This window comes from Porphyromonas gulae DSM 15663, from assembly GCF_000378065.1.
In the GTDB taxonomy this organism is placed as follows: Bacteria; Bacteroidota; Bacteroidia; order Bacteroidales; family Porphyromonadaceae; genus Porphyromonas; species Porphyromonas gulae.
Window position 1 is genome coordinate 57,672 of record NZ_KB899148.1, and the last position, 57,671, is coordinate 115,342.

General features: G+C 49.6%; 49 protein-coding genes and 1 tRNA gene (2 of these 50 cut by a window edge). 32 read left to right on the plus strand and 18 right to left on the minus strand.

Features of this window, described 5'->3' with window-relative positions; all coding sequences use genetic code 11:
• From nusB to leuS, 11 genes are all read left to right on the plus strand, one after another.
• Positions 1-41 carry the end of a transcription antitermination factor NusB gene (nusB, locus tag F452_RS0100910; RefSeq protein ID WP_235317515.1) on the plus strand. It extends 973 nt beyond the left edge of the window, so 41 of the gene's 1,014 nt are visible here — the last part of the coding sequence; its start codon lies off the left edge, out of view; it ends in the stop codon at positions 39-41.
• Between the two features lie 37 nt (positions 42-78).
• Positions 79-984 carry a diaminopimelate dehydrogenase gene (locus tag F452_RS0100915; protein WP_018964386.1) on the plus strand — a complete coding sequence of 302 codons (906 nt, stop codon included), beginning with the start codon at positions 79-81 and terminating at the stop codon, positions 982-984.
• 38 nt (positions 985-1,022) lie between these two features.
• On the plus strand, positions 1,023-1,874 hold the full coding sequence (gene lgt / locus F452_RS0100920) for a prolipoprotein diacylglyceryl transferase (RefSeq protein ID WP_026292075.1): 852 nt from the start codon (positions 1,023-1,025) through the stop codon (positions 1,872-1,874).
• A gap of 34 nt (positions 1,875-1,908) precedes the next feature.
• Positions 1,909-3,117 (plus strand): FprA family A-type flavoprotein, encoded by a 1,209-nt coding sequence (locus F452_RS0100925; protein ID WP_018964388.1) that lies wholly within the window; start codon positions 1,909-1,911, stop codon positions 3,115-3,117.
• Between the two features lie 37 nt (positions 3,118-3,154).
• A complete protein-coding gene (gene nagB / locus F452_RS0100930; RefSeq protein ID WP_018964389.1) occupies positions 3,155-3,946 on the plus strand; it encodes a glucosamine-6-phosphate deaminase in 792 nt (263 codons plus the stop codon).
• A 3-nt stretch (positions 3,947-3,949) separates the two neighbouring features.
• Positions 3,950-5,299, plus strand: a complete 1,350-nt coding sequence (gene lpdA / locus F452_RS0100935; protein WP_018964390.1) for a dihydrolipoyl dehydrogenase — start codon at positions 3,950-3,952, stop codon at positions 5,297-5,299.
• Between the two features lie 147 nt (positions 5,300-5,446).
• Positions 5,447-5,914, plus strand: a complete 468-nt coding sequence (locus F452_RS10600) for a four helix bundle protein (protein ID WP_316928563.1) — start codon at positions 5,447-5,449, stop codon at positions 5,912-5,914.
• Between the two features lie 167 nt (positions 5,915-6,081).
• A complete protein-coding gene (locus F452_RS0100945; protein WP_018964392.1) occupies positions 6,082-7,533 on the plus strand; it encodes a CCA tRNA nucleotidyltransferase in 1,452 nt (483 codons plus the stop codon).
• Positions 7,518-9,077, plus strand: a complete 1,560-nt coding sequence (locus tag F452_RS0100950; RefSeq protein ID WP_018964393.1) for an NAD(P)/FAD-dependent oxidoreductase — start codon at positions 7,518-7,520, stop codon at positions 9,075-9,077. Before F452_RS0100945 ends, F452_RS0100950 begins: the two co-directional genes overlap by 16 nt.
• A 65-nt stretch (positions 9,078-9,142) precedes the next feature.
• Positions 9,143-9,215, plus strand: a tRNA-Gly gene (locus tag F452_RS0100955).
• 98 nt (positions 9,216-9,313) lie between these two features.
• Positions 9,314-12,091: a leucine--tRNA ligase gene (gene leuS, locus F452_RS0100960; protein WP_018964394.1), complete on the plus strand. Its 2,778-nt coding sequence runs from the start codon at positions 9,314-9,316 to the stop codon at positions 12,089-12,091.
• Positions 12,092-12,187: 96 nt separating this feature from the next.
• On the opposite strand, the gene F452_RS0100965 is transcribed toward leuS, so the two are convergent.
• From F452_RS0100965 to F452_RS11795, 4 genes are all read right to left on the minus strand, one after another.
• On the minus strand, positions 12,188-12,898 hold the full coding sequence (locus F452_RS0100965; protein ID WP_026292076.1) for a Bax inhibitor-1/YccA family protein: 711 nt from the start codon (positions 12,896-12,898) through the stop codon (positions 12,188-12,190).
• 40 nt (positions 12,899-12,938) lie between these two features.
• A complete protein-coding gene (locus F452_RS0100970; RefSeq protein WP_018964396.1) occupies positions 12,939-15,293 on the minus strand; it encodes a transglycosylase domain-containing protein in 2,355 nt (784 codons plus the stop codon).
• 166 nt (positions 15,294-15,459) lie between these two features.
• Positions 15,460-17,427 carry a fructose-1,6-bisphosphatase gene (locus tag F452_RS0100975; RefSeq protein ID WP_200880545.1) on the minus strand — a complete coding sequence of 656 codons (1,968 nt, stop codon included), beginning with the start codon at positions 17,425-17,427 and terminating at the stop codon, positions 15,460-15,462.
• Positions 17,428-17,669: 242 nt separating this feature from the next.
• Positions 17,670-17,843, minus strand: a complete 174-nt coding sequence (locus F452_RS11795; RefSeq protein ID WP_152567408.1) for a DUF1661 domain-containing protein — start codon at positions 17,841-17,843, stop codon at positions 17,670-17,672.
• Between F452_RS11795 and F452_RS12515 the strand changes: the two genes are divergently transcribed.
• From F452_RS12515 to F452_RS0101005, 6 genes are all read left to right on the plus strand, one after another.
• Positions 17,812-17,880, plus strand: coding sequence for a DUF1661 domain-containing protein (locus F452_RS12515; RefSeq protein WP_230587235.1), 69 nt, complete (start codon positions 17,812-17,814; stop codon positions 17,878-17,880). The two genes, F452_RS11795 and F452_RS12515, sit on opposite strands and share 32 nt — an antisense overlap.
• Positions 17,881-18,047: 167 nt before the next feature.
• Positions 18,048-18,584, plus strand: a complete 537-nt coding sequence (locus F452_RS0100985) for a phosphoribosyltransferase (RefSeq protein ID WP_018964399.1) — start codon at positions 18,048-18,050, stop codon at positions 18,582-18,584.
• Positions 18,585-19,169: an adenylate kinase gene (locus F452_RS0100990; RefSeq protein ID WP_018964400.1), complete on the plus strand. Its 585-nt coding sequence runs from the start codon at positions 18,585-18,587 to the stop codon at positions 19,167-19,169. It begins immediately after the preceding gene.
• A 9-nt stretch (positions 19,170-19,178) separates the two neighbouring features.
• Complete coding sequence (obgE, locus tag F452_RS0100995) at positions 19,179-20,363, plus strand: GTPase ObgE (RefSeq protein WP_018964401.1); 1,185 nt, start codon at positions 19,179-19,181, stop codon at positions 20,361-20,363.
• Positions 20,329-21,060, plus strand: a complete 732-nt coding sequence (locus F452_RS0101000; RefSeq protein ID WP_018964402.1) for a B3/B4 domain-containing protein — start codon at positions 20,329-20,331, stop codon at positions 21,058-21,060. The genes obgE and F452_RS0101000 overlap by 35 nt, the downstream gene beginning before the upstream one ends.
• 40 nt (positions 21,061-21,100) lie before the next feature.
• Positions 21,101-23,719, plus strand: coding sequence for a DUF5686 and carboxypeptidase-like regulatory domain-containing protein (locus F452_RS0101005; RefSeq protein ID WP_033317102.1), 2,619 nt, complete (start codon positions 21,101-21,103; stop codon positions 23,717-23,719).
• 70 nt (positions 23,720-23,789) lie between these two features.
• On the opposite strand, the gene F452_RS0101010 is transcribed toward F452_RS0101005, so the two are convergent.
• Positions 23,790-25,331 (minus strand): T9SS type A sorting domain-containing protein, encoded by a 1,542-nt coding sequence (locus tag F452_RS0101010; protein ID WP_080637662.1) that lies wholly within the window; start codon positions 25,329-25,331, stop codon positions 23,790-23,792.
• Positions 25,332-25,738: 407 nt separating this feature from the next.
• Between F452_RS0101010 and F452_RS0101015 the strand changes: the two genes are divergently transcribed.
• Positions 25,739-28,270: a C10 family peptidase gene (locus F452_RS0101015; protein WP_026292078.1), complete on the plus strand. Its 2,532-nt coding sequence runs from the start codon at positions 25,739-25,741 to the stop codon at positions 28,268-28,270.
• A 371-nt stretch (positions 28,271-28,641) separates the two neighbouring features.
• Entirely contained in the window at positions 28,642-30,312 is a 1,671-nt protein-coding gene (locus F452_RS0101020; protein ID WP_018964406.1) for a peptidylarginine deiminase PPAD, read from the plus strand.
• A gap of 153 nt (positions 30,313-30,465) precedes the next feature.
• Here the strand turns inward: F452_RS0101020 and F452_RS13155 are convergent, their stop codons facing one another.
• Positions 30,466-30,609 (minus strand): DUF1661 domain-containing protein, encoded by a 144-nt coding sequence (locus tag F452_RS13155; RefSeq protein ID WP_235314715.1) that lies wholly within the window; start codon positions 30,607-30,609, stop codon positions 30,466-30,468.
• Here F452_RS13155 and F452_RS12525 point away from each other — a divergent pair.
• Entirely contained in the window at positions 30,581-30,727 is a 147-nt protein-coding gene (locus F452_RS12525; RefSeq protein ID WP_244263757.1) for a DUF1661 domain-containing protein, read from the plus strand. The two genes, F452_RS13155 and F452_RS12525, sit on opposite strands and share 29 nt — an antisense overlap.
• Positions 30,728-30,752: 25 nt before the next feature.
• Here the strand turns inward: F452_RS12525 and F452_RS0101025 are convergent, their stop codons facing one another.
• The 6 genes from F452_RS0101025 to rocD form a co-directional block, all read right to left on the minus strand.
• On the minus strand, positions 30,753-32,288 hold the full coding sequence (locus F452_RS0101025; protein ID WP_026292079.1) for an MBOAT family O-acyltransferase: 1,536 nt from the start codon (positions 32,286-32,288) through the stop codon (positions 30,753-30,755).
• A gap of 9 nt (positions 32,289-32,297) precedes the next feature.
• Positions 32,298-33,143: an SGNH/GDSL hydrolase family protein gene (locus tag F452_RS0101030; RefSeq protein ID WP_018964408.1), complete on the minus strand. Its 846-nt coding sequence runs from the start codon at positions 33,141-33,143 to the stop codon at positions 32,298-32,300.
• Positions 33,124-34,497 (minus strand): SGNH/GDSL hydrolase family protein, encoded by a 1,374-nt coding sequence (locus tag F452_RS0101035; RefSeq protein ID WP_235317514.1) that lies wholly within the window; start codon positions 34,495-34,497, stop codon positions 33,124-33,126. Before F452_RS0101035 ends, F452_RS0101030 begins: the two co-directional genes overlap by 20 nt.
• A 232-nt stretch (positions 34,498-34,729) precedes the next feature.
• Entirely contained in the window at positions 34,730-36,361 is a 1,632-nt protein-coding gene (gene pruA, locus F452_RS0101040) for an L-glutamate gamma-semialdehyde dehydrogenase (RefSeq protein ID WP_018964410.1), read from the minus strand.
• Between the two features lie 77 nt (positions 36,362-36,438).
• Positions 36,439-37,368: a citrulline utilization hydrolase CtlX gene (gene ctlX, locus F452_RS0101045; protein ID WP_018964411.1), complete on the minus strand. Its 930-nt coding sequence runs from the start codon at positions 37,366-37,368 to the stop codon at positions 36,439-36,441.
• 6 nt (positions 37,369-37,374) lie between these two features.
• Complete coding sequence (gene rocD, locus F452_RS0101050; RefSeq protein WP_013816700.1) at positions 37,375-38,604, minus strand: ornithine--oxo-acid transaminase; 1,230 nt, start codon at positions 38,602-38,604, stop codon at positions 37,375-37,377.
• A 474-nt stretch (positions 38,605-39,078) separates the two neighbouring features.
• Between rocD and panC the strand changes: the two genes are divergently transcribed.
• The 4 genes from panC to F452_RS0101070 are packed head-to-tail and all read left to right on the plus strand — an operon-like array spanning position 39,079 to position 43,656.
• The gene (panC, locus tag F452_RS0101055) at positions 39,079-39,924 is read left to right on the plus strand and encodes a pantoate--beta-alanine ligase (protein ID WP_018964412.1); all 846 of its coding nucleotides are present in this window, start codon (positions 39,079-39,081) and stop codon (positions 39,922-39,924) included.
• A complete protein-coding gene (locus tag F452_RS0101060; protein ID WP_018964413.1) occupies positions 39,914-41,461 on the plus strand; it encodes a glycoside hydrolase family 10 protein in 1,548 nt (515 codons plus the stop codon). Before panC ends, F452_RS0101060 begins: the two co-directional genes overlap by 11 nt.
• Positions 41,458-42,588, plus strand: coding sequence for a radical SAM family heme chaperone HemW (gene hemW, locus F452_RS0101065; RefSeq protein ID WP_026292081.1), 1,131 nt, complete (start codon positions 41,458-41,460; stop codon positions 42,586-42,588). Before F452_RS0101060 ends, hemW begins: the two co-directional genes overlap by 4 nt.
• A gap of 39 nt (positions 42,589-42,627) precedes the next feature.
• Positions 42,628-43,656 (plus strand): threonine aldolase family protein, encoded by a 1,029-nt coding sequence (locus F452_RS0101070; RefSeq protein WP_018964415.1) that lies wholly within the window; start codon positions 42,628-42,630, stop codon positions 43,654-43,656.
• Positions 43,657-43,747: 91 nt separating this feature from the next.
• Here the strand turns inward: F452_RS0101070 and F452_RS11090 are convergent, their stop codons facing one another.
• From F452_RS11090 to F452_RS12265, 4 genes are all read right to left on the minus strand, one after another.
• On the minus strand, positions 43,748-44,014 hold the full coding sequence (locus F452_RS11090) for a DUF4248 domain-containing protein (protein ID WP_018964416.1): 267 nt from the start codon (positions 44,012-44,014) through the stop codon (positions 43,748-43,750).
• A gap of 239 nt (positions 44,015-44,253) precedes the next feature.
• Positions 44,254-45,225, minus strand: a complete 972-nt coding sequence (gene queG / locus F452_RS0101080) for a tRNA epoxyqueuosine(34) reductase QueG (RefSeq protein ID WP_230587318.1) — start codon at positions 45,223-45,225, stop codon at positions 44,254-44,256.
• A 10-nt stretch (positions 45,226-45,235) separates the two neighbouring features.
• The gene (locus F452_RS0101085) at positions 45,236-46,294 is read right to left on the minus strand and encodes an HU domain-containing protein (protein WP_018964418.1); all 1,059 of its coding nucleotides are present in this window, start codon (positions 46,292-46,294) and stop codon (positions 45,236-45,238) included.
• A gap of 180 nt (positions 46,295-46,474) precedes the next feature.
• Positions 46,475-46,855: a hypothetical protein gene (locus F452_RS12265; protein WP_039443451.1), complete on the minus strand. Its 381-nt coding sequence runs from the start codon at positions 46,853-46,855 to the stop codon at positions 46,475-46,477.
• Between F452_RS12265 and F452_RS0101090 the strand changes: the two genes are divergently transcribed.
• The 5 genes from F452_RS0101090 (at position 46,842) to F452_RS0101110 (ending at position 53,404) form a co-directional block, all read left to right on the plus strand.
• Positions 46,842-47,657 (plus strand): DUF3298 and DUF4163 domain-containing protein, encoded by an 816-nt coding sequence (locus F452_RS0101090; RefSeq protein ID WP_018964419.1) that lies wholly within the window; start codon positions 46,842-46,844, stop codon positions 47,655-47,657. The two genes, F452_RS12265 and F452_RS0101090, sit on opposite strands and share 14 nt — an antisense overlap.
• Before the next feature lie 43 nt (positions 47,658-47,700).
• Positions 47,701-48,357, plus strand: coding sequence for a 16S rRNA (guanine(527)-N(7))-methyltransferase RsmG (gene rsmG, locus F452_RS0101095; protein ID WP_369794186.1), 657 nt, complete (start codon positions 47,701-47,703; stop codon positions 48,355-48,357).
• On the plus strand, positions 48,354-48,998 hold the full coding sequence (locus tag F452_RS0101100) for an MBL fold metallo-hydrolase (RefSeq protein ID WP_018964421.1): 645 nt from the start codon (positions 48,354-48,356) through the stop codon (positions 48,996-48,998). The genes rsmG and F452_RS0101100 overlap by 4 nt, the downstream gene beginning before the upstream one ends.
• 4 nt (positions 48,999-49,002) lie before the next feature.
• Positions 49,003-51,870, plus strand: a complete 2,868-nt coding sequence (gene gcvP / locus F452_RS0101105; RefSeq protein ID WP_018964422.1) for an aminomethyl-transferring glycine dehydrogenase — start codon at positions 49,003-49,005, stop codon at positions 51,868-51,870.
• A 202-nt stretch (positions 51,871-52,072) separates the two neighbouring features.
• Positions 52,073-53,404, plus strand: a complete 1,332-nt coding sequence (locus F452_RS0101110) for a DUF3078 domain-containing protein (protein ID WP_018964423.1) — start codon at positions 52,073-52,075, stop codon at positions 53,402-53,404.
• A gap of 16 nt (positions 53,405-53,420) precedes the next feature.
• On the opposite strand, the gene F452_RS0101115 is transcribed toward F452_RS0101110, so the two are convergent.
• On the minus strand, positions 53,421-54,836 hold the full coding sequence (locus tag F452_RS0101115) for an ATP-dependent DNA helicase (protein WP_018964424.1): 1,416 nt from the start codon (positions 54,834-54,836) through the stop codon (positions 53,421-53,423).
• A gap of 131 nt (positions 54,837-54,967) precedes the next feature.
• On the opposite strand from F452_RS0101115, the gene F452_RS0101120 reads away from it, so the two are divergent.
• The 3 genes from F452_RS0101120 to F452_RS0101130 are packed head-to-tail and all read left to right on the plus strand — an operon-like array spanning position 54,968 to position 57,019.
• On the plus strand, positions 54,968-55,600 hold the full coding sequence (locus F452_RS0101120) for a hypothetical protein (protein ID WP_018964425.1): 633 nt from the start codon (positions 54,968-54,970) through the stop codon (positions 55,598-55,600).
• A gap of 19 nt (positions 55,601-55,619) precedes the next feature.
• Complete coding sequence (locus F452_RS0101125) at positions 55,620-56,438, plus strand: DUF3822 family protein (protein WP_018964426.1); 819 nt, start codon at positions 55,620-55,622, stop codon at positions 56,436-56,438.
• 41 nt (positions 56,439-56,479) lie between these two features.
• On the plus strand, positions 56,480-57,019 hold the full coding sequence (locus tag F452_RS0101130) for an RsmD family RNA methyltransferase (protein WP_018964427.1): 540 nt from the start codon (positions 56,480-56,482) through the stop codon (positions 57,017-57,019).
• 254 nt (positions 57,020-57,273) lie between these two features.
• Here F452_RS0101130 and rpsA read toward each other — a convergent pair whose 3' ends face one another.
• Positions 57,274-57,671: the 3' end of a 30S ribosomal protein S1 gene (rpsA, locus tag F452_RS0101135; protein ID WP_018964428.1), read on the minus strand. 1,402 nt of this gene lie beyond the right edge of the window; only the last 398 of its 1,800 coding nucleotides appear in the window; its start codon lies beyond the right edge, outside the window; its stop codon occupies positions 57,274-57,276.

A 57,671-nucleotide genomic window follows, 5' to 3' on the forward strand; every position in this document is an offset into this window, starting at 1 on the left:
TGGTCAAAGGCTTCAGAGAGAAAGGCAAACTACTCAAATAAGAGAAGGGGGCGAAACAGCTATCCCCAGATTCGACAAATGACAGACAACAAAAAGATTCGGGCGGCCATCATAGGCTACGGCAATATCGGTCGTTATGCCCTGCAAGCTCTTAATGAAGCCCCTGATTTTGAAATAGCAGGCATCGTACGCCGCAATCCGACCGAAGTTCCCTCCGAGCTTCGACCTTTCCCCGTAGTATCGGACATCGAACAACTCGAAGCAGTCGATGTAGCATTGATATGTTCACCAAGTCGGGAAGTAGAGCGAACAGCCTTAGAGATATTGAAAAAAGGAATATGCACGGCCGATAGCTTCGATATTCACGGCAACATTTTGGCCTTGCGCCAATCACTGGGAGATGCTGCCAGAGAAAGCGGAGCGGCAGCCGTCATCGCTTCCGGCTGGGATCCGGGCAGCGACTCTGTGGTGCGTACGCTGATGCAGGCTATCGTCCCCAAAGGAATCACCTACACCAACTTCGGTCCCGGTATGAGTATGGGACATACTGTAGCCGTGAAGGCCATAGACGGCGTGAAGGCCGCACTTTCGATGACCATTCCACTCGGAACGGGTGTACATCGCCGCATGGTTTACGTAGAACTGCTTCCGGGACACAACTTGGAGGAGATATCGGCTGCCATCAAAGCAGATGAGTACTTCACTCACGACGAGACCCACGTGATACAGGTAGATGATGTGGATGCCCTCATCGATATGGGGCATGGCGTCCACATGGTGCGCAAGGGTGTGAGCGGTTCTACGCAAAACCAGCGGATGTCATTCGATATGGAGATCAACAATCCGGCATTGACCGGACAAGCACTGGTCTGTGCAGCTCGGGCAGCCATGCGCCAACACCCCGGAGCTTACACCCTACAGGAAATCCCCGTCATAGACCTTCTTCCCGGAGACAGGGAGTACTGGATAGGGCAACTTTGCTAAGAAAAATACTACTCAACTAAACGGCTAATCGGAACATTATGACACTACCTGCATTCATCACATGGGATTTCGATCCGGTTCTATTTACCCTTTTCGGCCACCCCGTTGTCTGGTACGGCTTGCTCTTTGCATTGGGGTTGATGATTTTGGGCCCTTGGATAGAGAAAAAAATGTGGGAACACGAGAAGCTGGATCCCAAATGGTTCGAGTCTCTGGCCGTCTATGTCTTTGTAGGTACTATCGTTGGAGCACGTCTGGGGCATGTCCTATTCTATGACCCGGCATACTATCTGGCCAATCCGGCCAAGATATTCGTCACTTGGGAGGGTGGCTTGGCCAGCCATGGAGGTACCATCGGGATCATAATAGCCTGCTGGCTGTATTCGCGCAGAGTAACGCGCAAGTCCATCCTGTGGGTTTTAGACCGCTTGGCGGTGCCTACAGGTATCGTAGCCTCCATGATTCGTCTGGGCAATCTGACCAATAGTGAGATTTTCGGCCGCCCGACGACATTGCCCTGGGGCTTCCGCTTTATTCGCTCGGAAGAGTATCGCCGATTGGTGCCGAATATGGATATGGGATGTCATCCTACTCAGATATACGAAGCCTTGTGCTATTTGGCAGTCTTCGCTCTCTGTATGTGGCTATACTGGAAGCGCGATGCCGCCCGACGCTACTCCGGGCTGATAGTGGGAGTTTTCCTCACGGGCATCTTCCTCTCTCGCTTGATCATCGAGCGCATCAAGATCGTTCAGGAGCCATGGGAGCTCAAGCTTATCGAATCAGTCGGCCTGAATATGGGACAGCTGCTCAGCATACCATTCGTTCTTGCAGGCATTTGGCTTATCATCCGTGCCGTAAAGAATCCGATTATGCAGAAATTATCATAACAACAAATAATTATAAAAGTATCCAAGAAATATGATGTATCAGGTTCCTCAAGTAACAGACTCCGTTTATTACGTGGGCGTAAACGACCGCTCGAAGAGTCTCTTCGAGAATATGTGGCCGTTGCCATATGGCGTTTCGTACAACTCGTATCTCGTTGTAGACGAAAAAGTAGCTCTCATCGATACAGTAGATGTATGCTACTCGGAGATTTTCTTCAAGAAATTGGACACCGTCCTCAAAGGACGCCCCATCGACTATCTTATCATTGATCATATGGAGCCGGACCACAGTGGCTCGATAGGTCTGCTGCGCCAACGCTATCCCAATATGCAAATCGTGGGTAACAAGAAGACTCACGGCATGCTCGAAGGTTACCACCACATTACGGAAGGACTGCTGGAAGTGAAGGAAGGCGACAAGATCTCTCTCGGTAAAAATGAACTTACTTTCATTTTCGCTCCGATGGTACACTGGCCGGAAGTAATGTTCACCTACCTGCCTACCCAACAAGTCTTGTTCTCTGCCGATGCTTTTGGTACGTTCGGTACACTGGATGGACATATATTCGACAAGGATATGGATCTCTCTTTCCGCTGGGAAGAGATGTACCGCTACTACGCTTGTATCGTAGGTAAGTACGGTAGCTTTGTACAGAAAGTACTCACCAAATTCAAGGAAGCCAATCTGCCTGTTCAATATATATGCTCTACGCACGGCCCCGTTTGGACACCGGCTCATTTCTCCGAAGCATTCGACCTATACGATCGAATGAGCCGCTACGAAGCCGAGGAAGGTGCAGTGGTTCTCTACGGTACCATGTACGGCAATACGGAAGTCTTGGCAGATACGATCGCACAGGGCATTGCCGCCGGTGATATCCGCAACGTTGTGTGCCACAATGTAGCATTCAGTCCTGCATCCAACATACTGCGCGACATCTTCAAGTACAAGGCTGTGATAATCGGCAGCCCCACATACAGCAATGAGATCTTCTCTCCGATCAAGAACATCATGGAGATGATCCGCCTTCGTGAGGTAAAGGATCGCTATCTGAGCGTATTCGGTTCATTCACATGGGCCGGTCAGGCAGTGAAGAAGATAGTTCCCTTTGCAGAAGAAATGGGCTGGGAAATGATAGGCGAACCTTTGGAACAAAAAATGTCTACCACAGACGAACTGTACGAGAAGGGTTGGGAGCTTGGCAATAAGATAGCCGAACGACTCAAAACCGATCGTCAGTAATATATCATATCCACTACTGGACTAACCCAATCTTACAATGAGATTAATCATAGAGCCGGATTACGACAAGCTCTCCAAATGGGCAGCCGACTACGTCATCGAGCGTATCCGTAAAGCAGCTCCTACAGCCGAGAAACCGTTTGTGCTCGGTCTACCGACAGGTTCTTCACCGATAGGGATGTATAGAGAGCTGGTCAAAGCATGTAAAGAAGGACGCGTATCTTTCCGCCACGTAATCACCTTCAATATGGATGAATACGTAGACCTTGCTACAGAGCATCCGGAGAGCTATCATTCATTCATGCACCGGCATTTGTTCGACCATATCGACATCCTGCCTCAGAACATCCATATTCTCAATGGCAATGCCCCTGACCTGACGGCCGAGTGCGATGCATACGAGAGAGCTATCGAGGCTACCGGAGGCATAGACCTCTTTATCGGTGGGATAGGGCCTGACGGACATATTGCTTTCAATGAACCGGGATCTTCTCTCACCTCCCGCACGCGTATCAAGACGCTAACCACGGACACCGTACTAGCTAACAGTCGTTTCTTCGACAATGATACGAACCTTGTACCCAAGCGTGCTCTTACCGTCGGTGTGGGAACAGTCATGGATGCACGGGAAGTAATGATTTTGGTGAACGGACATGCCAAAGCCCGTGCTCTTCGCGAAGCTGTGGAAGGTGCAGTCAGCCAAATGTGGACGATCACTGCCCTGCAACTCCATCGTCACAGCATCATCGTCTGCGACGAAGCAGCCTGTGTGGAGCTGAAAGTGGGTACGTACAACTACTTTAAGGATATCGAACGCAACAATCTATAAACTATGCGCTACGACTTAGCTATCATCGGTGGAGGACCGGCCGGTTATACGGCTGCCGAACGTGCTGCCAAAGGTGGCCTGAAAACCCTCCTAATTGAGAAGAATGCTCTCGGTGGTGTATGCCTCAACGAAGGATGTATACCGACCAAGACGCTACTCTACTCAGCCAAAGTGCTACATCAAATGGCTACGGCATCTAAATATGCAGTAAGTGGAACGGCCGATGGACTCGACCTCGGCAAGGTGATTGCCCGAAAAGGTAAGATTATTCGCAAGCTGACGGCCGGTATCCGTTCACGCCTGACAGAGGCCGGAGTAGAGATGGTGTCGGCAGAAGCTACCGTAACGGGACGCGATGCAGACGGCATCATCGGCATTACTGCGGGCGAAGCACAGTACGAAGCAGCCAACCTGCTACTATGTACCGGTTCGGAGACGTTTATTCCGCCCATTCCCGGAGTGGAACAGACAGAGTATTGGACGAATCGAGAAGCACTTCAGAACAAAGAGATTCCGACCTCTCTCGTCATCATTGGTGGAGGAGTTATCGGGATGGAGTTCGCCTCTTTCTTCAACAGTATCGGTACGCAAGTGCATGTGGTGGAAATGCTGCCCGAAATACTCAATGGCATTGACCCCGAACATGCAGCCATGCTTCGCGCTCTCTATGAAAAAGAGGGGATCAAATTCTATCTCGGACACAAGGTTACTTCTGTTCGCAACGGAGCTGTTACGGTAGAATACGAAGGAGAAACGAAGGAAATCGAAGGAGAACGTATCCTGATGAGTGTAGGACGCCGCCCCGTGCTGCAAGGATTCGAGTCGCTCGGATTGGAGCTTGCCGGCAAAGGTGTAAAGACTAACGAAAGGATGCAAACTTCCCTGCCCAATGTCTATGCTGCAGGTGATATTACGGGCTTCTCGCTTTTGGCACACACGGCTGTACGAGAAGCAGAGGTAGCAGTAGATCAGATTTTGGGCAAAACAGACGAAACGATGAGCTACCGTGCCGTACCGGGTGTGGTGTACACCAATCCCGAGGTTGCCGGTGTGGGGGAGACGGAAGAATCGCTTCGCAAAGCAGGACGTGCCTATACTGTTCGTCGCCTTCCTATGGCCTTCTCCGGCCGATTTGTAGCCGAAAACGAACAAGGTAATGGAGAGTGCAAACTACTACTTGATGAAGAGAATCGCTTGATCGGAGCACACCTCATTGGCAATCCGGCCGGCGAACTCATCGTAACTGCAGCCATGGCCATCGAGACCGGCATGACGGATCGACAAATCGAGCGAATCATATTCCCTCACCCGACTGTAGGCGAAATCCTAAAAGAAACCCTTGCCGGAGGTTGATAGCCGTTCTGCCTCTCTCTTAGGGCATCAGATCTAAAAGTCCGTGCAGTTTTTGCTGATTGCACGGACTTTTTCCTCTAATCTCTTTCAGAGTATTCGGAGTACTCCGAGTATTCAGACAACACCGAAAAAACAACAAAATACAGCATGTCAGTTACCTCCTTCCTGCCTCAGCATGGATCGTATCGCCGACTACGTGTCTATAGGGTCGTTGAGGTCGTCTATGATCTCACATATCACTTTGCCCACACGTATTTGAGCAAGTCCGATCGAACCATAGATCAGATGATACAAGCAGCGCGCTCCGGCAAACAAAATATCGCAGAAGGCAATGCAGCTTCTACCACATCGGCCGAAACAGAAATCAAACTGACCAACGTAGCGAAAGCCAGTCTCGAAGAATTACTACTCGACTATGAAGATTACCTTCGAGTCAGGAAGAGAGTTCTATGGACCAAGAGCCATCCACGCTATGGATCTATGCGTAACTATGCACGCAGTCCTCAGCTATTGAAAGAATACTCTTCTTTGATGATGCGCCTTACGGATGAAGAACTCGCAAATCTCTGCATCCACTCATTCATCAGACCAACTACATGCTATATCGGCTGTTAGAATCGCTGCAGAAACGATTTATAGTGGTATCCGAGAGCAAATGACAGCCGTAAGGAAGCAATACAGAAGCAACCAAAACAATCAGAGTTGTCAGAGTAATCTGAATAATCAGAAAACTCGATAACAAGTGCGTACCTTTGTTGGCCAATCACTCCTTGATTTTTTAGATGACAGACAAAGAGTTAATTCTTAGTAAAATCGACATCCCGATATTCCGTCTTATCGCAGAAGCGGCAGATCAGTTGGGACTGGAAACCTATGTCGTGGGTGGATATGTACGAGATATATTCTTGAATCGTCCTTCCAAAGATATCGACATAGTAGCCGTAGGACGCGGTATCGATCTGGCTAAAGTTGTAACCAAGAAGCTGGGACGAAAGACTCACCTATCTGTTTTCGCCAATTTTGGTACCGCTCAAGTAAAGCATGGTGATCTGGAGATAGAATTTGTGGGTGCCCGTAAGGAAAGCTACCGACACGATAGTCGTAAGCCGATAGTCGAAGATGGTACGCTGGAGGATGATTTGCGTCGTCGCGATTTCACCATCAATGCCCTTGCCGTATGCCTCAATAGCGATCGTTTCGGTGATCTGGTGGATATGTTCGACGGCCTGTGCGACATGGATGATATGCTCCTCTGCACACCCCTTGATCCGGATATTACTTTCAGTGATGATCCTCTTCGAATGATGCGTGCCATCCGCTTTGCATCCCAGCTACCGGGCTTCACCATCCTGCCACGCGACTTCGAGGCTATACAACGGAATGCTCACCGGATCAAAGAAGCTGTATCTGCCGAACGAGTAATAGAAGAACTGAATAAAATCATGCTCTCACCTCGCCCCTCTATCGGTCTTTCTCTGTTCGAACAGACGGGGCTGATGGAATATGTTTTTCCCGAACTCTTAGCCCTCAAAGGAGCGGAAACGCGTGATGGTATCGGGCACAAGGACAATCTCACTCATACTTATAAGGTGGTGGACAACTTGGCTCGACACAGCGATAGTCTTTGGCTCAGGTGGGCAGCATTGCTACACGACATAGGCAAACCACGCACTAAAAAGTTTGTTGGGGGACAGTGGACATTTCACAATCATAACTTTGTTGGAGCCAAGATGCTACCCTCTCTTTTCAAACGACTCCGACTTCCTCTCGACGCAAAACTCAAATACGTACAGAAACTGGTAGATCTACACATGCGTCCGGCAACTCTGGTAGACGAAGGAGTTACGGATTCTGCGGTTCGCCGTCTGCTCTTCGAAGCCGGTGATGACATAGATGATCTGATGATGCTATGCGAAGCTGACATTACAAGCAAGAATCCCGATAAGGTGCGCAAGTATATAGACAACTATGCTTTGGTACGTCATAAGTTTAAAGAAATAGAAGAGAAAGACCACGTCCGCAACTTCCAACCACCGATCTCCGGCGAAGAGATTATGCAGACATTCGGTCTAAAGCCTTCGCGCCACGTTGGCACCATCAAGGAGGCGATCAAAGAGGCCATACTCGATGGTGTCATCCCCAATGATTATGAAGCCGCCCGTGCTTTTATGATCGAAAAGGCTACCTCTCTCGGTCTTCACCCCAAAAACGAAACATCATGCCACAGCGTATAGACCTGCGACTGCGCCCCGAAGAGGCTGCTGACGAACAAATACTGCGCAAATATGTAGCAAGACAGACAAAAACAGATCCGACCGACATACATACCATAATAATCAGACGCCGTAGTATTGACGCTCGCCAGCGACAGGTATACGTCAATTTGGGTTTGGAAGTCTATAGCGGTTCGGAATCTCCGGTTGAAGACGATTTTTCAGATTTGATCTATCCTTCAGTAGAAGGGAAAGCCGCTGTCATTGTAGTAGGAGCAGGTCCGGCAGGTCTTTTCGCAGCACTCCGGCTCATCGAGCTTGGTCTGAGACCTATTATTCTGGAGCGAGGCAAGTCCGTACACGAGAGAAAAGCAGACATTGCCCGCATTCCCAAAGAGGGGCACGTAGATCCCGAATCCAATTACGGATTTGGCGAAGGCGGTGCTGGAGCTTTTTCTGACGGTAAATTATATACACGTAGTAAGAAGCGCGGAGATGTAACCAAAATACTACGTATTCTCTGCAAACACGGAGCACAACCTTCTATCCTGATCGATGCGCATCCACATATCGGCACCGACCGACTACCCAAAGTGATAGAAAACATTCGACACCAAATATTGGCAGCCGGAGGAGAGGTTCACTTCAGTTGCCGAATGGAAAGTCTGATCATACATAACGGTCAAGTCATGGGAGCAAGAGACAGTGAAGGTCGTGAATACTGCGGTCCTGTTATCCTGGCGACGGGACATTCCGCACGCGACATCTATCGCTATCTTCATCGAAACGGCATTCGACTGGAAGCAAAAGGAACGGCTGTCGGTGTCCGGCTGGAGCATCCACAGGCTCTGATCGACCAACTACGCTACCACAACCCTAAGGGGCGCGGACTCTACCTGCCACCGGCAGAATATACCTATACGGCTCAGGTGGAGGGACGCGGTGTCTATAGCTTCTGCATGTGTCCGGGAGGATTCGTCGTACCGACATCCACTGCACCGGATCAGACAGTAGTGAATGGTATGTCACCGGCCAACAGAGGTTCCCGATGGGCAAACTCCGGCTTAGTGGTGGAGATTCATCCTGAAGACGTACTTTCCACTCCTACGGATGATCCCTTGGCTCTTATGAATTGGATAGAACGCTTGGAAGGCGAGAGTTGGACACAGGCAAGATGCAGCCTGCGAGCACCGGCTCAACGAATGACGGATTTCCTATCAAGCCGAAGCTCTGTCGATCTGCCCAAATCATCCTACAGCATGGGACTCACACCCTCACGTTTGGATGAATGGCTTCCCTCCTTTATTACAAAGAGGATGCAGAAAGCTTTCCAACTATTCGACAAACAGACGAAAGGATTCCTCACTTCGGAAGCCCAGCTGATAGCATTGGAGAGTCGCACATCCTCTCCCGTACGTATCCTGCGCGAATCAACCTCTTGCGAACATCCTCTAATCCGAGGGCTTTTTCCCTGTGGAGAAGGAGCAGGCTATGCAGGCGGCATCGTATCGGCAGCAATGGATGGAGAACGCTGTGCCGAAGGTGTTGCCTCCTATCTGGGATAGAATCTCATACTGCAAATTTCCTTGCGGATATTATATCTAATGATTACTTTTGTCGCATTCCAACCGCGGTAGTAGCTCAGTTGGTAGAGCATCAGCTTCCCAAGCTGAGGGTCACGAGTTCGAGCCTCGCCTACCGCTCAAACTGAAAATAAGGCAGTTAGCGCGTTTGCTGACTGCCTTTTTTCGATATTGCTCCAAGAAAAATAGTAGTTAATCGATCGAAGAGATAAGGTATTATGGAATATAACTTTCAGGAAATAGAAAAGCGCGTGCAGCAACAGTGGCGCAAAGACAAGGTTTACCGCGTTACGGAAGACACGAGTAAAAAACCTTTCTACGTGCTCGACATGTTTCCGTATCCTTCCGGAGCAGGACTGCACGTAGGGCATCCACTTGGTTATATAGCCTCCGATATTTTTTCGCGCTATAAGCGTTTGCGTGGATTCAATGTATTGCATCCGATGGGATATGATGCATTCGGCCTACCTGCCGAACAATATGCCATCCAAACCGGCCAACACCCCGAAAAAACAACAGAAGAAAATACAGCTCGCTATCGCGAGCAGCTGGACAAAATCGGCTTTTCGTACGATTGGGAACGCGAGATTCGTACTTGTGATCCGAATTATTACAAATGGACGCAGTGGGCCTTCCTAAAGATGTTCGACTCGTACTACTGCAATCAAGCACAGCAGGCACGACCGATAAGCGAGCTGATTGAAGTTTTTGCCCGACAAGGCAATGGAGGTCTCGATGTGGCATGCAGCGAAGGAGTCCATTTTACTGCGGAGGAGTGGACAGCCATGAGCGAAAAAGAACAACAAGAGATACTCATGAATTATCGTCTGGCTTATTTGGGTGACACGATGGTCAATTGGTGTCCGGCCCTCGGTACCGTATTGGCTAACGACGAAGTCAAGGACGGAGTAAGCGAGCGCGGTGGACACCCCGTGGAGCAAAAGAAGATGCGCCAGTGGTGTCTGCGTGTATCGGCCTATGCCGAGCGTTTGCTGCATGATCTTGAGACACTGGATTGGACTGAATCGTTGAAAGAGACACAGCGCAATTGGATCGGACGATCCGAAGGAGCTGAAATGGAGTTCCGTCTGGCCGGTAAGGATTGCACATTTACGATTTTTACTACCAGAGCCGACACAATATTCGGCGTCACGTTTATGGTATTGGCTCCTGAGAGCGAATTGGTTGAGGAAGTAACGACAGAGGAGCAACGCACTGCTGTAGAGACTTATCTGACAGAAACAAAGCGACGAACAGAGCGTGAGCGAATATCCGACAAACGAGTCTCAGGAGTTTTCTCCGGCAGTTATGCCATCAATCCTCTTACCGGTAAGGAAATTCCTATTTGGATCAGCGATTATGTATTGGCTGGATATGGCACAGGAGCCATTATGGCCGTACCGGCTCATGACACACGCGACTTTGCCTTTGCGCGCCATTTCGATCTTCCCATCGTCCAAGTTGTGATACCCGAGGGAGAAGCTTCTACCGATCCTGCCACATGGGAGGATGCCAAAGACAGTAAGAGCGGTATAATGGTCAATTCCGATTTCCTGAATGGCCTTTCGGTAGAAGATGCCATAGCTCGCACCAAGGAGTATATCAGAGAAAAGCAATTAGGCCGCGTGAAGGTGAACTACCGTCTGCGCGATGCTATCTTCAGCCGCCAGCGTTATTGGGGGGAACCTTTCCCCATCTATTACAAGGAGGGTATGCCTTATGCGCTGGATGAGGATCGACTGCCACTCCGATTGCCGGAGGTAGATAAATTCCTTCCTACGGAAAGTGGTGAACCGCCCCTTGGAAGAGCTACCGGCTGGCATACAGCCGAAGGTTATCCATACGAACTGAGCACAATGCCCGGATTTGCCGGTAGCAGTGCTTACTATCTGCGGTATATGGATCCGCAAAACGATACTGCACTCGTCAGCCGATCAGCGAATGAATATTGGCGTCACGTCGATCTATACATCGGTGGGACGGAGCACGCTACAGGACACCTGATTTACAGCCGCTTCTGGAACAAATTCCTCTTTGACCTCGGTATCGTATGCGAAGCCGAACCTTTCCGCAAGCTGGTGAATCAGGGAATGATCCAAGGACGCTCCAACTTCGTCTATCGGATCAAAAATACCAATACATTCGTCAGCTATGGACTGCGCGAGCAATATGAGGTGACTCCACTCCATGTAGATGTCAATATCGTATCGAACGATCAGCTTGACATAGATCGTTTCCGCGCATGGCGTCCGGAGTACGCTTCGGCTGAGTTTATCCTTGAAGAAGGCAAGTACATCTGCGGATGGGCTATTGAGAAGATGAGTAAGTCCATGTTCAACGTCGTCAATCCCGATGATATTATTGCTCGTTATGGAGCCGATACTCTGCGACTCTACGAAATGTTCCTCGGCCCGCTGGAGCAGAGCAAGCCTTGGGACACTAACGGTATCGATGGTGTACACCGCTTTTTGAAAAAGTTCTGGGCGTTGTACTACAATGCAGATGGTATACGCGTCACCGATACGGTACCGACGAAAGAGGAGCTGAAGAGCTTGCACAAACTCATCAAAAAGGTAGGACAGGATATTGAATCTTTTTCTTTCAATACTTCGATACCCGCCTTCATGATTTGCGTGAACGAGCTGACAGCGGCCAAAACCACTTCTCGGACCATACTATGCCCGCTGCTGACAGTACTCTCTCCCTTTGCACCGCATATCACCGAGTGGCTGTGGCAGGAACTGGGAGCGGAAGGCAGTATCGTAACTGCAGCTTGGCCTGAATACAATGAAGAGTATCTGGTGGAGAGCTGTGTACGCTATCCGGTGAGTTTCAATGGCAAAGTTCGCTTCAATATCGAACTGCCGGCAGATATGAGCAAAGAGGATGTAGAGCAAGCAGCCATTTCTGCTCCCGAAGCAGCACGTTGGCTCGAAGGCAAGAGTCCGAAAAAAGTCATTGTAGTCCCGGGAAGAATCGTCAATGTCGTTGTATAACGGCTATTTACTAAATTATTCCCAATAAAAAGCCCTGCCAACGATCTGAGTTGGCAGGGCTTTTTATTGCTGTTTCTGTCTTTTCTGTTCAGCTCTTTAGTCCCTTCGGCCGAAGAAGCGAAGCAGATAGAGGAAGAGATTGATGAAGTCGAGATAGAGCGTCAGGGCTCCCATCAGGGCTACTTTGCGAGCTACATCTCCCTCTTCGAATCCTTGCATTTGCGCCAGCATCTGCTTGATTTTGTTCACATCGAAAGCGGTAAGACCTGTAAAGATGATAACTCCAAGAATAGAGATGATAAAGCCCATAGCATTCGAGCGGAGGAACAGATTCACGACAGTGGCCAAAATCAAACCGATCAGGAGCATAAAGAAAATACTACCCCACTTGCTCAAATCTTTTTTGGTAAAATATCCCCACAGAGCCATCGCGCCGAACATGCCGGCTGTGATAAAGAAGGTGGCCGCTATGCTCGTCATTGTGTACACGATAAAAATACTGCTGAGCGTCACCCCATTCAGAATCGAATAGATCGTAAACAGAAGAGAAGCAGTGAAGAATGACATCTTACCGATACGTGCCGAGAGTATAAAGACCAAGGCCAACTCTGCAATGATCAATCCCCACAGCAAACCGGGATTCATTATCATCGTATATATCAACGAACTCTTAGCTACAAGCATGGCTGTAAGAGCTGTGATACCGAGAGCACCAAACATCCAAGTAAAGACATGGCGCATAGTTGTCGTTTGGAGCGTGCTATCCACATAGACAGTGGATGAGTTGCGCAATTCGTTAAAGTTCATAGCGTTTCGTTATTTGCTTTAGTGATTATATTTTCTATGGTTATTCAACAAGGATTTCAGGCAAAGGTTCTACTACTTCACCGCCTCCCGCATCGAAATACTCTACATCCTGATCCATCATGCACGGCTGGAAATCCTTTGGGAAATCGAACTTCTCTTCCAAAGTATACCCCAGCTTAGGATCGGCATATACACGCTTGAGGAATTCGGCGAAGATAGGCAAGGCAGAAGCTGCCCCCTGTCCGTGCGACATGGAGTCGAAATGCACAGACCGATCCTCGCCACCGACCCAACAGCCGGCCACGAGAGAAGGAGTAAAGCCCACGAACCAACCATCACTGTTATTCTGTGTGGTACCCGTCTTTCCTCCCATATCGAGTTTGAATCCGTAGCGATACCTTAGTCTGCTACCGGTACCGCCATCGACCACGGACTTCAGCATATAGAGCATCTTATATGCGGCATCGGTCGGAAGCACTTCCACCATATTCGGTGAGAACTGAGCCACCACATTCCCATACTGATCCTCTATTCGCGTTATGGGCAGGGGATTCACCCGAATACCCTTATTGACAAAGGTGGTATAGGCACTCACCATCTCCTGCACCGAAACGTCCGGCGTACCCAAACAGATAGAGAGACTGGGCTCCAAATATCCGCTCAGGCCGTAAGACCTCAACAGGCGGACAAAAGTGTAGGGAGAGGTACGTCCCATCAGATAGGCCGTAACCCAGTTGGAAGAGTTCTGCAGTCCCCATTTGATACTGACCATTTCGCCCGTCCGTCTGGCACCCACATTCTTCGGTGTCCAAGCTTTTCCGGATTCGGTGAATAAGGTCTGGGATACATGGAGCATCTCATCGCATGGCGATATTCCTTCGAGCATGGAAAGGGAGTAGAGGAATGGTTTGATGGTTGATCCCACCTGACGACGCCCTTGACTAACCATATCATACTGGAAATTGCGGAAATTGATTCCTCCCACATACGCCTTTATATGTCCGTTGTGCGGATTCATGGCCATGAATCCTGTTCGCAGGATTCCCTTGAGATACTTGATGGAGTCGAGCGGCGACATTACCGTATCGATCGTTCCTCGCCAATTCCAAACCTGCATCTTTCGTTTCTTGTTGAAAGAAGCACGGATTTCGGACTCCGATATACCGGCTTTCTTCATCTCTCGCCAGCGGTCGGTTTGCTTCATGGCTCGGAGCAAAATACTTTGCTGCTCGTCCGAAGTAATATCTCTGGAAAAAGGAGCGTACGAACGTCCTCTCTTTTCTTTGTCGAATATCGGCTGCAATACCTCTTTCATCTGCTTGGCCACAGCCTCTTCCGCATACTGCTGCATCCTCAGATCTATGGTCGTATAGATCTTGAGACCATCGGTATAGATGTTATAGTTGGAGCCGTCAGCCTTCTTATTCTTATTGCACCAGCCATATACAGGATCCGTCTCCCAAGCAATGGAATCGGCACGATACTGATCGTCCTGCCAAGCCAAATAATTTTTGCGCTCAGGCTTTTTGGCCATAAGTACTTGCCTCAGACGCTCCCTGAAATAAGGAGCCTCGCCATCGCGATGCGTGATCCGGTGAAATGATGTAACCAATGGAAGCTTTTGGAGCGAATCGCGCTCCGCTTTTGTCAGATACTTGGCCTTGTACATCTGCTCCAAAACGATATTGCGCCGTCCTCGGCAACGTTCCACCTCGCCATGCAAAACGGGATTATAATAAGCCGGATTCTTGCACATACCGACCAGAACGGCAGCCTCCTCTATCTTCAAATCAGCCGGCTGCTTGCCGAAGTAGGTATAAGCCGCAGACTTGATCCCAACGGCATTGTACAGGAAGTCGAAGTAGTTGAGATACATAGTGATGATCTCCTCCTTCGTATAAAAACGCTCCAGCTTCACGGCAATAACCCACTCGATCGGCTTCTGGAAGAGACGTCCGAGTTTGGTCTCCGTCCGTGGCGAATACAGGAGTTTGGCCAATTGCTGGGTAATGGTACTGCCCCCTCCACCGCTTTTTTGATTGAGGATACCGCGTTTGACCACGGCACGGAACAGACCTTTGCTGTCTATCCCCGAATGCTTCCGGAAGCGAACATCCTCCGTAGCGATGAGAGCCTTGATCAGATTGGGGGAAATCTCGTTGTATCCGGTATATATCCGGTTGTCACCGCTATGGGCGTAAGAACCGAATACCTTCCCATCGGCAGAAATAAGCTGCGATGCGTACTTGTCGATAGGATTCTGCAAATGCTCGATAGGCGGCATATAGCCGATCATACCGGTAGCAATGAGCAGAAACAGAATGCCGATAACAGCCCAACCGGCAATGAAGACGGTCCAGAGTATCCGAACGATCTTATTGGTTAGTTTACTCAACGTCGTATTATCTATGAATTAGAAATATCGGGCGCAGATGCTGCTGCTCCTAATCATTATCATTATCTGAAGTAGTCGGCCAATCGGGAGAATGGAAGAGGAATGGCATATCCATCATCCCCCTCCGATCCAATCCGAGATTAGAGCCACTCTTTGTCTCTTCCGACTATTTTTTCCGTTCCTTGATCAGTCCGTAACTGTACGCCTGAAGGAGCTTTTTGAGGTTTTCGACCTGTTTGCTCAGCAAGCGGCCATTGTCCGTATCCTTCACCAGCATACGATGGGATGTGACCTCACGTACCACCGTAATACTCTTGATGTCCTCCATCTCTTCGATAGCCTTGCGTGTGGAGCTAAACGGTTCGTGCTGCACAAGATGCAGTCCCTGAGAGTTGAATATCAGCGTATAGCCGGCGATCCCCGTACTTGACTGATATGCCTTGCTGAATCCGCCATCTATCAACATCAGTTTGCCTTCAGCTCCGATAGGAAGCTCCCCTTTCTTGGCCTTCACCGGCACGTGCCCATTGATAATATGCGTATCGGGACCTTCGAGTCCAAACTCTTTGAGGATCATCTCACAAACGGCTTTCTCCTGACGATAAACGTAGTAGTAACCCTTTTCCTCATGATGCGTAGCCTTATCTTCGATGAAGTAACGCTCGAAAGTAGTCATCATAGCCTTGTCGAAAAGAGGAGAGTCCGGTCCGCACCAGAGATACCACATGTAGTCCACAGCCGCAAGTTTCTGATCGCTTTTCTCGGGAGCCACATACGCGGTACGGATCATCTCTTCCACCTTGTCGAGCAATTCGCGTCCGGCATAGGTCTTGTCCCCTACCCGTACCTTCTTGAGCGACTTATCCTTGTTCAGAGGGATGGAAGCGTGGTAGAGCAGATTCATATTATACGTCAGGTACATACTGCCGTGACGATAGAGACATTTGAGATGGTTTTGCAGCTTTTCACTCCGCATAAAACAGCCCATCAGCCGATCTACGATATTCTGCTCCTGCTCTGTCAGCGCATACGGATCGGCCGGATCGACGGTCGGGAAGTTCATATCCAGCATCGGATATACGCCACTCGACAGCTTGATGGTACCATCGGTGAAGTTCACCAGATGGAACAAATCCCGATCGTCCATCTTGTACTCCAGATGACGGGCTATGATCTGGTGCTCCAGCTTGAACTGAATCACAGATATGGCTTTGTGCATCTGACTGATCAGATAGACACTCTTGTCATCATACGTCTGGTCGGCCTGAGCCAGTTTGGGCTTGAACACGGTACAGGGATCGTCCGCATAAGTGTCCATAGCGAAACGCGCCAAAGGCAAAAGGTTGATGCCGTACCCACTCTCCAGCGTATCCAAATTGGCATAGCGCAGTGCTATACGCACCACATTGGCCATACAGGAGGCATTGCCCACGGCAGCTCCCATCCAGAGCATATCATGATTGCCCCACTGGATATCGAAATGATGATACTTCATAAGAGCATCCATGATGATATGTGCTCCGGGGCCACGGTCGAAGACATCCCCTACTACGTGCAGATGGTCGATGACCAGCCGCTGGATGGTCTCGCTGATGGCGATAATAAAGTCATCGGCGCGTCCGGTGGATATTATAGAGGAAAAGATGCTGCTGATATAAGCCGATTTGTTGGGATTGACACCATCTTCGTGGAGCAGCTCCTGAATGATATAGCTGTACTTGGGAGGAAGGGTCTTGCGTACCTTGGAGCGAGTGTACTTTTCCGCGGCTTTCTGGCACACTTTGATCAGCTGATTCAGCGTGACCATGTACCAGTCCTCCATCCGTTCATCGCTTTGCTTCACGAGTTCGAGTTTCTCGCGAGGATAATAGATCAAGGTACAGAGCTCTCGCTTCTGATTCTGGCGCAACTGACCGCCGAAGACTTCGTCCACCTTTCTGCGAATACTGCCGGATGCATTTTTGAGCACATGAATAAAGGCTTCATATTCGCCGTGAATATCGGCCAGAAAGTGTTCTGTTCCTTTAGGCAGATTCAATATAGCTTCGAGATTAATGATCTCCGTAGCCACCTCCGTCGCAGTCGGAAAGCTCTCCGAAAGCAATTCCAAATAATCCAAATCGTGCTTGAGCATCTGCACGGTCTGCGTCTTATCGTTAGCCATGTGGTGCAAAATTTTTGGTTTATAATTCTTCCAAAGGTACAGACTTTTCCATGCAACCGACTCTTTTCGGGAAAATTCACGGTTATTTCCATTCCGTCCAAGAACCTCTCCACAGAGAAAAAGTCGCCATTATGCTATTAGAAATCAACGGAAAAGAACCTGCCTCTGACTTATATAAACGAACCGGAGTGTAGCATATGTGGCAGCTGTTTTTATCTGATCCGGCCTACTTTCGGCAGCGCATATCGCCCTTGCAGGTACATGTCCATAACCTGCCGATATAAAAACACGAACCGAAAACGCTCCGATTGCGGTGCGTGTTTTCTGAAAAAGTGGAACCGCAACTTTTTCGCTGTGGCGCGTATTTTTTTTACTTCTCGCGCCACAGCGAAAAAATTCTCGCGCCACGTTTTTAGGAGGTAGAAACATAAAAATTTCGGAGCGTAAACTATTAGGACACGAGATTAGGGAGATCATCCCAAACGCATCCTTATACAATCGCATCCTTACATATAATAAGCCGAGCCGTTTCTATAGCTGCCCTATGCAAAATGGCTATATTTGCACGCACAATAAAGTCATTGCGACAAATGAGAACAGTCAAACTGAAAGACAAAGAGTTTGAGATTTACATTCCGGCGACTCGCATACATGAAGCCATTAAGAGGATGGCTGCCGAGATCAAACGGGATCTGCATGGGGACAACCCCCTATTCGTCTGTATCATGAACGGCTCGTTTATGTTTGCGGCCGGACTGATGCAGGCTCTCGATGAGAGCTATCAAGTGGATTTCGCACGCTACTCCAGCTATTGCGGCACGCAGAGCACATTCGTACTCAAAGAGATTATGCCCGTGACGGCCGATATGCGTGGGAGGACGGTGGTCATCGTGGAGGATCTGATCGACTCGGGCTATACGATGAGTTGCGTAAAGGAGAAATTCTACGAACTCGGGGCCAAAGAGGTACGCATAGCAGCCATGCTGACCAAACCCGCTGCACTCAAATGCGACATCCATGCCGATTACGTGGGTCTGGAGATCGGCAATGACTTTATCGTAGGACACGGCCTTGACTATGATGATCTGGGACGCATGTACCAGGACATCTATAAAATAAAAGAATAGATGCTAAACGTACTTATCTTCGGTGCCCCCGGTTCCGGTAAGGGCACCCAAAGCGAAGAGCTGATCCGTCGATATGGATTCCGGCATATTTCTACCGGAGAGTTGCTTCGTGCCGAGATTAAGGCCCAGACCGAACTGGGCCAAGCAGCAGCCGGCTACATCAATGAGGGACACCTCGTACCTGACAGCCTGATCGTGGACATGATGGAAAAGCTCATCAGCACTCTGGCCGGTGCCGAGGGGATTATTTTCGACGGATTTCCGCGTACCATTCCCCAAGCAGAAGCCATGGAGACGATGCTCGCACGTCATGGATGGAAGGTGGACATAGTGCTGAATCTGCAAGTACCCGAGGAAATGCTCATCGAACGCCTCCTGAACAGAGGAAAGATCAGCGGCCGATCGGACGACAATATCGATACCATTCGCAGGCGTCTGGAAGTATATGCCGACGAGACTGCACCATTGGTAGATTTCTATACCCGGAAGAATGTACTGCACAACGTGGTAGGTACGGGGACGATAGAAGAGATCGCCTTGCGTATCAGCCCCATTGTGGACAAGTTCCACAAAACCTCCAACTAAATCCATCATATGGCAGCAGAGTCCAATTTCGTTGATTACGTCAAGATATACTGCCGTTCGGGCAAAGGGGGGAGAGGCTCCACGCATTTCCGCAGGGAGAAGTACATTCCCAAGGGTGGCCCCGACGGAGGTGATGGAGGCCGTGGCGGACACGTCTTTCTCCGTGGCAATCGGAACTATTGGACACTGCTGCACCTGCGCTATGACCGTCATATCATGGCTACGAATGGACATAGCGGCGGAGCCAAACGAAGTACCGGAGCCAACGGAGAGGATCGTATCATAGAAGTACCCTGTGGGACAGCTGTTTACGATGCCGATACGGGTGAGTTCATCACAGACATTACCGAGCACGGGCAGCAGGTGATGCTGCTCCAAGGAGGCCGGGGCGGACACGGCAATACGTTCTTCAAGACCGCTACCAATCAGGCCCCCCGATATGCCCAACCCGGCGAGCCGGCACAGGAGCGTATGGTGATCATGCAGCTCAAGATGCTGGCCGATGTCGGTCTGGTCGGATTTCCCAATGCCGGCAAATCGACACTGCTATCCGTGCTGACTGCTGCAAAGCCGAAGATCGCCAACTATCCTTTTACTACGCTGGAGCCTAATCTCGGTATCGTAGCTTATCGGGACAAGCGATCCTTTGTGATGGCGGACATCCCGGGCATTATTGAAGGAGCTTCAGCAGGAAAAGGTCTGGGGCTGCGTTTCCTACGGCATATCGAAAGGAACGCTTTGCTCCTCTTCATGATTCCGGCCGATACGGACAACATCGCCAAGGAATACGAGATCCTCAGTCGGGAACTGGTGGCATACAACGAAGAGTTGGCACAAAAGCGCAAAGTGCTGGCCATAACGAAGTGCGACCTCATCGACGATGAGCTGTGCGAGATGCTTCGGGAGGAGCTGCCGACAGGGTTGCCCGTGGTTTTCATTTCTGCCGTAGCGCAACAGGGACTGGAAGAACTGAAAGATACCCTGTGGCGAGAGCTTAGCAGGGAGACCCTCCACGAACCGGATAGCATAGTCCGCCAAGCTCTCGATCTGACGAGCCTTACATGGGATGAGGAGGACGATTTGTTCCCGACACCGATGGAAGACGAAGAGGAGGAAGAAGATCTCGACGACATTGATTTTGATTTGGAGATCGAATACGATGACGAAGGAGACGACACACCGGATCAGCTTTGACGGTACCATTCAGCATCATTGCCCGGCTTTTCGCGTAGGGGTGATCTCTGCAAAAGTCGGCGGAGGACTGTCGCCGTCTGCTCTGATAGACGAAATGAACAGCGAGGCCGATCGGCTGGTGCAGACCTGCGAGCTATCGGCCATCAAAGAGATTCCCTCCATAGCTGCCACACGCAACTGCTACAAGCGTACCGGCAAGGATCCTAACCGCTACAGGCCATCGGCCGAACAGCTGTCCCGACGCGTGGTGCGCGGACTGGGACTTTATTACATCAACGCTTTGGTGGACATCGGCAACCTCTTATCGCTTCGCACAGGATACTCCATCGGGGTGTTCGACTGCGACAAGGTAGGCTCTGACATTGTCTTCGGTGTGGGACATACGGACGAATCTTTTGTCGGGATCGGCCGTGGCGAATTGAATATCGAAGGCTTGCCCGTCTATCGTGATGAGAACGGAGCCTTTGCCACTCCGACCAGCGACCACGAACGAACGAGCGTGGACGACAGCACGAGGAACACGCTTATTTTCATCAATGATTTCGGTGTAGACCGGACTCATTCGGACTGCCTCCAAGAAGCTATTGCCGAAGCAGTGCGCTTGCTCAAGCTTTATGCCGGTGCTTCGGACATAAATACACAGATCGTCAGTGCCGAAGATGGTGCCGATCCGGTATTTTTGACTATTCCGCATTGACCGCCCGCAGGCGGAAGACCCACTCATGCAAACATCAGCAATGTCAGCTATAAGCAGGAAGTCGGCTCTCTCACTCATCTTCCTCTCTCTTTCCTTATTGGGGATGCTACCACTCGCAGGGCAAACTCGCTTCGCCGGAGTGGTACTGGATTCGGCTACATTGGAGCCGATTCCCTATGCTTCGGTCTTCTGTGCCGACAATAAAGGAGTGGGCACGGTAACCTCTGCCGCCGGCATGTTCGACCTGACTTCTCCCCATAACGATCGGACTATCATCATCTCATCGACCGGATACAGAAGACAGACCTACTCATTACGCTCGGGCGAAAAGCGCAATATGCACTGCCGTATTCTCTTAGCTTCGGAGGAGCTGCAACTGAGCAGCGTAGTGGTCAAAGCCAAGAAACGGAAATACTCCAAGAAAAACAATCCCGCTGTGGATCTGATCCGCAAAGCCATAGCAGCCAAGGACAGCAACCGGATAGAATCGGCACCGGCGTACAGCTACCGTACATACGAAAGGATACTTGTCTCGGACGATGATTTCCGATCGGACGAAGGCTTCTTGCACCTCAAGCACGGACAGTGTGCACAATGGGCGGACAGCTCACGCTTTACAGACAGACGCATACTGCCGCTATCCATGCGAGAGAAACTGATACAGACCGAGCGACTACCCAACAAAGGCGAGCGTACGCAAGTATTGGCACGACGACTGGACGGTGTGGACGAAAAGCTGGACGAAGGCCCCCTGACCACCAATCTGGAGGAAGTATTCCGTCCGATCAATATCTACGACAACGATATTCCCATCATGCTCAGTCGCTTTCCCAGCCCGATGAGCAACACTTTTGCTACAAGTTTCTACAAGTATTTCATTGCCGATACAGTGCGAATAGAGGATGAGGATTGTATCGAAATGATTTTCTCTCCTTTCAACCCCGAGAGTGCAGGCTTTACGGGAAGGCTCTGGATCGTCAAGAGCGATTATTCGCTACGTCGGATCATCCTGAACCTGCCTATATCGAGCAATGTAAACTGGGTGACCCACCTACGCATAGCGCAAGATTTCCAACGAGTTCCCTGTATAGATGCTTCGGGACAAACGACCCGATACTATCGCGTACTGAAACGACAGGATTTTCAGGCATTATTATCGGCTGCTTCATTCATCCCTCAAGGATTGGAAGTGGAGCAGAGCCGTATCCTTTCCGACTATCGCATCGGTGAAGGAAGCATCGGCAGGGATCCGTCTTCTGTCGGTTTTATTGCTACCGATTCGGTTTACGATGCGACAGCTCCTCGCGAAACGGATGGCTACTGGAACGTAATGAGACCGGAACCGCTACCTCCCACGGGGCAAAAGCTGTTGTCTTTCATGCATTATCTCCGCAACGATCGTACATTCAAGACATCCACCACCATCGCCAAAACACTGCTGACCGGTTATCTCGGACTCCCCATTAGGATGAACGACTCTATACGCCCCAAATTTGACTTCGGGCCTGTGCATACCCTCTTCGGGGGCAACAAAATCGAGGGCTTCCGTATGCGCATAGGTGGCATGACGCTGGCCGCTCTCAATCCGCACTTTTTCGCTCAAGGTTATATTGCATACGGATTCAAGGACAAACGATGGAAGTGGAGAGGTGCTCTTACTTATTCCTCTATTCCTAAGAAGCTGTACATACAAGAATTTCCGCATCGCAATCTCTCTTTCATCGCTTCTTACGACCTATATACGCCGGGACAAGTAGTGGATCCTATCTTCAAAGACAACATAACGGTCATACTCGGTACGATGAATAATCTGCGCCGCTCCTACATCGAAGAATATCGGCTGGAATATGATAGAGACTGGGGGACTGATTTCAGTACGATCATTTGGGGAAGCCGTCGCCGAGACGAACCTGCCGGCACATTACGCTACGATCAGGTAGAGGCTGACGGTACGATACGGCCGATCCATTCGTATCGCACCACGGAGTTGGGGCTTACCCTCCGCTATGAACCGGGGCGTATTCCATATAATGGGCGGAAAGGGCCGAACACAGCGTTCAATGTAGTACGCCGATCCCCCGTGTTCGAACTGGAGCACCGTATGGCATTTTCAGGTCTGCTCGGAGGAGATTTCGGCTATCACCGCACGGAATTCCGCTACAAACATCATATATGGCTCTCTCTTTTCGGCATGCTGGATGCCTCTGTACGGGCAGGGCAAGTTTGGACACACGCTCCCTACCCTCTCTTGGAAATCCCTCCCGTCAATGAGAGTTACACGCTACAGAGCGGAGCATTCCAGTTGATGGAGCCATTGGAATTTATCGCTGACCGATACACGCAGTTCCATCTGACCTACCATTTAGAAGGTCTTATGCTCAATCGTATTCCATTCATCAAACGGTTGGCCTGGCGTGAAGTGCTTTCTCTTCATGGTATGTGGGGTGATCTTACTCCTCACAATAAACCGGGGGCTGTCGGTAGTTTCCTCTTCCCCGAGAATACTTTTCCCATGAACCGTACATGGTATTTGGAAGGAAGTGTCGGATTGGAAAATATCTTCCGACTGCTCCGCATCGAATACTTCCGGCGCTTCACACAGCAAGAGACAACCCCTAATAAATGGGGGGTCCGCGCCCGCTTCCAGATCACGTTCTAACCTGAAAAAAGAAAAGAGGGAATGCCGTTCAATCCGGCATTCCCTCTTTTCGAAGCGATTCTTACAGGAATCAGAGTTTGACGAAGCGTTCGGTCAGTACACCTGCCTCAGTCGTCAGCTCGATCACGTAGCTTCCGGCAGTCAAAGCCTTCACGTCAATCGTACGAGTATTCTTCGTAGAGAGCACCAAACGACCGGAAAGGTCGAAGATTCGTACGCCGAATTCACCTTCATACTCGATATTCAGTACGTCTTTCACAGGATTGGGATAAACTACAAACGACTTTTCTTCACCTACCATAGGAAGAACGGAAGAGGGCACGTCCGTTAAATACCGAAGTAGGACGAAAGGCGTTCCAGTAGTAGCTGAAAAAGAAGAAGCTCCTAATACTATCTTGCCATCAGCTTGCATAACTATAGCACTTGCTTCATCTGCAGCTTCGCTAAGGTCGGTTACAGTATAGCCATTTCCCCCAAAAGAGGTATTCAACTTACCATTTTTATCGACGCTCAATAACCCCAGATCGGATATACTATTCTTTACGGCGTTGAAAGCTACATAAATGTTACCTTCCGGTGAAAGGACAATACCATCCACATAAGTGGCTCCACCGTCAATCACATTCTTTTTGAAAATACCTGATTCTCCAAACGTATTATCCAACTCACCGTCTTGATTCAGGCGGAGAACTATCAGATCGTACTGCAAAGTAGGGATGCTTGCAACCCAAGAGTGACCGGCAACGACAATTTTTCCATCTTCCTGAATCTGCACGGCAGTGGCAAAGTCATGGCCGGAGCCGATAGACATGGTCTTCAATCCATTCTCCCCAAAAGAATTGTCCAATGATCCATTTTCATTGATTCGTGCAATAGCCCATTTCCAATCCGGATGTGTACCATACATGCCGACAATCACCACTTTGTTATCTTCCTGCAAAGCAATCGCTTTAGCAAAAGAAGAATTGGCACTACCTTCAATTACAATTTCACAAACGCCATCAATGCCATATGTTTTATCTATGGATCCATCAGGGTTATAGCGGAGAGTCATCATATTGTCATGGTAATAGCCAACCAGCAGCATCTTTCCATCTTTTTGAAGTACCATTTTCTCAGGAAGTGTGCTATAAGGAAAGTCTGCAAGCACAATACCATTGTTCCCAAAAGAGGTGTCCAATGTACCATCATCATTCATTCTAATCAGGAGAGGTTGGCAAATCGTATTATCAGAATCGAAGACATAGCCGCATGAAATAATTTTACCGTCAGACAAGGTAGCCGCTGCCGTAGCGAAATTGCCGTATAAAGAAGTAGGGACAAAAATCTGCTTACCTCCGTTCCCAAAAGATTGATCAAGCGATCCATCAGGGTTGTAGCGAACATAAGCAACATGCTTTTTCGTACCATTTCGAGTTGACCCCATAGCAATAATTTTGCCATTGGGCTGGATAGTAACATTGCGAACTTCATCTACGATAAAGCTACCATTACCGATAGGTGTCTGTACCACTCCGTTTGTACCGAATGTGGGATCCAAGTCACCCGACTGTTGGGCATTTGCCAATTGAAAAAACAAGGCGAATCCCAAGAGTAGTTTAATTCTTCTCATTTCGTTTTTTGGTTGAATTAGTTGTTATTAAGGACAGCATATGAGCATGCTGCATTACTTTAATGATCTATTGAAAACAGTCTTTCGGCCGCAAATATAAGGATTGTTGTATTGAATCCAATTGCATGCTAATAAGGAGCACGTCCCACCGATCAGTGCAACACTGACACATCGCCTTATATGAGTTCGGCGAAAGGGAAGTTATTTTCACCTCTTTATGCAAGACATAGCAAGCATAATATAATTCTGACGTATTATGAGTTGTAAGAATTATTCAGGCTTTTGATTTACTTTGTAAGTGGTTATGAAAAGGGATTAAGAAGCTTTTCTTCTTTCACAAAGAATCCAACGCCATCGTAGGTTGCTCTAAAGCCAAAAAATTCTCATAATTAAGAATATCATTCTCAATGAAAAAAAGTTTTTTTCTAACCATAGCAATGCTCTTAGGCTTTGCTATGACAGGGCACTCTGCTCCTATCACGAAAGAGCGAGCTTCGGCCTTAGCTCATCTGACTTTGCGACAGGCATCATTACGCACCGGACAACCAGTAGTTTCTGATAAAATTTCCATCGACTACGTCTACCGACAAGGAGATGCAGAGCGCGGTACTGTATCAGCAGAGGGCGACTCCTCGCCATATTTTTATGTAGCCAATCGCGGCACGAACGAGGGCTATGCTCTCATTGCAGCAGATGACAGAATACCGGCAGTTCTTGCCTATTCCCCCATTGGACGTTTCGACATGTACAATATGCCGGACAATCTACGTATGTGGCTACAGGTCTACGATCAGGAAATATCGATGATACTTTCGGGAAAAGCCAAGCCCAATGAAGAGATATTGCGCACGGAGGAGGTACCCGAAGAAGTACATGCTCTGATGGACAATGGCAGTTTTGCCAACGATCCGATGAGATGGAATCAGGCATATCCTTGGAATAATAAAGAGCCACTCCTACCCAATGGCAAGCATGCCTATACCGGATGTGTGGCTACAGCAACAGCACAAATCATGCGCTATCATAGCTGGCCTCTTCAGGGTGAAGGGGTATTCAATTACGACGCGGGACCACTGGTAGGCAATTGGTCCGGCACATTCGGTGAAACGTACGACTGGAGCAATATGCCCGGTAATCCGAACTTTGATAATCTGAGCGGAGCCCAAGTAGATGCTTATGCCACACTGATGCGTGATGTCAGTGCATCTGTAAACATGAATTTTTATGAAAATGGAAGTGGTACCTACAGCGTTTATGTCGTGCGAGCCTTGCGAAACAACTTTCGCTACAAACGCTCATTACAGCTACACGTACGCGCCCTATACACCGCACAGGAATGGCAGGATATGATCCGAAAGGAACTTGCCTCCTCAAGACCAGTCTACTATGCAGGAAACAACCAGAGTATGGGGCATGCTTTCGTATGCGATGGCTATGCCTCGGATGGTACTTTCCACTTCAATTGGGGCTGGGGAGGTGTTTCCAACGGCTTCTATAAACTTACACTCCTCTCTCCCACCTCACTGGGTATTGGAGGTCAGGGGATCGGATTCACTATTTATCAAGAAATCATTACGGGTATCGAACCAGCCAAAATTCCGTCCGAAGCAGGCACAGACGCTTTGCCGATTTTGGCTCTGGAAAGTATATCCACTGTGTATACCTCCGGACTAGGTTTGAATGTAGATTATTCGGTTTATAACACAGGAGAAGAAAATTCAAATCTGGACCTTGGCTATAGACTAAATAACGCCAACGGAGAAATCACTGAGGTGAAAACCTCATCCAACAACATCTTTTGGCATGGATATGGGGCGTTTTCAGAACTTTTCTTGCTGGATTCGAATGTACTTCCTCAAGGAATTAACACGATTACACTACTCTATCGTCGAACCGGCACAGAACAATGGGAACCCATACAACGCATACAGGGGGGATATGTAAATAGTATTAAAGTAAATACGACAGATCCGAACAATGTCGTAGTGACAGTAGACGATAATAAGGGCGAACTCAGCATCATCCCCAATAGTCTCATCGCAGATCTCAATTCTTACGAGCAGAGTTCTATAACCGTGCGATTCAGTAGCGATAGCCCGGACGAAATCCGCACACCGGTAGCTTTTGCTCTATCTACGGGAGTTACAGCAGACAATCTCATACCATTGGGTTGGATAATGGCCGAGGTACCGGGCGGCAGCAATGACTATCCGGTTGTTTTCTCGACAGAAGTTCTGACTCTTATGGAAGGTGATTATACTTTATGGTATAGGTTTTCTGCCAAAGAAGGAGTGGATGAATGGAAAAAAATAGAACGAGTATCTGTAAATACACCGAGTGTGTACACACATCCGCTATTCGAGGTGAATCATAACCAAACTTCTTCCTATATGCTGGACATGGCTGATGATAGAGCATTGCCACCTTTTACGGTAAAAAATATTGGATTGCCCTTCAACGGTAATTTGGTCGTTATCTTCCGCCAAACACAATCCTCTTCGGGATCCTTATTGGTAGCCCAAGAAACAGCGCATATCCAGCAGGGGGAAACCTTCGTGTATAAGCCCCATGTGGAAGGTTCTATCCCCGATGGCACTTATCGTGCGACGCTCCATGCATTCGTAAATGGACAACCACAGTTGTACCTAAAAGGCAGAAAAAGCTATACGGTAAAGATCGTTAACGGTACAGCAGTGGAAGCGATAGCCTCTACAGAGAAGATCAGCGTATTCCCTCGCCCGGCAAAGGACTACGTTGAAATATCTGCTCCCACCGTTCCGCAAGAGACTGCTATCATTCTTTTCGATATGTCTGGCAGGATTGTTCTAAAGAGCAGTTTATCAACAGGATATGGCAAAATGAATATCAGCCACCTTCCCAATGGCACCTACATTCTTAAGGTCAATCGACACACGACAAAAATCAATGTAGCACATTAAGAAGATATAACAACCAAGTACAATTATAATAGTAGCAGAAAGAGAGCGGATGTGGAAGATTATCTTCACACATCCGCTCTCTTCTTTATATATTCTTGTATAAGTGATACATTCATGTAGTAATAGAGGATTCCATTTTATTTGAATACACAAAAATCAAGAAAACAGGCCTGCTATATTTCATATTGACTGATTTCTTCTAATTTTACGCACGATAATCAAGCAGAAAACCTATTACCGAATCAAAGCAACTGAGGTTGAATCCGTGTAAGGATATTTCTCAAATTACCGCCAATCGGTGATCGCCGTCATTTTCCTGAAATATTAAGACATGCTTAAGAAACATACTCATAACACAAAACGTATCTGAAATGAAAAAGCTTTTACAGGCTAAAGCCTTGATGCTGGCATTGGGACTCTTCCAACTGCCGGCAATCGCCCAAACGCAAACGCAAACGAACGGAAGAAACTATCAGTTTGCAACAGAAGAGATGCAACGAGCATTCCAGGAAACGAATCCCCCTGCAGGCCCTGTGCGTGCTATCGCTGAGTACGAACGCTCCGCAGCCGTTTTGGTACGCTATCCGTTCGGTATCCCAATGGAATTGATCAAAGAGCTCGCCAAGAACGACAAGGTGATTACCATCGTGGCAAATGAAACCCAAAAAAATACCGTTACAACCCAATACACCCAAAACGGTGTGAATCTCTCTAATTGCGATTTCATCATTACTCACACCGACTCTTATTGGACACGCGACTATACCGGTTGGTTCATAATGTACGACACGAACAAGGTAGGTCTCGTGGACTTTATTTATAACCGCCCTCGTCCTAACGATGACGATTTCCCCAAATATGAAGCACAATATCTGGGAATCGAGATGTTCGGCATGAAGCTCAAGCAGACCGGTGGTAACTACATGACAGACGGATATGGATCCGCTGTACAGTCACATATCGCATATACGGAGAACCCCTCTCTATCTCAAGCACAAGTAAATCAAAAGATGAAAGACTATCTCGGCATTACACACCATGATGTGGTGCAGGATCCGAACAATACTTATATCGACCATGTGGACTGTTGGGGTAAGTATCTGGCACCGAACAAAATCCTCATCAGGAAAGTACCCAACAATCATGCTCAGTACCAAGCTCTGGAAGATATGGCAGCCTACTTCGCAGCACAGACCTGCGCATGGGGAACGAAGTACGAGATATACCGTGTTCTGGCCACCAATGAACAGCCGTACACGAACTCTCTGATTCTGAACAACAGAGTATTTGTTCCTGTCAATGGCCCCGCTTCCGTGGACAACGATGCTCTGAATGTCTATAAGACAGCAATGCCCGGTTACGAAATTATAGGTATTAAAGGAGCTCCGGGAACACCATGGTTAGGAACAGATGCCCTGCACTGTCGTACTCACGAAGTAGCAGATAAGGGCTATCTCTATATCAAGCACTATCCGATACTTGGCGAACAGGCCGGTCCTAATTATAAGATCGAAGCAGACGTCATCTCATGCGCCAATGCTACTATATCACCGGTACAATGCTACTACCGTATCAACGGTTCCGGTGGCTTTAACGCTGTAGATATGACCATGGAGTCTACAGGTCACTATACATACAGCTTTACAGGTCTCAACAAGAATGATAAGGTAGAATACTATATCTCTGCCGCAGACAATAGTGGTCGCAAAGAGACTTATCCCTTTATCGGCGAACCCGATCCTTTCAAATTTACATGTATGAACGAAACCAATACATGCACTGTCACCGGAGCTGCCAAGACTCTTCGTGCATGGTTCAATGCCGATCGTTCAGAGCTGGCTGTCTCTGTCAGTTTGAATGCTGCCGGCACATACCGGATCAAGCTATACAATACGCTGGGAGAAGAAGTCGCTGCGATGGACAAAGACTTAGTAGCAGGAACAAGTGTCTTCAGTATGGACGTATTTTCCCATGCTCCGGGTACTTACGTTTTGGTTGTTGAAGGAAACGGTATCCGTGAAACGATGAAGATCGTCAAATAAGACCTTACGGGAAAGAGTATTCTGAGAATAAACTTCCCCAAGTAGAAAAAATAGGGCTGTGTGGATTTTTCTCCGCACAGCCTTTTTTCTTTGAGTCATTTACACACGAAATGATAGCCCGACACCGGAGACGTCATCGACTCTCTCCATTTATCAATTTAGAATCATCTGAATAATATGCCATGAAAGGCCATAGCGAGAACCCCGGTAGACAAACAAACGAATGGATCTATGGTCTCCAAAAACGTGGCGCGGGAAGTTTTTCGTTCTGGCGCGAGAATTTTTTACTTCCCACACCAGAACGAAAAACTTCCCGCGCCACGTTTTCAGAAAACTCAGACCCCAATCGGAGCATTTTCGGGCTCGCAATTTCTCTGCCTATAAAATTCGAAGGCCCTTTACTTCATCCGCTTAGAAAAAAGAAGATCGGGTAAGGCTGTTTAGAACTGGAAATATATGAAGGGCTGTATTTCCGAGCTGCGTACCTGAATGATGGTAAAGATCAGGAGAACGAGCATCAGAGTTTGCAAGACGAACGGAGCACGCTCAAGCATGGATTGTGCCTTGCTTCGCTTACCCTTACCGACAAAATGCAACAGGTAACCCGTGACCATCAGTACGACAACGCCCTTGTAGCCGGCAATGAATTGGAAGAGAACTTCGGGATGGAAGTTATTGAATATTTGTCCGAGAATCTGTCCGGCCACTGCCATCGAATCGGCTCGGAAGAAGATCCAACCGAAACAGACGAGGTGGAAAGTAATGATCCGTCCGAGCCATCTGCGCCAAAAAGGCATATCTGTGGACATAGCCCGACTCGACGGAAAGATCTCGCACCAGAGTTTGTGTACGGCCAATGCCACTCCATGGATAGCTCCCCACAAAATAAATCGCAAGGCGGCACCATGCCAAAGACCGCCGAGAAGCATCGTCAGCAGAAGATTGATATAGGTACGGATTTTCCCTTTCCTATTCCCCCCCAATGGTATATACAAGTAATCCCTGAGCCATGATGAAAGGGAGATATGCCACCTGCGCCAGAACTCGGTGATATTGGCCGACTGATAAGGTGAATCGAAATTGATATTGAAGCGGAAGCCGAGCACCAGAGCTATACCGATGGCCATGTCGGAATAACCGGAGAAGTCGCAATAGATCTGTAGGGCATAGCCGTAAACGCCGAGCAGGTTCTCCAAGCCGGTGTAAAGTGTCGGAGCATCGAATATGCGATCCACAAAGTTCAGGCTGATGTAGTCGGATATGATTGCCTTCTTAAAGAGCCCCCCCATGATCAACATCAGGGCTTCGGCATATTCTTTCCTTTCCAACACCGGCCGGCGATAGATCTGTGGGATAAAATCTCGTGCACGGACAATGGGACCGGCTACCAGTTGGGGGAAGAAAGAGACGTAGAAGACATAGTCTATCCAACGCTTTAGGGGCTGCACATGACCGCGATAGATGTCGATGATATAACTCATCGTCTGGAAAGTATAGAACGAGATCCCGACAGGCAGTATAATATCCCAATTCTTCCACTCGGTCATGATCCACTCAGGGCGATTGGTCACGAGGCCGATTTCCTGAATGAGAGAGAAAAGCATCTCACCGAGGAAATTGAAGTATTTGAAATAGGACAATACACCCAGATTGATGCACATACTGAGTGCCACAAGGAGTTTGCGCCGAACTTGGATATGCTGACGGGACAAAAAACGGCCGATGATGAAATCGCTCGTAGCAGCCGCTAAAAGAAGCAGGACAAAAAGACCGCTGCTCTTGTAGTAGAAATAAAGAGAAAAGAAAGATACATATACGATCCGCAAGCTGGTTTGCCGGCGTAGCAGGATGTATAGCGGAAGGAACAAAAGGAAGAGGATAAAGAACGTCCCGCTGGAAAAAATCATGGGAGCGGATGCATGATACTGCAATAGATCCCAGAGACGGGATATATCCATCGAATCGAAAAAATGCATGCTAACGAACTATCTTTTATAAGGCTTGGGCTGGCTGCTCCGATCCACGTTAGGGCCATCAATCGAACCGAGCAAGGCGTCAGCTACCAGCCCTCCATGACGGGTGTATCCACCGATAGTATAGTGTATGTGATCCGCGTGCATCAATCCGCTACGCAACCATTGACGAGTTTCGGTCTCTCCGCCTATAGCGGAAGAGAGGTCGAAGCATGCCATACCATGCTCCAAGGTGTACGATCGGATAAGACGGGAGGCCTTTTCCGTATTGTCATTAAAGTGATAGGTAGTTTTATAACGATTTCTACGACGTTTGCTCCCCTTGCCTTTCGAGCCTGCCACCTTGACGGATCGGCGCAGGTAAGATGGCGGAGGCGTGGTCAGGATGAATGGCACATCATCCAAAGCTTCACGCAGCATATTGAAAAAGATCTCCATATTTCCCCGCATTTTATCTTCGGAAAATTGGAAAGTATACGAATCGTTGGTCCCCAGCGATACAATGACGAGGTCGGGTTGCACCGCTTTGATCTGCTGCAGGTATTTATCCTTATTCTGAGAGAAAGAAAAATAACTCGCCCCGGGAACACCTATGCGTTCGAAGCGAACTTTATCACCATATTGGGCAGCCAATTTGGCTGACATGGATCGGGTAAAATATCCTCCACTCAGATGGCTATCGCCAAGGTGGAGAACCGTAACCAGCTTCTTGTTCGAATCGGCTACTCTGATGTGCTGCCATACTTGGTCGAGATATCCTTCCGGTTCGTACCAAAGCGAGGACTGCCCAAACGACAGCCCGGAAGCTGTAGTAAGGCAGAGCAGCAATAGTATGAGTCTACTCACGAATGGCATCATAATACTTTTTTTCAAAATCAAATGCTTCAATCATTTTCTTGGCCAACTCCCGTCCACCTCGGTGTGCCAAATGCGTGTAATCTCTGGCCGCCCAGCCTTTATCGGCCATTCGGGAAATACCTCCCAACGAATGCATAGCTCTGAGTGTACTCCAGAAAGCGACACCGTACTGTTGGGCAAGAGCCTGCTGTGCAGAATGAAGAGCAATAACGCCGGACATCGTCCGGATTCCGTTTGCAGTACGCTGCGCCCTGTCGGACACGCTCATCAGAAGGATGTCGGCCTCCGGACACACGCTCCGAAGGATTTCGATCACTCCTCCCATCTGCTTGGCATAATTGCTATAGTCTTTTTGCTTATTCGAAGCGACGTTAAGTCCATATTGCAGGATGATGAGATCATAATTGCGGAGAGAGGCAAATTCCCGGCTGACTTCCGGATTGATGGATTTGAGAAGAGTACCTGAATTGCCACGAATGGACATATTGTCGACCGAAATACCTTGTGCATCCTCCAATGCGACGCCGAAAGATACAAAATCTTGTCCCCCGGAAAGAACACTGCATTTGATACTTCGTTGCGGATCGCTGCTCAAAGTGTATTGGCCCACGGTTTCCGTCGGAGGGAGGATGACGGTGAGCGTAGTATCCGAAGTCTCTATACGAACCGAGGCCTCGTCCGTAGACTTATAATATAGTATCGCATGACCGAAGTTCGGCTGTCCCAAAGGCATCGCATAACGTACCCATGCTCCCTGCTTGGGGCGATAGAAATGACCGGTGAAGGGATAATGACCTTTCTTCGAACGAAGTAGAGAATGATCGTCCCACTGCCTGAACTCATGACGAATACTTCCTCTAAATCCTGCCACCTCGGAGGTAATAGGCATCCACCCTACTCCATTGCCACCGAAACGCTTTTGCAGGGCAGCACGAAGAGCATCGGTGAAAATATCACCTTCGATAAAGGAATCGCCCAATACGGCTATCCGAATAGGCCTGCCGAGAGTTGACCGCTCGGTTATACTCGTATAGAAACGTTTGAGTGCCGTCCGTGAAGAACTATAATCCTCTATAGGGATAAAGGTCGAATCAGTTACCGTATTTTGCTCAAGCAATTGGCTATAAATAGCACTTCTGCGCTTATCGGATTTGGTTTTATTATCTGTATTATTCTCGGAGGGTGGAGTGTGTTTCGGAGCAATAAGTACCGCGGTAGAATCGGGTTTTACTCGGCGAACATCGCTTAGGAGGTCTACCGGCTTGAGCTGCCAACTCCCTATCTGCTCGGGCAGATAGAACAAAGCAGCCAAGAGAATCGCTGTCACTACAAGTAACAGCCAAAAACGTGCCATCTGATTACGCTGGCCTTCCATAAAATTATCTGTCGGATTCCTCTTCTTTTATAGTGGAAATTGCGCGCAAAGATAAACGTTATACAACTATCTGAAAGCATGGCACCAATTTTGTTCCTTGATCAAGGTCGAGAAATATATTCTAAAAAAAGAGACTGCACTCCAAAAGGATACAGTCTCTCAATAAACGGGATGCGACCAAGTACGACTCTTCCCGTAGCAAAAATTTGGATCAATCCTTTGCCAAGAACGGATAGGGATAATCCGTAGGAGGCACGAAGGTCTCCTTCACGGTCCGCGGATTGCACCAGCGCATCAGGTTAAGTGGTCCGCCCGCCTTATCGTTCGTTCCACTGGCACGTGCACCGCCAAAAGGTTGCTGCCCGACAACGGCACCCGTCGGCTTGTCATTGATGTAGAAGTTGCCGGCGGAGAAGCGCAGAGCATCCAAAGCCTGTTCGATGGCATAGCGATCGCGAGAGAAGATGGAGCCGGTCAGTCCGTAACGGCCGGTGCTGTCACAAAGACGTAGCGTATCGGCAAAGTCTTTGTCCTCATAGACATATACGGTCAGGACGGGACCGAACAGTTCGTCCGTCATCGTAGCGTAATGCGGATTCGTCGTTTCGATAACGGTAGGCCGGATAAAGTAACCCACGCTCTTATCTCCTTCACCGCCGAATATGATCTTGGCATCCGGATCTCGTTTGGCGGCAGCCAAATAGTTCATGATATTATCGAAAGAGGCTTCGTCGATAACGGCATTGACAAAGTTGTCGAATTCCATTACGTCTCCCATTTTGATACTGTCGAGCATATCGCCCATCACCTCTTTCACGCTCTCCCACAAGGAACGAGGAATATAAGCGCGACTTGCTGCCGAACACTTTTGTCCCTGATACTCGAAAGCTCCGCGCACAAGAGCCGTAGCCACTTCGCGCACTTCTGCCGAGGGATGAACCATCACGAAGTTCTTTCCTCCCGTTTCACCCACTATACGCGGATAGCCACGATAGCAATCTATATTGCCGGCGATGCTCTTCCACAGGGTGTTGAACGTAGCTGTAGAACCGGTAAAATGGAAACCGGCCAAGTGTTCGTTCGCTGTGGCTACCCGACCAATCAAGCTACCCTGTCCGGGAAGGAAATTGACCACACCATCAGGCAAACCGGCCTCCTGGAAGATTTTCATAAGGAGGTAGTTGCTATGAAGGGCTGTAGTGGAAGGCTTCCAGATAGTAGTATTCCCCATCATGGCAGGTGCCAGATTGAGGTTGGAGGCAATACTGGTGAAATTGAAAGGCGTAACGGCCAAAACGAAACCTTCGAGCGAACGGTATTCCACCCGATTGAGAATGCCTTTTTCGCTGATAGGCTGATCGGCATAGATCTGTCCTGCATAGTAGGCTCCGAAACGCAAGAAATCGATCAACTCGCACGGAGCATCGATCTCTGCCTGCATCGGATTCTTGCTCTGCCCAAGCATTACGGAGGCGGCCAACTGATAGCGATATTTGGTGGAAATCAATTCTGCGATGCGCAACATTACGGAAGCACGCTCAGTCCATGGCAGACGGCTCCAATCCTGACGAGCCTTTTCGGCAGTTTCGATAGCTTGGAGCACTTCTTTCTCCCCTACCCGATGATAGGTGGCCAGTCGGACAGCGTGGTTGTGGGGCATCACCACAGTGCCGGTATCGCCCGTTCGTATCTCTTTGCCTCCTATGATAACAGGAATCTCTATAGGCGTAGACAGTTGGCGTTGAAGCTCCTCTTTCAGTTTTTTTCTTTCCGGCGAACCCGGAGCATAGCCGTAAACCGGCTCATTGACCGGCTTGGCAAAAGTAAAATGCGAATTATTCATTGTTTTTTATTTCTTCTTGTATATGATTCTGATGAATGGCGGGATGAAGCTATCGAAGCATATTTGCTCGTCCTTCATTATCCCTGAGGCAGGAATATCTCTGCCAACATACAGCGTGCGGAACCACCGCCGTTCTTTTCGATCGTGGTCAGTTCCGGAGCTACGATCGTACTGAACCCTTCTATTTCAGCTACCTGCTCTTCAGTCAAGGAACGGCGAGCCTCGGCACTCATCACCAACAGGGATTGGCCTGTCTCGCTCTCCACTTCGAGCATATTGCCGGCGAAGTGTTCCACCTGCTCCGTACTAATGGCTATGATGCGGTGTCCTGTAGCAGTCAGGCTATTCACCACCATACTGCGCTCGGCTTCGTCTCTGATGCACTCCAAACAAACGATCGCATAGCGCGAAGCTACGCACATCATCACATTGGTATGATAGATAGGAGCACCATTCGCATCTGTGGCGGTAAAAATCAATCCTTTGTAGTCCAACTCCCGACAGAACTCTTCCAACACCTTCGGATTGGTACGTTCGGATGAGCAGCAGTAAGCTATACGATTGACCCTGTCCAATACCATACTGCCCGTACCTTCGAGAAAACAATTGTCTCGCTCGTAGCCGGAGAGATTGATGATGCGTTCTACCCCTTCCATTTCACCAACGGTAGCCAATACGGGTAATTTCCGCTCTTGCTGCCTGTTAGGTGCATACATGGGGTAAAGCACCAATTCGCCTGTGACATGCGTGCTGAACCAATTGTTCGGGAATATCGAGTCGGGTGTATGAGGTGTCTTCGAATCCTGAATGACCCATACATCTACTCCGTGTTCGCGCAATAGATTGACGTAGTTGTCAAACTCTTTTTTCGCTTCCCTTGCTACTGCTTCGGGTACTCCCGTTTCTTTCTGGAAGCTGTTGTTTGTGGCCGTCTCGGCATTAAATCCAAAGAGAGCCGGGCGCACCATCAGCACGCGGTTCGTGGCCTGCTTGCGAATAAGAGCCATGAGTGTTTACTCTAAGACCTTGATGGATTCCTTGATAATCTCCACAGCCTGCGCCAGCTCCTCACGTGTGATACAAAGCGGTGGAGCCAAGCGAATGATATGGCGATGCGTCGGTTTGGCCAGAAGTCCGCGCTCGGCCATTGCCTCGCACACGTCCCATGCCTCGTGTCCATTGTGCGGTTCGATGACAATGGCATTGAGCATACCTCGTCCACGTACCAATTTCAGTAGAGGACTCTTGATTTTGAGCAACTCTCCTCTGAAATACTGTCCCAGCTCTTCGGCTCTCTCCGGCAAGCGTTCTTCTTTCACCACCGTAAGGGCAGCCATCGCCACCTTGCACGCAAGGGGGAATCCCCCGAAAGTGGAACCATGCTCGCCCGGCTTGATCGTAAGCATGACCTCATCGTCCGCCAATACGCAACTTACCGGCAATACTCCACCGGAAATAGCTTTGCCGAGTACAACAATATCGGGACGAACGTCATCATGATCGCAGCAGAGCATCCGCCCCGTTCGTGCGATACCGGTCTGCACTTCGTCAGCCACAAAGAGGGCATGATACTTACGACAAAGCTCCGCAGCACGACGGATATAGCCATCATCGGGAACGAAGACACCGGCCTCGCCCTGTATCGGCTCTACTACAAAAGCAGCTACATGGTCTTTGTGCTCCTCCAAGGCCTTCTCCAAGGCTTCTATATTATTATAAGGTATATTGACGAAGCCCGGTGTATAAGGGCCATAATCGGTATAGCTGTCGGGATCGGAACTCATGGAAACGATACTGATGGTGCGGCCATGGAAGTTGCCATCGCATACGATGATGACAGCTTTCTCTTCGGGTATTCCTTTCACACGATAACCCCAGCGACGAGAAAGTTTCAGAGCTGTCTCCACAGCCTCCGCACCCGAATTCATCGGCAACATCTTATCATAGCCGAAATAATGGTGCATAAACTCTTCGTATTCACCCAGACAATCGTTGTAGAAAGCTCGTGAAGTCAGACAGATTTTTTCCGCCTGCTCCTTCAGTGCTGCTATGATTTTCGGATGACAATGCCCCTGATTGACGGCACTATAAGCAGAAAGGAAGTCGAAATAACGCTTCCCATCCACATCCCACACATAAGCACCCTGACCACGAGAGAGTACCACCTCGAGCGGATGATAGTTGTGAGCACCGTAGCGATGCTCAAGATCAACATAATACTTTGCTTTTTCGGACAAAACCATAATTGATTCGGTAGTAGAATTAGGACGGTATATCGAGGCAGACCCAACAGATATGCCCCATACCTTATATTCAAGCCAATATCGGCGGCATCAAATATAGAAAACAAATCAATTGGAATTATCATTCTGTCAATATTTTTAGAACCACACAAACAAAATCATAGAACAATGCAAATTTCACAAGACAAATCAACCAACCATCAACTCTCGTCCATGATAAGAAAAGAAAATAAAACCTTGTAATATGGTGATTTTGACGGCCTATAAGAAAGTTGTATCAGAAGAGGAAAAAGGTCTAATAAACTCATTATACTCTTCAAAAAACTCTGTGACTATAATCATTAACTAAACTGTCCCTATTCTCAATGACTTTTTTCGGTGCATGCCAATACGTAAATAATCTGTTCCTTTGCAAAAAATTATCCCCGAGAGATTTATCGCTCAAGTCGTAACAGAAGAACAAATAATACCGCTATGGAAATTTTCAATACCGTCGCTTCACTCAAGAACTTTGTGGCACATGCTCGCGCCAAAGGGAAAACCATCGGCCTCGTCCCCACAATGGGAGCCTTGCACCGAGGACACATCAGTCTGATCAACCGTGCCGTAGCCGATTGCGACATTTGCGTGGCAAGCGTATTCGTCAATCCTACACAATTCAATGATAAACGCGATCTGGAATGTTATCCCCGCACACCGGAAGCCGATGCAGCAGTCTTGGCAGAAGCCGGCTGTCATGCCGTATTCATGCCCTCCGTAGAAGAGGTATATCCCGAACCGGACACTCGCGTATTCGATCTGGGCAGTGTGGCAGAAGTGATGGAAGGCAAGTATCGCCCCGGACACTTCAATGGCGTGGTGCAGGTGGTAAGCAAACTCTTCATGATGGTGGAGCCGGACAAAGCATATTTCGGGGAAAAGGATTTCCAGCAAATCGCTGTTATCCGCAGCATGGTGAATCTGCTTGGCTTACCCGTTACAATCGTGGCCTGTCCTATTGTCCGCGAAGAGGACGGACTTGCACTCAGTAGCCGTAACGTCCGTCTCGGCTCCGAAGAGCGTGCCATAGCTCCATCCATCGCTCGTATCCTCAAACAAAGCCGCACACTCCGTCCCGCACACTCACCTGAACTCGTTACGCGATGGGTGACGGAAAGCCTCAATGCCCTGCCCCATCTGCAAGTGGAATACTTCGAAATAGTAGATGGGAATTCCTTACAAAAGATCGACAACTGGCAGGATACCAACCATGCCGTGGGTTGTATTACGGTGTATTGCGGAGAGGTTCGCCTGATCGATAATATCAAATATGAAGATTAGCTGTCTCACAGGGTGGTTCGTCGGTATTGCTACACTGCTATTCACCGGCTGCGGCACTAAAAAGGTCGTACCCTCTCCCCCCACAGTGAAGCCTCTTCCGGACACGGCGATTGCAGCTCCTGTCATCGAACCGTGGGTCAGTCCGGTGAGAGAGGAGATGCGTGGGGTATGGCTGACCACCATATACGGACTCGACTGGCCGCAACGCTCCGCTCCTACAGCCGAAGGACTGCGAAAACAGAGAGAAGAACTCTGCCGTATTCTGGACAGGCTCAAGCGTGAGAAGTTCAACACCGTGTTCTTTCAGGTGCGTCATCGCGGAGATGTCATTTACCCCTCTGAGATAGAACCCCAATCGACCATATTCACCGGAGCAGGCAAGCCCGACTACGACCCACTGGAGTTTGCCCTGAAAGAGTGCCACAAGCGAGGTCTGGCTTTCCATGCCTGGCTGATCGTCACTCCCTTGGGACCGGACAAACACATACGTTCGCTGAAAGGCAAATCGGTCAAAAGTCGTCATCCCGAATGGTGTGTACGACACAATAATCTATGGTACCTCAATCCGGGCATACCCGAAGCAAGAGCCTACTTTGCATCCCTCGTTCGTGAGATCGTAGAGAAATACCCCGTTGATGGCATTCACCTCGACTATATGCGCTATCCGGAAAAAGCCAAAAGCTTCGACGATGCTGCCACCTATAAACGGTACGGCAGCAATATGGATCTGGCAGCATGGCGACGGCGCAATCTGTCCGACCTCATGGAAAATGTCCACCGAGCTGCGACGGAAAAGACTCCATGGGTGCAGGTAAGTGTAGCTACTATCGGCCGTCTGAGGAAACTGGCAGGTAAACGCGGTGGCGACTGGACAGCCTACGAGGGAGTACATCAGGATCCGGTAGTCTGGGCAAAGGAAGGGAGTGTAGACTTTCTGGTGCCGATGCTATACTACCGTGACGACCTCTTTTATCCCTTCCTCGAAGATTGGAAAGCGCAGCTACCCGATCTACCGATTATACCGGGATTAGCCACCTATCGGGTTGTGGACAACAGTCGGTGGCCGGCTCAAGTCATCGGAGAACAAATCGATTCCGCCCGTCACATGGGATTCCCCGGTGTCTGCTTCTTCCGAGAAGATCAGTTGCGCCATGAAAGCAATGGCATACCGCAGATCATTCGCGAGCGATTCGCTGAAGACGTGGTACCTATCCCCATACATCGCAAGGGTTTTGCCGCCCCCATAAAAGCAGAAACTCCTCAGCTGACACGCCGGACAGCTGGCAAAATCGCTGTGAGCTGGAATAAAGCTGTCGGAGAAACAGCTAAAGTATCCTATCGCCTCTTCCTCAGAAGATTCGACACCGCCGGCCGGATGCAAGACAGGCTGGTGGCTGACCGCATCGAAGACAACTCCTACCTGCTACCCAAGGAACTAACAGCGGAAGCCACGCGGATAGAAGTACGCCTCCAAGCCATCAACAAAATGAATGTGGCAGGCCCCATATCCGCTCCCACAAGTATGGAGATCAAGTGACAGGACTATACATTCATATTCCTTTCTGTGCCACGCGCTGCTCGTATTGCGACTTCTATTCGCAGACGAACAGCGCGCTTCGTTCGGAGTATATACAGGCACTGATCGCCGAGATGAGTATTCGTCGTACCGAAGTCACCGATACGATCGGCACCCTTTACTTCGGAGGAGGGACTCCATCGCTTCTTTCCCCACAGGAAATAGGCCGTATTATAGAGCAGGTCTATAAACTTTTCTCATTTTCTTCCGATGTCGAGATTACCTTGGAGGCCAATCCCGACGATCTGAATACAGGTTATGTGCAGGAACTTCGGACTCTGCCGATCAATCGAATAAGTATGGGAGCACAGAGTTTCCACGATGAAGACCTGCACTTCCTCAATCGTCGGCACAATGCTCGCCAAGTGTACGAAGCAGTGGATACCTGCCGCAAAGCAGGACTTACCAACCTGAGTATCGACCTTATTTACGGTCTGCCCAGGCAGACACCTGCTCGCTGGCAAGAGAATATCTCCGCAGTGCTTGCTCTCTCCCCACCCCACCTGTCCGCCTACCATCTGATATACGAAGAAGGAACACCCCTGACACGCCTACTCCATGCAGGAAAAGTGCGCGAAGTGAACGAGGAAGTAAGCCTCGAATTCTTCCGTATGCTTCGAGAACAGCTGACAGGAGCCGGCTATGAACACTACGAGATTTCCAATTTTGCCCGTTCCGGTTATCACTCTCGCCACAACAGCTCCTATTGGCAGGATACTCCCTATCTGGGTCTTGGCCCATCGGCACACAGTTTCGATGGACGGCGTACAAGGCGATGCAATCCCTCCGATATACGCCGATACATAGTCTCCATGGCAGCAGGAAAGCCTCTCTTCACGGAAGAAATCCTGACCGATAACGACCGTTACAACGAAGTAATCATGACCCGTCTCCGCACTGCCCGTGGTTTATCGCCCGATCAGGTAGGCTATCTCTTCGGAAAGGAATCTGCCGAACGGTGTATTCGGACAGCTGCTCCTTTTATCCGCGACGGTCTCCTCCACGAAGAAACCGATGGACGAATACGGCTCACGGAAAAAGGGATATTCCTCTCGGACAGGATTATTTCCGAATTCTTCATCGTCTAACCATCTCCGGCACAAGACCAATACTCCCCAATATAGCTTATGAGCAAGATCAGCTTCAAAAACGACTATACCGAAGGTGCGCATCCTGACATACTGCACGCGCTGGCAGATACTAATTTCGTTCCACAAGAGGGATACGGCTATGACTCCTATTGCGAGGAAGCGCGTGCAATGATCCGCCGCGAATGCAATAAGCCCGATGCCGAAGTCTATTTCGTATCGGGTGGGACGCAGACCAATCTCTTGGTGATCAGTCACCTGCTCCGTCCACACGAAGCTGTCATAGCAGCACAGTCAGGGCATATCAACGTGCACGAAACCGGTGCTATCGAATCCACCGGACATAAGGTCTGCACAGTACCTACTCCACTCGGCAAACTCAGTGTGGAGCATATCCGGGAAGTCCTTGCTTTTCATACGGACGAACACATGGTAAAGCCGTCCATGGTCTATATCTCCCAATCCACGGAGCTGGGCACACTCCACTCTCGTCATGAGCTGTCGGATCTGTCCGCCTTTTGCCGTGCAAACGGTCTCCTACTCTATCTCGACGGTGCCCGTATCGGTTCGGCGGTCATGGCAGAGACCGAGGACAATCCGACCCTGACCGATATAGCCACCCTGACCGATGCGTTCTATATCGGTGGCACCAAGAACGGAGCACTCCTCGGAGAGGCCATCGTCTTCCCTCGTCCACGTCCGGACGATGCTTTCCTCTATCAAATCAAGCAGCGCGGAGCCATGTTGGCCAAGGGGCGGGTGCTGGGCATCCAGTTTACCACGCTTTTCCGCGATGGGCTTTACTACCGGCTTGCAGCTCATGCCAACAAAATGGCAACAGATCTGGCGACAGCCATCTCCTCCTGCGGTTATTCCTTCCTCTACCCTCCGCAAACCAATCAGATCTTCCCGATCTTCCCCAACGATCTGATCGAAAGGCTGAAAGCCACATTCGACTTCTACGTGTGGCAAGCCGTATCACCCGACAGCTCAGCCATTCGTCTGGTCACCTCGTGGGCTACTCCGCCGGAGAATGTAGCCGCATTTGCCGAATATCTTTCCCGCTAAACTCCTTATATATACTGAAAGGGGGCATGCCGAAAGCCGCAAATCACGACTTTGACATCCCCCCACAGGCAGACTTTTCAGCTATTGTCCGTCAAGGACAAAAATCTTCGGGCGAACCAAGATAGGCTGTAAGAACGTTGAGCATAGCCGGTGTCAGGGATCGCTGTCCCAGAGCATAACCATGTTCTCTCATCGAATTGAGGAGATCTTGATCCCCGTAGATGATTCTTCGCAGGGCACGTGTACCGGAATTCGGGGTAAGATGTGGGAAGTAGCGTACGGCTACTTCTTTGACGCGATGGACTCGGAATGGGAATACATCCTCCCGTGCCGATGCGCCGTTAGATTCAACTTTCATACTGGTATATGTTTTTATAGAATAATGATGAGTGCCGAACAGGCTGAAAAATGCATCGCCACGCCTGCCGGCAGACTAATGCAAAGGAATACATTTCACACCGATCTGCCGATACTTTTCGCACCGAGTTATCAACAGTGAAGGCTACTTATTCTTGTGATTATGGATCGGAGGACTCTGAGTAATCAGAAAAGTCAGCGACTCAGGAAGAGAAAGGAATCGTTTGCTCCAAGGGCTCGTTATCCGTCTTCGTCAGTCGGCTGCTCATCCTCTTTCTTATCTCCCTGCTCCAAAGCTCGCGCATTGCGCCGAAGGCCATCGAGTCCGGCTCGCTTCATGGGCGAACCGGCGAAGAAGTGCAGGTATTTCTCTTCGTCCAAAGAAGCGAGATCGTCCTTGTCGAACGTAAACAGAGCCTCCCTCGGCACAAAGGCTTCGACCTCGGAAGGATGGGCATAGCGGTTCCAAGGGCAGCAGAGCTGGCAACTATCGCATCCGTAGAAACGATTGCCCAGCTTACCGACCAGCTCCGGAGGGATCTCTCCCTCATGCTCTATCGTCAAATAGCTCACACAGAGACGGGAGTCCATGCCCTCTTCGGAAATAGCTCCCGTAGGACAGCTTTCGATACAGTTCCGGCAGGCTCCACAGCGTGATGGCATCGGAGTATCGGGAGGCAGATCGATGTCCACCAATAGCTCTCCCAAGAAAAAGAAAGTCCCCCCTCGGGGCAAAATAAGCATGCCGCTGCGCCCTACCCAACCGATACCTGCACGGCAAGCCCAATAGCGTTCGGCAATAGGGGCAGAGTCGCTGAAAGACCGTCCCGAAACGGAAGGGCAGATCTCCCGACGAATATAATCCAGTAGCTTGTCCAAGAGGCGTTTGACGACCTTATGGTAGTCTTTCCCATAAGCATAGTAGGCTATTTGCGGAGCCGAGGCCGGTTGTTTGATCCTGGGGTAATAGTTCAGTGCTACGGAGATAACCGTTCGAGTACCCGGCAACAACTCCGCCGGCGAATAGCGAAGCTCCCTGTTGCGCTCCAGATAGTCCATTTCCCCATGCCGGCCTTCGGACAGGAACTTCTCGTAAGTCCCTACCACGGATGGCGGCAAGGCCTGTGCTTCGGCAAACCCACAAGCACTAAAACCAAGTCGGCGCGCCTCTTCTTTGATAAGGCGCGCCGACTCTTCCGGTGAGTATCGCAATTTTATTTTTTCATCGTCCGGCATACACCCAAGCATCGGCAAACAGCCTGTGTTTATCTTTCATCGAACGGATATAAGTCTGCGCTTCGTCCGCCGTAGCAAAGCGATCGGCATAAATACGTGCCTTATTGGAGCTAAGCAGCACCACGGCATTCGGCATCATGGCCTTATCGATGCTCATGCGGTAAAACTCCTGAGCTTTCTTCTTCGTATCGAATGTGCCCACTACCACATAATAGTATTTGGAACCTACAGGCTCGTGCATCACGGGCACACCCCCTTCGGCTACGTCCGTGGAGAGTTGGTTGGGCGATTCGGCCGGTTTAGAGGCCGTAGCCTCGATTGGCTGCGAATCAGCCGTAGCGGCAACAGAAGCCGGCTTCGCCGTCACCACCTGCACCGGCCGGGCTTCGGTATCTTTCCATACGCTCTTGGCTGTCAGCTCGGTAGGGACAAAACTGGCGGCAAACTTATCCGACGAGGAGATTTGCCCCCAAGGGACAACAAGCAATACGCCCAACATCACAGCCGCAGCCGCCATCATGCCGGTACGCTTATGGATCTTCAGGTAGAAATAATCCGACCGACCGGCCGGCGAAACTTCCTTCTCCCTCTCCGCAGACGGCTGTACTTCGTCGAAAGACTCAGCCAAACGAGGCAATGAGCAAGGAACCAGGCCGTAGGAAAAGCCCGATCCTTCCTCCGCTTCGCTTCGGTGCGAATAGCTGATTTGTCCCTCCGGATTCAAAGTCAGTTCGCCCATCTTTTCCAAGCTGACACGTCCGGCACGTACCAGTTCGGCACGCAAAGTGCGCACATCGTCATCGAGCATCACTCTGGCACGGCGGTGCGAGATACCATAAGCTCGTGCGTAGCTATCCTCCAAGATACCGTCCCGAAGCGAGAGGGCAGCATTGAATCGGAGTTCTTCTTTGGGAGGGTAAATAAGATTGTCATCACGGTCGTAACATGCCGGCAACAGCTCAGCAACAAAACCGCCAAGGCTCGGCACCACTACACACTTATGTATACTGATGCTGCGTTCGATGTGGGATATCAACCTATTCATAGCAACGGAGTGAAAAAGGAGCCGCCCCGAAGCGGACGACTATTTGGAACAAAGGTAACATTTTCTCCGTCCGCCGACACATTTTTCCGCGCCAAAAATCACTAAAAAACCGAACAGACCACTCTCACGCCAAGAGTTATAGCAGACATCTGTAATCCTTTACGGGAAAAAGGATTGTACCTAACGGAACAGCACAAAACATTTTGCAATGACAGCAATCGCAGAGCATGAAATAAGGAAGGCGGAGCATCGTTTTTCCACTTCTGAGCGAAGAGAATCGGGAGGGAGGATTTTCCTCTCTGTCAGCGTTTCTTGTCCCAAAAATTTCGTGGATATGGTTGCTAAAAACATGGCGCGAGAAAGTTTTCGTTCCCGAACCAAAAGAAAAAAATTCCCGAACCAAAACGTATTTTTTTTGGTTCCATAATCGAGATTCTGCCGAACCGCAATCCATCGTTTTCCGGCGCGTAAAAAAAGGCTTATCCGAAATGAATTGCGTAAATTTGTGGCAGTAATAATGAATCTATCGGAATTATAATCTTTCACTATGATGAAATCCATGCGCAGCGTGCTGTCGCTACTCTTTCCCTTGTCTCTGATCACCGCTTTTGGCTGTAGCAAGAACAAAGCTGCCGAATCGAAGGACATCACGTTCGATTCGGCCTACCTCGAACGCTATATTCCACTGCGAGCGGACATCGACACGCCATCGCTGCATGTGGTGATCAGCTACGTCTATCCTTCGGGGGACGACATGCTCACAGAAGTGTTCAATGGGCTGCTCTTCGGGGACAGTCTGATGGATTCGTCTTCGCCGGAGAATGCCATGGAAGGCTATGCGCGAGTGCTGGGCGAAGACTATCGCTCGAACAATGCCGAAGCCAGTCTGCAAGGACTTCCCTTAGACCTTCTGGACTACATCTACAAGCAGGAAAATACCATCGCTTATTGCGACACGGGATTGATCTCCACACGTATCAATACATACACGTACGAAGGCGGTGCGCATCCGGAGAACACAGTCCGCTTCGCCAACATCCTTCGCTCTACGGGCAAGATACTCGAAGAGCGGGATCTGTTCAAGATCAGCTATGCGGAAAGGCTGTCCGCACTCATCATAGGACAATTGGTACAGGATTTCGGCAAGACCAAGCCGTCCGAATTGGATGCAATAGGTTTCTTCAACGCAGAAGAAATACAGCCCAATGGTAATTTTATGATCGATGACAAGGGCCTCACATACTGTTTCAATGAGTACCAGATAGCTGCTTATGCCAGAGGTGCTGTCTATGTCCGTCTCGGCTATGACGTATTGGCACCTTTACTAAGAGACGATTCGCCCCTGAAGCGTTACCTGCCGTAGTCCCCCTCCTTTTGTTTCGACCGATATGACGAATACGCAGCAAATGCCCGAAGAGCTGTTGCCCCAGGCTTCAGGTATAGAGATCATCGAGAAATACTTCCCCCACTTGTCCGAACGACAACGCGAGCAGTTTGGGCAATTGGGACCGCTGTACACGCATTGGAATGCCCTTATCAATGTCATTTCCCGAAAGGATATAGACAATTTGTATCCGCACCATGTGTTGCATTCCTTGGGGATAGCTCGCATGCTGAACTTCAAACCCGGCACAAGTGTATTGGATCTGGGCACAGGCGGAGGATTTCCGGGTATTCCCTTGGCGATTCTGTTTCCTGAGGTATCCTTTCTGCTGGTGGACAGCATCGGCAAAAAGGTGAAAGTGGCCGCCGCCATAGCCGAAGCCTTGGGGCTTGACAATGTGCGCACCATGCACTGTCGGGCGGAAAGCATAGATGAGAAATTCGACTTCGTAGTCAGCCGTGCCGTGATGAAACTGAGTGAACTGGCCAAGATCTGCAGGAAGCTCATTCGGCACGAAGATCAGCAAAACGCGCTCCCCAACGGGCTTATCTGCCTCAAGGGCGGAGAGCTTCAGCACGAGATACTGCCATTCCGGAACAAGGCAATGACAGAGGAGCTGTGGCCGACCTTCGAGGAAGCGTATTTCAAAACAAAAAAAGTGGTCTACTTACCTCTATGACAACGACTAAAGTAAAGATGTTCACCTTCAACTCGGTGGCAGAAAATACATATATCCTTTACAACTCCACGGGCGAAGCTGCACTTATCGACTGCGGCTGTATGGATGGGAGCGAAGAGCAGCAGCTACTCCGCTTCGTTCAGGAACAGCAGCTCACAGTAAAGCTCCTGCTCAACACGCACCTGCACTTCGACCATGCCTGGGGCAATGGCTTTGCAGCCAAAACCTTCGGCCTGCCTGTGCTCACGCATCGGGCTGAAGTGGAAGAAATGCCGTCTCCGTCCAAGCAACTGGCAGCATTCGGCATGTTCGGCACGATGGACGAACCGCCGATACAATACATTGCTCCGGGCGACGTTCTTCAGTTGGGAGAGAGTACCATCAAGGTGCTTTTCGTCCCGGGGCACTCGCCCGGTCATCTGGCATTCTATTGCCCACAGGCCCAAGCGGTATTTACCGGCGATGCGCTCTTTGCCGGTGACGTGGGCCGGACCGACTTGTGGGGCGGTAGCTACGAACTGCTGAAAAAGAGTATTCGCGCAGAACTTCTCCCTCTTCCCGACGATACGGTAGTCTACCCCGGACACGGGCCTACCTCTACGATAGCTTACGAACGAACTAATAACCCTTTTCTCGATTAGAATAATGAATACGAACAAATTCGAAAACCGCCATATAGGTATTGCCGAGCGCGACCTCTCCGTCATGCTCCGGACCATAGGCGTAGAGTCAATGGATCAGCTGATCCGCGAAACGATCCCCGGCGACATCCTGCTGTCCGAACCTCTTGATCTGCCCGAAGCCATGACCGAGCGCGAACTGCTCGAGCATTTCATGGAACTGGGATCCAAGAACAAGGTCTTCACCTCCTACATCGGACAAGGCTGGTACGATACGGTCACACCGGCTCCCATCCAGCGCAACGTATTGGAGAATCCCGCGTGGTACACTTCCTACACACCTTATCAGGCGGAGGTATCACAGGGACGTCTGGAGGCTCTCTTCAATTTCCAGACGGTGATCACCGAACTGACAGGGCTGCCCCTGACGAACTGCTCGCTCCTCGATGAAGCCACTGCCGGTGCCGAAGCTGCACGTATGTTCTTCGATACCCGTTCGCGCACACAAATCAAGGCCGGAGCCAACGTTCTCTTCGTGGACAAGAATGTATTCCGCTCTACGATCGAAGTGATCCGCACCCGTATCATACCTCAGGGTATGCAGATCGTGGTGGGCGACTACAAGACATTCGGCTTCACACCCGAAGTATTTGCCGCCATCGTACAGTTCCCCGATGCAGAAGGCTCGGTCAATGATTATAAGGCATTCATCGAAGCGGCTCATGCCGGCAACGCCAAGGTAGCCGTAGCAGCCGACCTCTTGAGTATGACCATCCTGACTCCTCCGGGTGAATGGGGTGCCGACATCGTATTCGGATCGGCACAGCGTTTCGGTATTCCCATGTATTACGGTGGTCCCTCGGCAGGATATTTGGCCACAAGCATGGACTACAAGCGCAACATCCCCGGCCGTATCATCGGTATGTCCAAAGACGCATACGGACGTCCGGCTTATCGTCTGGCATTGCAAACGCGCGAACAGCACATCAAGCGTGAGAAAGCCACATCGAATATCTGTACCGCACAGGCTTTGTTGGCCACGATGAGCAGCTTCTATGCCGTGTATCACGGTGCTGACGGCTTGCGCCATATAGCCGGCAGGGTACATGCTTATGCAGGATTTATCAGCGAGAAGCTCGCCGGGCTCGGCTATAAGCTCACGAACAAGAACTTCTTCGACACACTTCGTGTGGAGCTGCCGGCCGATGTCACAGTAGAAAAAGTACGCGAACTGGCTGAAGAGTGCAGCGTGAACTTCTTCTACCCCTCCGATGGTAGCATCGTCATCAGCTTGGATGAGACTACGTTGCCCTCCGACCTCGGCGTTCTGCTCTATATCTTCTCATCCGTTCTGGGCAAAGAGGAGACAATCACGGAGGACATTGCCATTGACAAGCGTTATTTCGATGGTGCCTTTGCCCGTACGTCGAACTTCCTGGACTACGACGTATTCAACAACTACCACACAGAGACGGAGCTGATGCGCTACATCAAACGCCTCGAACGCAAGGACATTTCTCTGGCGCACTCCATGATTCCGCTGGGTTCTTGTACGATGAAGCTGAATGCCGCATCCGAGCTGTTCAACCTCTCGATGCCGCAGTTCAACGCCATCCACCCGTATGCTCCCAAAGACCAGACGGAAGGCTACAACGAGATGCTCGAAAGTCTGGAACATTACTTGGCCGTAATCACCGGTTTCGACGCTACTTCGCTCCAGCCTAATTCCGGAGCAGCAGGCGAATACGCCGGATTGCTCGCTATTCGCGGCTATCTGAACAGCATCGGACAGGGACACCGCCATCTGGTTATCTTGCCGGCTTCTGCCCACGGCACCAATCCGGCCAGTGCCATCCAGTGCGGATACGATACGGTGACGGTAGCTTGCGACGACCGAGGCAACGTAGATATGGACGACTTCATGGCCAAGACGGAACAACACAAGGACCAAATCGCTGCCATGATGATCACTTACCCGAGTACGCATGGTATCTTCGAGACTAACATTATCGATCTCTGCCGTCGCATCCACGAGTGTGGTGGTCAGGTGTATATGGATGGTGCCAACATGAATGCTCAGGTAGGACTGACCAGTCCGGGCTTTATCGGAGCAGACGTGTGCCACTTGAATCTGCACAAGACCTTTGCCATCCCCCACGGAGGTGGAGGCCCGGGTGTAGGTCCTATCTGTGTGGCCAAGCACTTGACTCCATTCCTGCCATCCCACCCGCTGCGTGAGGACTACAACGGCTTGGAAGTATCCGCCGCTCCATACGGAAGTGCAGGGGTAATGACTATCACCTACGCATACATTCGCCTGATGGGATACGAAGGTCTGCGCAGAGCTACGAAAATCGCCATCCTGAACTCCAACTACATGGCCAACCGTCTGAAAGATACTTTCGGTATCGTCTATACGGGAGCTACGGGTCGCGTAGGTCATGAGCTGATCCTCGAATGTCGCAAGATCAAAGAAAGCGGTATCGACGAGAACGACATAGCCAAGCGTCTGATGGACTTCGGCTACCATGCTCCGACGCTCTCCTTCCCCGTACACGGCACTCTGATGATAGAGCCGACAGAGAGCGAGAGCCTGGCCGAGCTGGATCGTTTCATCGATGTGATGAACTGCATCTGGGAAGAGATACAGGAAGTGGCTCGTGGCGAACAGGATGCTACCGACAACGTATTGAAGAATGCTCCGCATCCTCAGTACGAGGTGACGGCTAACGACTGGTCGCACCCATACTCTCGCGAAAAGGCAGCCTATCCGCTGGAATATCTGCGTGAGAATAAGTTCTGGCTCAACGTAGCCCGCATCGACAACGGCTATGGCGACCGCAATCTGGTTCCGAGTCTCTGCGGTGCATGTGAGATTTTCAACAATCAATAGAAAACTTCACCGATACAGATAATAAACGAAAGCGAACCCCGAGAGTCAAACAAAAACTCTCGGGGTTTTCTTTTTCAATAAAGATAAAGATGCTAAGAGTGAAAGACTTATTTAAGCTCAATGAAAAACCCCGAAAAAGAAAATAAAGATTGGTATAACTTTGCCCGCGCAAAAACGGTTATATAAAAACGATTTGACTACGATGAAGATAAGATACCTCCTCTCCATATTCCTGTTCTGCTGTTCCATCGGAGCTGCCGATGCCATAGCATCGAAACCGACTGTTCCCGTACTCCGACCGCAGAATCACCTCTTAGTGGATACAGACAGTCTGCCGACAGCACCTATAGCCTCCGGCCGCCTACTGATGAGCTATCTGCAGCTACCACTCGTAGCAGAAAACTCGTCCACCCCTCTATCCGAAGGACTCTGGCATATCACCATACCTGAGATACCCTCTCGCTTGCAAAAAGCCTGTGGGAAAGATCCCGTTCCGGTACCGGATTTGAGCGATATGATTGCAGAAGTGGATTTGGCACGCAGGGTGCTGACCGAGCTTCAGTATCGTCGATTAGATCTCTTCACGTACAGCCGCACGGAATTGGAGCCTTTCGGCCCGGACTACTCCTATATCAAGTCACAAGACATGCCGCTTATCAATGGGGGTGCTCTATCAGACAGGATCATCCAACCGGGAAAAATCCGTGGCATCGAACTCAAACCTCGCTACTGGTTTTTCAATATGGAGACCATGTTGCAATTCTCCCAGAACTACATTTCCGAAAACTGGTACAAAGGGGGATCGAGCAATCTGAATATCATGTTCAGCAATCTGATTGTCCGTCAGTATCGCAACAAGAAGATTCGCTGGAAAAATGAGTTGGAAAACAAACTCAGCATCTTCAACGCAGCCAAAGACACGGTCAATCGCTATCGAGTAGCAGAGGATTTGCTCCGTCTGCGATCCAACTTCGGCTACAAGGCGTTCAAGCAATGGTACTACTCCTTGGATGCTGAAATGCGTACACAGCTATTTACGAACCGAGCTGAAAACAGCTTGAAGAAACAATCTGCATTCCTCGCTCCGATAATCTTCAATACGGGTCTCGGTATGAAATACGAGTTGGATACGAAAAGCAAAAAGGTTTATGGCAAGTCCGCTAAACTGGGACTGTTCCTATCTCCCGTCTCGTACATCCTCAAATGGTCGGTCAGAGACGATATAGACTTGGCCCGCCACGGTTTTCCCGAAGGAAAGACCATTGTACACGAATTGGGTTCGGCCATAAAAGCCGAACTCGTATGGAACTTCGATAGTCGCCTGAGTTGGCAGTCGCGCCTGTATGCCAATACCACATACGATAATACGGTGGCAGAATTTGAGAATGCCCTCAACCTGTCGCTCACCCGACTGCTGAGCACCCGTTTATATCTGTACCTGCGCTATGACGACAGTGTGTCACTACCGGAAGGCAAAGGAACATATTGGCAGGTGAACGAATTGGTGAGTATCGGCCTCTACTTCCGTTTGTAAGAGACCGCCCTCTCTCTTACGGCATCATGTCTTTCGGAGTATTGACGAGATAGAGCCGTTCCGAAGCTCTGGTTACTGCCGTATAAAGCCAACGACAGAGTTGTTCGTCGTGAGGCAGATAGCTAAGCATACCCATATCGACATAAACATGCTTCCACTGGCCTCCCTGAGCTTTGTGGCAGGTGATGGCATAGGCATACTTTACTTCCAAGGCCGAAAAGAAAGCATCCTCTCTGATCGCTTTGCGCCGAGCAGGGACGCTCTCCACCGAACTATAGTCTTCCGCAACGGCATCATACAGTTTTTGCCTCTGTGCATGGGTAAGACCGGCTGTTTCCGCCGTCAGTCCATCGAGCAATAGCCTCGCTTCTATCTCACGCCCCTGCTCTACCAGATTGATGGTGGCATCTGCAAATCGGAATCCATACAGCTCGTATCGCTTGCCCAACCGCAGAATCTCTACGATCTCTCCATTAGCCACGAAGTCGGTCTTGTCTCGCCTGTCACAATAACGATAGTTGTTGCGCGTCACCACTAATCGATCGCCCCGTACCAACTCTTCTTCGTAGTACAATACCTGACTGCGGATGCCCAGATTATAGGCCAAAGCACGTTTATTGGAATAGCTGACAATAATGGTCTCGTCCATGCCTACAGTCCGAAACGAAGCATCCAGTGCTTCTATCAGTTCAGCACCGGAAATAGCCGACACATCTCCCGAATCCCTTATGTTCAACTTGATTTTGTCAGAAATACCATCGGAAAGTAAACGGCGTAGGCTCGTGGCCAAAGAGAGAATGGCGGATTCTTTCTGCTGACGTACTACCTCGGTCAGTGTACATTCATATATGCGCAATCCGTAGAAAGTTTCCATTACACCGGCATCCAATGCCGGACTCACCACACTGCCGACCGGCGGAAGCTGTGCCATATCTCCGGCCAGAATCAGACGGCAACCATCCGTTTCGTTCACGTATGCCAGCAAATCGTTCAGCAAGCTACCCGAGCCAAAGGGCGTAGGTTCGACACTTTCATTCCCGATCATAGAGGATTCGTCCACGATAAATACTGTACCGGTAGGGCTGCTGCGACGGATGCGATAGGAGCCGCCCTCCTCTATCCCCGCAGCGGAAGCCTGATAGATCTGTCGATGAATGGTATAAGCCTGATGCCGAGTGTAGGATGTCAACACCTTGGCAGCACGTCCGGTCGGTGCCAATAGCTCACAATGCGCACCTTGCTGCAGGATGGTCTGCACCACCGAAGCGATAAGCTGTGTCTTACCCGTACCGGCATATCCGCGAAGCAAAAAAACCGAATAAGGCTCCCTGTCGAGCAGATACTTTGCCAAAGATCGAATAGCCGAATCTTGGCTTTGCGTCGGGGTAAATGGCAAATTTTTCAATATTTGCCCGGCCAAATAATTGTCCATCTTTATACAAATCGTATATTTGCGGGGACTAAGTTACTTCCTTTGAACGATATGCTCGGATTCGGTGGGGCAATACGGATTAGGAAGCGTCTTTAGAAGAGAATTTAATACAAAAACAAAGTAAGATAACGATGAAAACTTTAATCAAGATTTTGGTGGCTGTAGCAGTCGTGGTGTTGGCATATCTCACCGTGATGAGCATATACACCCCCGTTAGTTTCGACAAGATTCAGGCCAGTCGTGAAACAGCTATCCAAAAGAAGCTGAAAAACATAGCCGACTATCAAGCTGCATTCGAAAGCATGTATGGTCGCTATGCCACAGCAGATGAATTGGTAGGTTTCCTGGCCAACGGTCGTGTCTACTACGTGAATGCCGAAGGCGAATACACCGACGACATGCGCGACAAAGGAATGACCGAAGCGCAGGCAGCTCGTGCAGGCTTGCTCAAGCGCGATACGGTTTGGGTTGCAGCCAAGGACTCTCTGCTCAAAGGTATTGATCCTAATACAGTCTTGGATATTCCCGGTTTTGCCGGCAAAAAGATCTTGGTCGAAGTAGGTTCCATCCAGCAGGAGATCGGTCAGGATACAATAAACGTGTCCGTATTCCAAGCATCAGTGCCTTTCGTTGACTACCTCAGCGATCAGGATCAGGTTCGTCTGAGAATGAAAATCAACGATGCAGAAGCTCGTGCCAATGGATATGCCGGTCTGCGCATCGGATCTCTGAAAGAAGTGAAGAATACCGGTAACTGGGAATAATCTCTCGGAAGTATAGCGCGTGGAAATCCCTTCTTCCGATATTCCGGCTACCCCCCTCTCTGCTCACACTGCAGAAAGCTACGATATGTCCATCCGATTCCTGTCGGATGGACTTATTTTTAGCCTCTTCGATACGGAGGGTAAGCCATGCGCCAGATGTGCCTATCCTTTCGACTCAGGAGCAGAAGACTATTGCTCTGCTGTGAAGGAGCTTTTTTTCCATTACCAACATCTCACCTACCCATACCGCCACGTACACGTCAGTTACAGCCCGGATTCGTATGTTCTCATTCCTCGCGCTTTGTACGAAGAGGGTAGAGCCGACTACTGGCTGAGGACTGCTGTCCACTTGCCGGACGAAGGCAAGGGTGTAGCCGTCATGGAGTACAACCTGTCTCATCAGGATAAGATGCTGATTTTGGCTTGGGACAAGCCTCTCTATGAATTTCTGAGAAGGACACAGGTCGGAACAGAGTTCGCCCCCGACTTTATCCCCTTTTTCAAAGAAACGGAGCGACAGAGCAGGCAGCATACGGCCAAAAGAGTTGCCCTCAATCTCCGGCATGACAAACTCGACCTCTTCGTATTCGAAGGAGGCAGTCTGCTCTTTGCCAATACATACAGCCTCACGGACAATCAAGCTATTCGCTCTGTCGAGGAAGAAGTCCTTTTCTATCTGGTCACTGTCTGGAAGAGCTTACGGTTGGATATAGAGCATGACCGTATCGTTATCTGTATCCAACAAAATGTCCGCGACCACTCTGTCGGAAAGGATGATCTCAGGCAAACATTGGAACCGTTCTTCCGCCATATCGAACTGTGCAAAGAGCCGGTCTAATGTAACGCCATACTCGAAGTCTCTTCTCCACATCTTTCCCTATGCGTGTAATCAGAGGTAAATACGGACACAGGCGTTTCGATGTACCCAAAAGCTTCAATGCCCGTCCCACAACGGATTTTGCCAAAGAGAACCTCTTCAACATCCTGTCCAACCGTTTCGATTTCGAAGGACTTTCGGCTATCGACCTGTTTTCCGGCACGGGGAGTATAGCATTGGAATTGGTTTCTCGGGGTTGTTCTTCCGTCACTTCCGTAGAGAAACGCCGTGAACATGCAGCTTTTATTCGCACCCTCATTAAGCGTCTGAACGAGGAAAACTGCTGGAGAGTCTTCGAGACAGACGTATTCCACTTTTTGGAACGCAACAAAGAATGCCGCCGCTTCGACTTGGTCTTTGCCGATCCGCCCTATACATTGGCCGAACTGGAGAGCCTGCCGACCAAGGTATTAGAAAGCAATATACTGGCTGAAGATGGGCTATTCATCCTCGAACACCCCAAGGATTTCAGCTTTACGGAGCATACCCGATTTGAGGAACATAGAGCCTACGGTTCCGTCAATTTCACCTTCTTTCGGTAAGGCTACCACCTCCACCAAACTCCACCAACAGATAACTATTGAAGGATTGGAGCTATGGGCATGCTGTAATGTTTTGCTACGTCTAACGTACTTGTTGTTTGCTCTTGATCCCTCTGCGTTACTCATCTACTTGTAACGCTGTTTGGGGAGTGGTGGGAAGCGAATAATAAAAATAGGCTGCGCCGAATGTTTTCGGTGCAGCCTATTTTATAAGGTGGATCATACGCTCTTGGGCGTATGATCCATGGGAGTTTTTAGTTTTCTGAAAGCTTTTCTTTCAAAGCGGCCAGTTCACCGAGGTCACCGAGTGTAGCTTTCTCTACAGCCTGTGCAGGATTGGCAGCTTCGGCAGCAGCTTCTTTCTGAGCCGCTTTGGCTTCGGCCTTACGCTCTGCGTTGGCTTCGCGCTGAGCCGCTTTCTGCTCATCTTCGAATACACGGCTATGAGATACAATGATTCGCTTGGCATCCTTATTGAACTCAATAACCTTGAAAGGCAACTTCTCTTCGAGTACAGCCTGTGAACCATCTTCCTTCACCATATGCTTCGGAGTAGCAAAACCTTCCACACCGTAAGGCAGAGAAACGACAGCACCCTTGTCCATCACCTCGATTACTGTTCCTTCGTGGATAGATCCTACAGTGAATACCG

Excerpts from the sequence above, each read along its gene's own strand:
- F452_RS0100915 (WP_018964386.1), top strand. The coding sequence starts at position 79 with ATGACAGACAACAAAAAGATTCGGGCGGCCATCATAGGCTACGGCAAT.
- lgt (WP_026292075.1), top strand. The coding sequence starts at position 1,023 with ATGACACTACCTGCATTCATCACATGGGATTTCGATCCGGTTCTATTT.
- F452_RS0100925 (WP_018964388.1), top strand. The coding sequence starts at position 1,909 with ATGTATCAGGTTCCTCAAGTAACAGACTCCGTTTATTACGTGGGCGTA.
- nagB (WP_018964389.1), top strand. The coding sequence starts at position 3,155 with ATGAGATTAATCATAGAGCCGGATTACGACAAGCTCTCCAAATGGGCA.
- lpdA (WP_018964390.1), top strand. The coding sequence starts at position 3,950 with ATGCGCTACGACTTAGCTATCATCGGTGGAGGACCGGCCGGTTATACG.
- F452_RS10600 (WP_316928563.1), top strand. The coding sequence starts at position 5,447 with ATGTCAGTTACCTCCTTCCTGCCTCAGCATGGATCGTATCGCCGACTA.
- F452_RS0100945 (WP_018964392.1), top strand. The coding sequence starts at position 6,082 with ATGACAGACAAAGAGTTAATTCTTAGTAAAATCGACATCCCGATATTC.
- F452_RS0100950 (WP_018964393.1), top strand. The coding sequence starts at position 7,518 with ATGCCACAGCGTATAGACCTGCGACTGCGCCCCGAAGAGGCTGCTGAC.
- leuS (WP_018964394.1), top strand. The coding sequence starts at position 9,314 with ATGGAATATAACTTTCAGGAAATAGAAAAGCGCGTGCAGCAACAGTGG.
- F452_RS0100965 (WP_026292076.1), bottom strand. The coding sequence starts at position 12,898 with ATGAACTTTAACGAATTGCGCAACTCATCCACTGTCTATGTGGATAGC.
- F452_RS0100975 (WP_200880545.1), bottom strand. The coding sequence starts at position 17,427 with ATGCTCAAGCACGATTTGGATTATTTGGAATTGCTTTCGGAGAGCTTT.
- F452_RS0100985 (WP_018964399.1), top strand. The coding sequence starts at position 18,048 with ATGAGAACAGTCAAACTGAAAGACAAAGAGTTTGAGATTTACATTCCG.
- F452_RS0100990 (WP_018964400.1), top strand. The coding sequence starts at position 18,585 with ATGCTAAACGTACTTATCTTCGGTGCCCCCGGTTCCGGTAAGGGCACC.
- obgE (WP_018964401.1), top strand. The coding sequence starts at position 19,179 with ATGGCAGCAGAGTCCAATTTCGTTGATTACGTCAAGATATACTGCCGT.
- F452_RS0101000 (WP_018964402.1), top strand. The coding sequence starts at position 20,329 with ATGACGAAGGAGACGACACACCGGATCAGCTTTGACGGTACCATTCAG.
- F452_RS0101005 (WP_033317102.1), top strand. The coding sequence starts at position 21,101 with ATGTCAGCTATAAGCAGGAAGTCGGCTCTCTCACTCATCTTCCTCTCT.
- F452_RS0101010 (WP_080637662.1), bottom strand. The coding sequence starts at position 25,331 with ATGAGAAGAATTAAACTACTCTTGGGATTCGCCTTGTTTTTTCAATTG.
- F452_RS0101015 (WP_026292078.1), top strand. The coding sequence starts at position 25,739 with ATGAAAAAAAGTTTTTTTCTAACCATAGCAATGCTCTTAGGCTTTGCT.
- F452_RS0101020 (WP_018964406.1), top strand. The coding sequence starts at position 28,642 with ATGAAAAAGCTTTTACAGGCTAAAGCCTTGATGCTGGCATTGGGACTC.
- F452_RS0101025 (WP_026292079.1), bottom strand. The coding sequence starts at position 32,288 with ATGCATTTTTTCGATTCGATGGATATATCCCGTCTCTGGGATCTATTG.
- F452_RS0101030 (WP_018964408.1), bottom strand. The coding sequence starts at position 33,143 with ATGATGCCATTCGTGAGTAGACTCATACTATTGCTGCTCTGCCTTACT.
- F452_RS0101035 (WP_235317514.1), bottom strand. The coding sequence starts at position 34,497 with ATGGCACGTTTTTGGCTGTTACTTGTAGTGACAGCGATTCTCTTGGCT.
- pruA (WP_018964410.1), bottom strand. The coding sequence starts at position 36,361 with ATGAATAATTCGCATTTTACTTTTGCCAAGCCGGTCAATGAGCCGGTT.
- ctlX (WP_018964411.1), bottom strand. The coding sequence starts at position 37,368 with ATGGCTCTTATTCGCAAGCAGGCCACGAACCGCGTGCTGATGGTGCGC.
- rocD (WP_013816700.1), bottom strand. The coding sequence starts at position 38,604 with ATGGTTTTGTCCGAAAAAGCAAAGTATTATGTTGATCTTGAGCATCGC.
- panC (WP_018964412.1), top strand. The coding sequence starts at position 39,079 with ATGGAAATTTTCAATACCGTCGCTTCACTCAAGAACTTTGTGGCACAT.
- F452_RS0101060 (WP_018964413.1), top strand. The coding sequence starts at position 39,914 with ATGAAGATTAGCTGTCTCACAGGGTGGTTCGTCGGTATTGCTACACTG.
- F452_RS0101070 (WP_018964415.1), top strand. The coding sequence starts at position 42,628 with ATGAGCAAGATCAGCTTCAAAAACGACTATACCGAAGGTGCGCATCCT.
- F452_RS11090 (WP_018964416.1), bottom strand. The coding sequence starts at position 44,014 with ATGAAAGTTGAATCTAACGGCGCATCGGCACGGGAGGATGTATTCCCA.
- F452_RS0101085 (WP_018964418.1), bottom strand. The coding sequence starts at position 46,294 with ATGAATAGGTTGATATCCCACATCGAACGCAGCATCAGTATACATAAG.
- F452_RS0101090 (WP_018964419.1), top strand. The coding sequence starts at position 46,842 with ATGATGAAATCCATGCGCAGCGTGCTGTCGCTACTCTTTCCCTTGTCT.
- F452_RS12265 (WP_039443451.1), bottom strand. The coding sequence starts at position 46,855 with ATGGATTTCATCATAGTGAAAGATTATAATTCCGATAGATTCATTATT.
- rsmG (WP_369794186.1), top strand. The coding sequence starts at position 47,701 with ATGCCCGAAGAGCTGTTGCCCCAGGCTTCAGGTATAGAGATCATCGAG.
- F452_RS0101100 (WP_018964421.1), top strand. The coding sequence starts at position 48,354 with ATGACAACGACTAAAGTAAAGATGTTCACCTTCAACTCGGTGGCAGAA.
- gcvP (WP_018964422.1), top strand. The coding sequence starts at position 49,003 with ATGAATACGAACAAATTCGAAAACCGCCATATAGGTATTGCCGAGCGC.
- F452_RS0101110 (WP_018964423.1), top strand. The coding sequence starts at position 52,073 with ATGAAGATAAGATACCTCCTCTCCATATTCCTGTTCTGCTGTTCCATC.
- F452_RS0101115 (WP_018964424.1), bottom strand. The coding sequence starts at position 54,836 with ATGGACAATTATTTGGCCGGGCAAATATTGAAAAATTTGCCATTTACC.
- F452_RS0101120 (WP_018964425.1), top strand. The coding sequence starts at position 54,968 with ATGAAAACTTTAATCAAGATTTTGGTGGCTGTAGCAGTCGTGGTGTTG.
- F452_RS0101130 (WP_018964427.1), top strand. The coding sequence starts at position 56,480 with ATGCGTGTAATCAGAGGTAAATACGGACACAGGCGTTTCGATGTACCC.